Source organism: Pseudomonas sp. 31 R 17 (assembly GCF_900004915.1).
Classification (GTDB): Bacteria; Pseudomonadota; Gammaproteobacteria; order Pseudomonadales; family Pseudomonadaceae; genus Aquipseudomonas; species Aquipseudomonas orientalis_A.
In genome coordinates this window covers 1-55797 of sequence record NZ_CVTN01000040.1, presented here as the reverse complement: position 1 = coordinate 55797, position 55797 = coordinate 1, and the positions used below count along the sequence as shown (strand labels likewise).

55 protein-coding genes, 4 tRNA genes, 1 pseudogene and 1 riboswitch (1 of these 61 only partly in view) are annotated in these 55797 nt (G+C 60.0%); of the genes and pseudogenes, 38 read left to right on the top strand and 22 right to left on the bottom strand.

Going from position 1 to position 55797, the window contains the following annotated elements; translation table 11 throughout:
* From BFP89_RS03675 to BFP89_RS03645, 7 genes are all read right to left on the bottom strand, one after another.
* Positions 1-1566, bottom strand: partial view of a methyl-accepting chemotaxis protein gene (locus BFP89_RS03675; protein ID WP_065884181.1) — the 5' portion only. 57 nt of this gene lie to the left of the window's left edge; 1566 of the gene's 1623 nt are visible here — the first part of the coding sequence; its start codon is at positions 1564-1566; its stop codon lies off the left edge, out of view.
* A gap of 323 nt (positions 1567-1889) precedes the next feature.
* Positions 1890-2132 carry a hypothetical protein gene (locus BFP89_RS27010; RefSeq protein WP_083208009.1) on the bottom strand — a complete coding sequence of 81 codons (243 nt, stop codon included), beginning with the start codon at positions 2130-2132 and terminating at the stop codon, positions 1890-1892.
* Between the two features lie 136 nt (positions 2133-2268).
* Entirely contained in the window at positions 2269-2487 is a 219-nt protein-coding gene (locus BFP89_RS03670; protein WP_057725804.1) for a hypothetical protein, read from the bottom strand.
* Positions 2488-2631: 144 nt separating this feature from the next.
* The gene (locus tag BFP89_RS03665) at positions 2632-3099 is read right to left on the bottom strand and encodes a DUF1203 domain-containing protein (RefSeq protein WP_065884179.1); all 468 of its coding nucleotides are present in this window, start codon (positions 3097-3099) and stop codon (positions 2632-2634) included.
* Between the two features lie 233 nt (positions 3100-3332).
* Entirely contained in the window at positions 3333-3893 is a 561-nt protein-coding gene (locus BFP89_RS03660; protein WP_065884177.1) for a hypothetical protein, read from the bottom strand.
* A gap of 168 nt (positions 3894-4061) precedes the next feature.
* Entirely contained in the window at positions 4062-4577 is a 516-nt protein-coding gene (locus BFP89_RS03655; protein ID WP_065884175.1) for a hypothetical protein, read from the bottom strand.
* Between the two features lie 311 nt (positions 4578-4888).
* Positions 4889-5773, bottom strand: coding sequence for an AraC family transcriptional regulator (locus BFP89_RS03645; protein WP_065884212.1), 885 nt, complete (start codon positions 5771-5773; stop codon positions 4889-4891).
* A 139-nt stretch (positions 5774-5912) separates the two neighbouring features.
* Here BFP89_RS03645 and BFP89_RS03640 point away from each other — a divergent pair, with 139 nt between their 5' ends.
* The 3 genes from BFP89_RS03640 to BFP89_RS03630 are packed head-to-tail and all read left to right on the top strand — an operon-like array spanning position 5913 to position 8043.
* Positions 5913-6656 (top strand): SDR family NAD(P)-dependent oxidoreductase, encoded by a 744-nt coding sequence (locus BFP89_RS03640; RefSeq protein ID WP_065884211.1) that lies wholly within the window; start codon positions 5913-5915, stop codon positions 6654-6656.
* 11 nt (positions 6657-6667) lie between these two features.
* Entirely contained in the window at positions 6668-7069 is a 402-nt protein-coding gene (locus BFP89_RS03635) for a VOC family protein (protein ID WP_065884171.1), read from the top strand.
* On the top strand, positions 7066-8043 hold the full coding sequence (locus BFP89_RS03630) for a saccharopine dehydrogenase family protein (protein WP_065884169.1): 978 nt from the start codon (positions 7066-7068) through the stop codon (positions 8041-8043). The genes BFP89_RS03635 and BFP89_RS03630 overlap by 4 nt, the downstream gene beginning before the upstream one ends.
* A 34-nt stretch (positions 8044-8077) precedes the next feature.
* On the opposite strand, the gene BFP89_RS03625 is transcribed toward BFP89_RS03630, so the two are convergent.
* Positions 8078-8938, bottom strand: a complete 861-nt coding sequence (locus BFP89_RS03625) for an AraC family transcriptional regulator (RefSeq protein ID WP_083208008.1) — start codon at positions 8936-8938, stop codon at positions 8078-8080.
* Positions 8939-9139: 201 nt separating this feature from the next.
* Here BFP89_RS03625 and BFP89_RS03620 point away from each other — a divergent pair, with 201 nt between their 5' ends.
* The gene (locus BFP89_RS03620) at positions 9140-9889 is read left to right on the top strand and encodes a glucose 1-dehydrogenase (RefSeq protein WP_065884166.1); all 750 of its coding nucleotides are present in this window, start codon (positions 9140-9142) and stop codon (positions 9887-9889) included.
* 49 nt (positions 9890-9938) lie between these two features.
* On the opposite strand, the gene BFP89_RS03615 is transcribed toward BFP89_RS03620, so the two are convergent.
* Together BFP89_RS03615 and BFP89_RS03610 are read right to left on the bottom strand one after the other, a co-directional pair.
* The gene (locus BFP89_RS03615) at positions 9939-10556 is read right to left on the bottom strand and encodes a LysR substrate-binding domain-containing protein (protein ID WP_083208007.1); all 618 of its coding nucleotides are present in this window, start codon (positions 10554-10556) and stop codon (positions 9939-9941) included.
* A gap of 126 nt (positions 10557-10682) precedes the next feature.
* A complete protein-coding gene (locus BFP89_RS03610) occupies positions 10683-11279 on the bottom strand; it encodes a TetR/AcrR family transcriptional regulator (protein WP_065884163.1) in 597 nt (198 codons plus the stop codon).
* Between the two features lie 174 nt (positions 11280-11453).
* Here BFP89_RS03610 and BFP89_RS03605 point away from each other — a divergent pair, with 174 nt between their 5' ends.
* The 3 genes from BFP89_RS03605 (at position 11454) to BFP89_RS03595 (ending at position 13304) form a co-directional block, all read left to right on the top strand.
* Positions 11454-12194 (top strand): SDR family NAD(P)-dependent oxidoreductase, encoded by a 741-nt coding sequence (locus BFP89_RS03605; protein WP_065884161.1) that lies wholly within the window; start codon positions 11454-11456, stop codon positions 12192-12194.
* 205 nt (positions 12195-12399) lie between these two features.
* The gene (locus BFP89_RS03600) at positions 12400-12885 is read left to right on the top strand and encodes a nuclear transport factor 2 family protein (protein ID WP_065884159.1); all 486 of its coding nucleotides are present in this window, start codon (positions 12400-12402) and stop codon (positions 12883-12885) included.
* Between the two features lie 122 nt (positions 12886-13007).
* A complete protein-coding gene (locus tag BFP89_RS03595) occupies positions 13008-13304 on the top strand; it encodes an SDR family NAD(P)-dependent oxidoreductase (protein ID WP_065884157.1) in 297 nt (98 codons plus the stop codon).
* A gap of 295 nt (positions 13305-13599) precedes the next feature.
* Here the strand turns inward: BFP89_RS03595 and BFP89_RS03590 are convergent, their stop codons facing one another.
* Entirely contained in the window at positions 13600-13812 is a 213-nt protein-coding gene (locus tag BFP89_RS03590; RefSeq protein ID WP_065884155.1) for a DUF6124 family protein, read from the bottom strand.
* A 355-nt stretch (positions 13813-14167) separates the two neighbouring features.
* Positions 14168-14524 carry a hypothetical protein gene (locus BFP89_RS03585; protein ID WP_065884153.1) on the bottom strand — a complete coding sequence of 119 codons (357 nt, stop codon included), beginning with the start codon at positions 14522-14524 and terminating at the stop codon, positions 14168-14170.
* 214 nt (positions 14525-14738) lie between these two features.
* On the opposite strand from BFP89_RS03585, the gene BFP89_RS03580 reads away from it, so the two are divergent.
* From BFP89_RS03580 to BFP89_RS03570, 4 genes and pseudogenes are all read left to right on the top strand, one after another.
* On the top strand, positions 14739-15632 hold the full coding sequence (locus tag BFP89_RS03580; protein ID WP_065884151.1) for a helix-turn-helix domain-containing protein: 894 nt from the start codon (positions 14739-14741) through the stop codon (positions 15630-15632).
* Between the two features lie 91 nt (positions 15633-15723).
* Positions 15724-16440 (top strand): annotated as a pseudogene (locus BFP89_RS29650) (PAS domain S-box protein); the annotation flags it as partial.
* 45 nt (positions 16441-16485) lie between these two features.
* The gene (locus BFP89_RS29645; protein ID WP_370671201.1) at positions 16486-16992 is read left to right on the top strand and encodes a methyl-accepting chemotaxis protein; all 507 of its coding nucleotides are present in this window, start codon (positions 16486-16488) and stop codon (positions 16990-16992) included.
* Positions 16993-17156: 164 nt separating this feature from the next.
* Complete coding sequence (locus tag BFP89_RS03570) at positions 17157-18194, top strand: GGDEF domain-containing protein (protein WP_065884147.1); 1038 nt, start codon at positions 17157-17159, stop codon at positions 18192-18194.
* Between the two features lie 143 nt (positions 18195-18337).
* Here BFP89_RS03570 and BFP89_RS03565 read toward each other — a convergent pair whose 3' ends face one another.
* Positions 18338-19339, bottom strand: a complete 1002-nt coding sequence (locus tag BFP89_RS03565) for an SLAC1 anion channel family protein (RefSeq protein WP_065884145.1) — start codon at positions 19337-19339, stop codon at positions 18338-18340.
* 116 nt (positions 19340-19455) lie between these two features.
* On the opposite strand from BFP89_RS03565, the gene BFP89_RS03560 reads away from it, so the two are divergent.
* The 5 genes from BFP89_RS03560 (at position 19456) to BFP89_RS03540 (ending at position 22868) form a co-directional block, all read left to right on the top strand.
* Positions 19456-20412: a GlxA family transcriptional regulator gene (locus tag BFP89_RS03560; RefSeq protein WP_065884144.1), complete on the top strand. Its 957-nt coding sequence runs from the start codon at positions 19456-19458 to the stop codon at positions 20410-20412.
* A gap of 115 nt (positions 20413-20527) precedes the next feature.
* Positions 20528-21091, top strand: a complete 564-nt coding sequence (locus BFP89_RS03555; protein WP_065884143.1) for a nucleotidyltransferase family protein — start codon at positions 20528-20530, stop codon at positions 21089-21091.
* Positions 21092-21219: 128 nt separating this feature from the next.
* Positions 21220-21660: a tryptophan-rich sensory protein TspO gene (locus BFP89_RS03550; RefSeq protein ID WP_065884142.1), complete on the top strand. Its 441-nt coding sequence runs from the start codon at positions 21220-21222 to the stop codon at positions 21658-21660.
* Positions 21660-22613, top strand: a complete 954-nt coding sequence (locus tag BFP89_RS03545) for an alpha/beta hydrolase (RefSeq protein ID WP_065884140.1) — start codon at positions 21660-21662, stop codon at positions 22611-22613. Before BFP89_RS03550 ends, BFP89_RS03545 begins: the two co-directional genes overlap by 1 nt.
* Positions 22614-22643: 30 nt before the next feature.
* Positions 22644-22868: a hypothetical protein gene (locus BFP89_RS03540; protein ID WP_065884138.1), complete on the top strand. Its 225-nt coding sequence runs from the start codon at positions 22644-22646 to the stop codon at positions 22866-22868.
* A 750-nt stretch (positions 22869-23618) separates the two neighbouring features.
* Here BFP89_RS03540 and BFP89_RS03535 read toward each other — a convergent pair.
* From BFP89_RS03535 to BFP89_RS03520, 4 genes are all read right to left on the bottom strand, one after another.
* Positions 23619-24383 carry an ABC transporter ATP-binding protein gene (locus BFP89_RS03535; protein ID WP_065884136.1) on the bottom strand — a complete coding sequence of 255 codons (765 nt, stop codon included), beginning with the start codon at positions 24381-24383 and terminating at the stop codon, positions 23619-23621.
* Entirely contained in the window at positions 24380-25384 is a 1005-nt protein-coding gene (locus BFP89_RS03530; protein WP_065884134.1) for a FecCD family ABC transporter permease, read from the bottom strand. The genes BFP89_RS03535 and BFP89_RS03530 overlap by 4 nt, the downstream gene beginning before the upstream one ends.
* Entirely contained in the window at positions 25381-26391 is a 1011-nt protein-coding gene (locus BFP89_RS03525) for an ABC transporter substrate-binding protein (RefSeq protein WP_065884133.1), read from the bottom strand. The genes BFP89_RS03530 and BFP89_RS03525 overlap by 4 nt, the downstream gene beginning before the upstream one ends.
* 114 nt (positions 26392-26505) lie before the next feature.
* Positions 26506-26700, bottom strand: a riboswitch (cobalamin riboswitch).
* Between the two features lie 72 nt (positions 26701-26772).
* Entirely contained in the window at positions 26773-27702 is a 930-nt protein-coding gene (locus BFP89_RS03520; RefSeq protein WP_065884132.1) for a DNA/RNA non-specific endonuclease, read from the bottom strand.
* A 133-nt stretch (positions 27703-27835) separates the two neighbouring features.
* Between BFP89_RS03520 and BFP89_RS03515 the strand changes: the two genes are divergently transcribed.
* Positions 27836-28897 (top strand): M4 family metallopeptidase, encoded by a 1062-nt coding sequence (locus BFP89_RS03515; protein WP_065884131.1) that lies wholly within the window; start codon positions 27836-27838, stop codon positions 28895-28897.
* Between the two features lie 28 nt (positions 28898-28925).
* Complete coding sequence (locus tag BFP89_RS03510; protein WP_065884129.1) at positions 28926-29225, top strand: protealysin inhibitor emfourin; 300 nt, start codon at positions 28926-28928, stop codon at positions 29223-29225.
* A 160-nt stretch (positions 29226-29385) separates the two neighbouring features.
* Here the strand turns inward: BFP89_RS03510 and BFP89_RS03505 are convergent, their stop codons facing one another.
* Positions 29386-30777, bottom strand: a complete 1392-nt coding sequence (locus BFP89_RS03505; RefSeq protein WP_065884127.1) for an aldehyde dehydrogenase family protein — start codon at positions 30775-30777, stop codon at positions 29386-29388.
* Between the two features lie 105 nt (positions 30778-30882).
* On the opposite strand from BFP89_RS03505, the gene BFP89_RS03500 reads away from it, so the two are divergent.
* Complete coding sequence (locus BFP89_RS03500; protein WP_065884125.1) at positions 30883-31755, top strand: putrescine utilization regulator PtrR; 873 nt, start codon at positions 30883-30885, stop codon at positions 31753-31755.
* A gap of 144 nt (positions 31756-31899) precedes the next feature.
* On the opposite strand, the gene BFP89_RS03495 is transcribed toward BFP89_RS03500, so the two are convergent.
* Positions 31900-32109 carry a hypothetical protein gene (locus BFP89_RS03495; protein WP_043047518.1) on the bottom strand — a complete coding sequence of 70 codons (210 nt, stop codon included), beginning with the start codon at positions 32107-32109 and terminating at the stop codon, positions 31900-31902.
* Positions 32110-32209: 100 nt separating this feature from the next.
* Complete coding sequence (locus BFP89_RS03490; protein WP_065884124.1) at positions 32210-33406, bottom strand: amino acid aminotransferase; 1197 nt, start codon at positions 33404-33406, stop codon at positions 32210-32212.
* A gap of 342 nt (positions 33407-33748) precedes the next feature.
* Between BFP89_RS03490 and uvrB the strand changes: the two genes are divergently transcribed.
* The 12 genes from uvrB (at position 33749) to BFP89_RS29215 (ending at position 43554) form a co-directional block, all read left to right on the top strand.
* Positions 33749-35764: an excinuclease ABC subunit UvrB gene (uvrB, locus tag BFP89_RS03485; protein ID WP_065884123.1), complete on the top strand. Its 2016-nt coding sequence runs from the start codon at positions 33749-33751 to the stop codon at positions 35762-35764.
* A gap of 186 nt (positions 35765-35950) precedes the next feature.
* Positions 35951-37432, top strand: a complete 1482-nt coding sequence (gene gltX, locus BFP89_RS03480; protein ID WP_065884120.1) for a glutamate--tRNA ligase — start codon at positions 35951-35953, stop codon at positions 37430-37432.
* Between the two features lie 147 nt (positions 37433-37579).
* A tRNA-Ala gene (locus BFP89_RS03475) sits at positions 37580-37655 on the top strand.
* 78 nt (positions 37656-37733) lie between these two features.
* Positions 37734-37809: transfer RNA gene (locus BFP89_RS03470), tRNA-Glu, on the top strand.
* 49 nt (positions 37810-37858) lie between these two features.
* Positions 37859-37934: transfer RNA gene (locus tag BFP89_RS03465), tRNA-Ala, on the top strand.
* Positions 37935-38012: 78 nt separating this feature from the next.
* Positions 38013-38088, top strand: a tRNA-Glu gene (locus BFP89_RS03460).
* A gap of 182 nt (positions 38089-38270) precedes the next feature.
* Positions 38271-38810 (top strand): TetR/AcrR family transcriptional regulator, encoded by a 540-nt coding sequence (locus BFP89_RS03455; protein ID WP_065884118.1) that lies wholly within the window; start codon positions 38271-38273, stop codon positions 38808-38810.
* A 14-nt stretch (positions 38811-38824) separates the two neighbouring features.
* Entirely contained in the window at positions 38825-39658 is an 834-nt protein-coding gene (locus BFP89_RS03450) for an alpha/beta hydrolase (RefSeq protein ID WP_065884115.1), read from the top strand.
* Between the two features lie 39 nt (positions 39659-39697).
* Positions 39698-40132: an acyl-CoA thioesterase gene (locus BFP89_RS03445; protein ID WP_065884113.1), complete on the top strand. Its 435-nt coding sequence runs from the start codon at positions 39698-39700 to the stop codon at positions 40130-40132.
* 55 nt (positions 40133-40187) lie between these two features.
* Positions 40188-41147: a tRNA dihydrouridine synthase gene (locus BFP89_RS03440; RefSeq protein WP_065884111.1), complete on the top strand. Its 960-nt coding sequence runs from the start codon at positions 40188-40190 to the stop codon at positions 41145-41147.
* A 384-nt stretch (positions 41148-41531) separates the two neighbouring features.
* Entirely contained in the window at positions 41532-42515 is a 984-nt protein-coding gene (locus BFP89_RS03435; protein ID WP_065884109.1) for a hypothetical protein, read from the top strand.
* Between the two features lie 295 nt (positions 42516-42810).
* Positions 42811-43554, top strand: a complete 744-nt coding sequence (locus tag BFP89_RS29215) for a hypothetical protein (protein ID WP_370671200.1) — start codon at positions 42811-42813, stop codon at positions 43552-43554.
* 66 nt (positions 43555-43620) lie between these two features.
* On the opposite strand, the gene BFP89_RS03425 is transcribed toward BFP89_RS29215, so the two are convergent.
* Both BFP89_RS03425 and BFP89_RS03420 read right to left on the bottom strand, forming a co-directional pair.
* On the bottom strand, positions 43621-46899 hold the full coding sequence (locus tag BFP89_RS03425) for a PAS domain S-box protein (protein WP_065884107.1): 3279 nt from the start codon (positions 46897-46899) through the stop codon (positions 43621-43623).
* A gap of 65 nt (positions 46900-46964) precedes the next feature.
* Entirely contained in the window at positions 46965-47855 is an 891-nt protein-coding gene (locus BFP89_RS03420) for a LysR family transcriptional regulator (protein ID WP_065884105.1), read from the bottom strand.
* Between the two features lie 139 nt (positions 47856-47994).
* Between BFP89_RS03420 and leuC the strand changes: the two genes are divergently transcribed.
* From leuC to BFP89_RS03385, 7 genes are all read left to right on the top strand, one after another.
* Positions 47995-49413, top strand: a complete 1419-nt coding sequence (leuC, locus tag BFP89_RS03415; RefSeq protein ID WP_065884101.1) for a 3-isopropylmalate dehydratase large subunit — start codon at positions 47995-47997, stop codon at positions 49411-49413.
* 10 nt (positions 49414-49423) lie between these two features.
* Positions 49424-50068, top strand: coding sequence for a 3-isopropylmalate dehydratase small subunit (leuD, locus tag BFP89_RS03410; RefSeq protein WP_065884100.1), 645 nt, complete (start codon positions 49424-49426; stop codon positions 50066-50068).
* 128 nt (positions 50069-50196) lie between these two features.
* Positions 50197-50961, top strand: coding sequence for a class I SAM-dependent methyltransferase (locus BFP89_RS03405; RefSeq protein ID WP_065884098.1), 765 nt, complete (start codon positions 50197-50199; stop codon positions 50959-50961).
* Positions 50962-51014: 53 nt separating this feature from the next.
* Positions 51015-52097: a 3-isopropylmalate dehydrogenase gene (gene leuB, locus BFP89_RS03400; protein ID WP_065884097.1), complete on the top strand. Its 1083-nt coding sequence runs from the start codon at positions 51015-51017 to the stop codon at positions 52095-52097.
* A 64-nt stretch (positions 52098-52161) separates the two neighbouring features.
* Positions 52162-53274, top strand: a complete 1113-nt coding sequence (asd, locus tag BFP89_RS03395) for an aspartate-semialdehyde dehydrogenase (protein ID WP_065884094.1) — start codon at positions 52162-52164, stop codon at positions 53272-53274.
* A gap of 246 nt (positions 53275-53520) precedes the next feature.
* Positions 53521-54531: an aspartate-semialdehyde dehydrogenase gene (locus tag BFP89_RS03390; RefSeq protein WP_065884092.1), complete on the top strand. Its 1011-nt coding sequence runs from the start codon at positions 53521-53523 to the stop codon at positions 54529-54531.
* Between the two features lie 161 nt (positions 54532-54692).
* Positions 54693-55797: type IV pilus assembly protein FimV (locus BFP89_RS03385; protein ID WP_305119597.1), on the top strand; the 1105-nt coding region annotated here is incomplete at its 3' end.

Here is a 55797-nt window from a genome sequence, read left to right as displayed (position 1 = left end):
GTGGCTTGCCGCTTCAGTGCGCTGCACATTGTCCAGGTTGGTACTGGCAATCGAAGTGATTTCGGTGAGGTTGCGCGAGATGTCTTCGGCCACAGAGGTTTGCTCTTCCGCGGCGGTAGCAATCTGACGGTTCATGTCGCGAATGGCTTCCACCGCATGGGTGATGCGCTCCAGCATGGCGCCGGCCTGATTCACTTGCGCGACACTTTCTTCACTGCGCGTCTGGCCGCTTTCAATCGCCTTGGCCGCGTCTTCCGCGCCGGTTTGCACGGTCTGGATAATCTGGTTGATCTCGATGATCGATGTCGCCGTACGCTGAGCCAGGCTACGCACCTCGTCTGCGACTACCGCAAAACCGCGTCCGGCGTCACCTGCACGGGCCGCTTCGATCGCCGCGTTCAGTGCCAGCAAGTTAGTCTGCTCGGCGATGCCGCGAATGACCTCCAGCACCTTGCTGATGCGACCACTGTCGGTTTCCAGACGACGGATCACGGTGGCGGTGTTGACGATCTCGCCACGCATCTGGGTGATGGTGTGAATGGTGTTGCTCATGACTTTTTCGCCCTGCTGCGCGGACTGGTCGGCATCATCGGCAGCCCGTGCGGCATCGGCCGCATGACGTGCCACTTCCTGGGCGGTGGCGGACATTTCGTTCATCGCCGTCGCCACTTGATCGGTACGGTTGAACTGCTCGTTGGTGCCGCTGGCGATGAGGCCGGCGATGGCACTCAGCTCGCCACTGGCGCTGTCCAGGTCATTGGCGCTGCGCTGCAGGCGGCTGAAGGTTTCGGCAAGAAAATCGCGCAGGGTGTTGGCGGCCATGGCCAGTTTGCCTAACTCGTCTTCACGGGAGCTGACCACGCGTTCGGCAAATTTGCCTCGGCTCAGTTGCTCCACGTAGTCGATCAGCTTGCGGATGGGGTCAACCAGGTTACGGTTGATCAACCAAAGGCTCAACAGGCCGATCAACAGCCCCGAGGCGAGCATCACGGTAGTCCCCACCATCACCGTGCGATCGGCTGCTGCGCTGATCAGCGCCGATTGCTCGATGCCCTGCTTACGCAGTTCACTGACCAGTTCGCTCATCTGATCGCTGGTGGCGCGGTCAACACCTTTGACGGCGGCGTCGCCTGCGGTGGGGTCCGCCCCGGCGGCGATATAGGCATCGCGACCTTTCTGGTATGCGCTGCCCAACTGACGGTGTTCGTCACGCAGGCGTTCGATGCGGGCCTTGAGTTGGCCGTCCAGGCCCTTCTGGCCGGCCAGCTCGCCGAGGATCCCCTGTACGTCGCGCTGACGGTCTTCGAATTGCTTCCAGTATTTATCCAGGTCCGCCGGCTGCTTGCCCCGTAGCAATACGTTTTTCCACTCCTGAACCTGCACCTTGAACTGCAAGTTGGCCTCATCGATCAATTGCGAAGTATGCAGCGGACCTTCGATCAGGTTGGCGTAGTTTTGCACGCCGTTGGACAGAAAATGAAAGCAGGCCAAGGCAATCAGCAATATCGCCAGCAGGCTGGCGCTCAGCAGCGTGAGGATTTGAGCTCTCAGGGATTTTTGCAGCATGGGTTGATACTCATGACAGGATTGAGGTGCGCCGGGTTGGGCGTGAAAGACGTCCAAACTTCCCTGTCTGCGGTAGAGGTTGGCGGCTGTGGCCGCGCAAGCTATTAACCGTGTCATCGGCGTGGTAGAGCGGTTCTTGAGGGGAGTTCGACCGGCGGCGTTAGGAATTTTTATTGTGTTTCCCCTGGAGATATTCTGTTGTTTGGAGTGGAGATGAAGGGCGGCTTTCGGCGTAGCGAGGTCCCAATGTCGTTACCGAAAGACGCCTTTCGACACAAAGCGGACGTCGAGGGCGAGCTTCTGAGAATGCTCGCTAAGACGATTTACGCGGCAAAAGTAAGCACTCTTGCCTCTTGAGTATCCGCTATGAACGCATTGACTTGCTCTTGCGGATGCGGGGAAAGTTCTGGGTATTCATCTGCAAGGTATTCGATGACCGTATCTTCTTCCCAAGGGCCGAGCGAAGTCATGTAATCAGGGTACTGATTTTGAATTTCTCTCCATGATTGGTAAGGATGCTTGGAGAGCAACATGATTGTTCGGGTGTAGATAATATGAATCTGCACGAATCTATTTCCGTATGTTGACGTCTGGGACACCGCCAGACGAGTTTATATCCTTTTCAAGATTGCCTTCCTGTTGGCAGCTTCTCCCTGAATAAAGTGGTGGGCTGGACGTCCGCTTCTGGCCGATAGCTGTCACTCACTCTAGATGAAAAAGCCTCAAGATCAAGCCCGACGCTTTCTCGCCGTCTGCCTCATAAAGGCTGCGCAATGCAGCCTGATCAGTGAGTTTGTGCAATTTGAAGTGGTTATAGAACGCTTGGCCTAGTCGCTGCTGCTCGAAGCTTCCCAGGCTCCACAACCGCGCGAACTCCTCATAAGCGGCGCGTTCGATCTGCAACGACGAATCGTTTTCCATTCTCGGGCAACCATCAGCAAGGAGACCGAAACGTACCAACTCGCTATCGATCTTTCAAGTTCGCCTGTTCCACGCAGACATTCAGTTTTCGGCCAATAGGGACCAGAAAAGTAAAAAAAGAACTAGCCACCAAGACTGCGGCGACTAAGCCCTATCTATTCTCCCGGAGTAACAACCCTGCTTGGCATTGTGAACGTGAATGTAACTAACCTCTGGGTCGGCAAACATCCGAGTAACAACTGACTCCATTGCTATTCCATCAACGACGTCGGCATTGAGCATCATCCCATCATCAGCGAATGCGCGAAGTGATAACAGACGGATTCGCATAGACTGGGGTATCTGGTCGACTGTGTCATAAGCTTGCGTGGCCCACTCTCGTATGAAGATAGCGTGTGAGGCACGGTATGGCGTCTCGGCTGGTTGAGAGAGATGGTTGAGTAAAAGCACACTCTGACCTAGCTCTGCATCCTTTATTTCGATACGGTCAGGAAAGCCTGGGTTTCTGTCAACGATGTAACGCTTTATCCCGAGAGAGGCTAGCTCTTTGTCGGGCAACCCAAACAGTGACTGGAATGGCTCGGGGGAAAGGCCAGTTATACGAATTGCCATGGTTAAACTCCTATTGGTTGGAGTCGTATCAGGCTGGAATTCGTACAGCACTACTATCCGTTTCTTGCGGCCTTATTCAAGCTGAGCAAGACTGACTGCTTAGGGTCGAAAGCGATCATCTGTGAGCGGCAGCTATCGGGCCAAAAGGTGCCGCTCACCGGAGATAAATTCGAAGGTCCCAACGCCTGGAATGAGTCCCTCGTAGCCGCAAAATAAGCCTGTTGACATGCATCTCAACGCGTCGCACATTGACCTACCCGAAGAAAATCTTTAAGCGCCGCCTGATAGAGCGTCAATGGCTGATTGTCCGTATTGAATAGTGCAAGTGGAATCATCGTGAGATGTGAAAACGACGTGGAGTTTATCGAGTAGGTTTTCTGCCTGCAAAAGCGCCGATCCTTATTCAATATAAAATCAAACTTGAAAAGGTCTGTCCGAGTACACCAACTGGGGATCAAACCCAGACTCAGGGCCGTCAAGTAATCTTGTCCGCAAGCGCCGCCAGATGAGAACTCCGATATCTTTATTTCTAATGCCGGCAGGGTCGAGGCGGCAAAACTGGAGCCCGCATCCTGTGCATCGGGAATAACTTTGAGCGTCGCTGCATATGCGTCCTTGCCGAAGCGACTGTCTTTCCATGGGGAGTTTATTGCGTAACTGAAGCTGGAGATGATTTCTTGTGTGTCGGGTTCAGCGGGTTCGTTGATTGTCGGCTGGGACGAATAAGATGTGCAGCCGGAACAGAATATAGCAATGCTGATAAACACAAACCCGTTGGCTTTTAAGCGACGCATACTCAGCTTTCCCTAACTATCAATTAGCCGACATTCCTGTGACTCAATGCCGTATAGCATCTTATTTACACGCCGGATTGCCAATCAGAATAACAGCATAAAACCGGGGTCAGATCACACGTCAAATATAACCCCGCTTTTACGCTGGTAGCCTGACCCGTCTTTTCCCTAGAGCGTCGGTAACCGGTCCAACGCACAAGTACGTTCTATTTTCGGCTCACCGGCCGTGGGCACGCGTACGCCCGAATCGATATTGAATATTTCAATGTAACAACGGCTCAGCGAGCCCGGGACGTCGACAATCCCTCCCTTGATTACATAACGTGCGCCCGGCGCAAATTCGCTGACAAATGCTACGCTGCAAGAGCGATTGGCATTGGCCGCGCCGCGCATTTCCAGGTGCAGCGGCGTGCCGGCTTCAACAGGAAAAAAACCCTCCGGCGTCGAGACATTCTTATAAACGGAAACCAACTGCTTCCCCATCCCGGACTCAGTCGCCACGGTTCTGCCGTATTTGCAGCCGATGGCAGGCGCTTGAACCAGAGTCACGCCGTTTCGATAATTTTCCATAGAGACCAACTCGCTGCGGATCATCGCCTGGGGCGCCCCCGCAGGCACAAGGTATTTCGGCGCTGCGGCGCAGCCCGCAAGCAACAGAACTGAACACAGGTAAAGAGGCTTCATAATTTCCTTATCAATGGCGCAAGAGGCCGCGTTAACAGGCCTGATCAATCGCAATGAGTCAAGCAATAAGTGAGAAGAACGAGCGTCTGACCAAGCTTGAAATTAAGGTGAATCGCCCCTGGCTTGCTAGATCGGCGCAATGGCCGCTTTTGGCCGATAGCAGCCTCTTGGGCATGTGTATGACCTTTAAGCAGGGCGTTCAACGTCTTCTATCCCCGTTGCTACACATTCGCAAATTCCACTGGGTTAATTCCCCCAACGTGGCGGGTATGGTTGTCACCTAGGAAGCCACAACTGCATTCGCAGTGATCCTAGGTCTTTGTCGCTTCCAGGATTCTCCCCGCGTCCCTCGCTGGAGGTAATCCGAACACTCGTGCGTAATCTCGACTGAATTGGGTCGCGCTTTCATAACCAACCTCGAATGCCGCCGACGTGACGCTTTTGGCACTGGCGATGATCAGCATGCGCGCTTGCAGCAGGCGTACGCGCTTTTGATATTGCAAGGGGCTTAACGTAGTCACTGCCTTGAAATGACGATGGAACGCCGAGACGCTCATAGCCGCTCGCTGCGCCAGGCTCTCGACCCTGATGGGTTCGGCGTAGTCACGGCGAATCCATTGGATGGCCTGGTTTACCCTGGCCATGGCCGTGTCGGGCGCCGCGATCTCTCGCAACATCCAGCCATGAGGCCCTTGCAGCACGCGAAACAGAATCTCGCGCTCATACGCAGGGGCGAGTGCCGCGATGTCGTCAGGCTTGCCCATCAAGCGCAGCATCCGCACCCAGGCGTCCATCAATTCGGGTGTGGTAGCGGCGACCGAAAAGCCTGGATCGTGATCGTGTCGCCCGGCAGGTTTGGGCAGGTCCGCCAGCAGTGTCGAAAGCACCATGGGATCGAGTGTCAAGCTGATCGCCAGGTATGGCTCGCCGGTGACGGCAGGGTAGACAGCCCCCACAGCTGGTAACTCGATGGACATGACGAAATAGGTGGCCGGGTCGTACCGCAACGTACGGTCGCCCACCGTCATGGTTTTACTGCCCCGCAAAATCAGGTTGATCATCGGGTCGTAGACCGCAGCGAGCATGTGCTCCGGGATCTTGCCCTGGACCATCGCCACGCGCGGGATGCCCGTCTCGGTGCGACGGTTTTCGGCCTTGGCGGCGAGGGTGCGCAGTTCATTCAGTTGGCTGTTCATGCCGGGCATGCTGACGTGGCTTTGGTGCGCAGTGCAAGCGAAAAGCAGAAACAGGCAAGTTTGAAGCAGGAACCGTCGCGCTCATCAAGCCCCAGTCCCTTACCGTGGAGGCTCATTCAACGAGCAGCGGAGCATGATCATGAGCGTAATCGTCATCACAGGTGGCAGCCGCGGTATAGGTGCCAGTGCAGCGGAACACGTAGCGCAACGCGGCATGGGCGTCATCCTCACCTACAACGCTCACCCAGAGGCTGCGCAGGCGGTCGTGCAGCGCATCGAGCAGGCGGGCGGTAAAGCCGTTGCGCTCAAACTCGATGTTGCCGACGTTTCCAGCTTCCAGGGTTTTCGCAGCACTGTGACCACGGTCATTCAGGAAGTCTGGGGCACGACAGTGCTCGCAGGCTTGGTGAACAACGCGGGCTACGGTCTGCTCAATCCGCTGGAGTCAGTCACCGAGGCGCAGTTTGACGGCCTCTTTAATGTTCACCTCAAAGGGCCATTCTTCCTGACTCAGGCGTTGCTGCCACTGCTGGGTGAGCACGCCAGCATTGTCAATCTGACCAGCGCCACGACCCGCGTGGCCACCGCCGGGGTAGCGCCTTATGCAGCCTTCAAGGGCGGGCTGGAGGTGCTCACCCGGTACATGGCCAAGGAGTTCGGCGAGCGCCGTATCCGCGCCAATGCGGTTTCCCCAGGTGCGATTCGTACCGAGTTGGGCGGTGGGCTCAACGATGAGTTCGAAGACCTGCTGGCCGGGCAGACGGCACTTGGCCGGGTGGGTGAGCCCGAAGATGTTGCACGGGTCATCGCCATGCTGCTGTCGCAAGAAGGCGCCTGGATCAACGCTCAAAGCATCGAAGTCGCTGGCGGCTACATTATCTGAGAGGTGTCACCATGCTGGATCATATTTTCCTGTCGGTCAGCGACATTGCACGCTCTATAGCTTTTTACGAAGCGGCGCTCGCGCCGTTGGGCATCACAGCTCGATTGGACTACGACGGCTCGGATGGCCCGCCCGGGCATCCTGACCTGAAGGGGTTTGGCGCCAATGGGCGGATGTTCTTCTGGTTGCGCAATGGCGTCGTCGAAGGGCGGGCGCTGCATGTGGGGTTCGTCGCACACAGTAAGGCCGAGGTTGAAGCCGCCTATGGTGCGGCGCTAAACAATGGCGGTGACGACAACGGCGCACCTGGCGCGCGTTTGCACTACGATCCCGATTATTACGCCGCCAATGTGCTGGACCCGGACGGGTACAGCTTGGAATTCGTCTTCAAGAACTGGCAGCACGTCCAATGAACACACTTCTGATTTATGGCGCCACGGGCTATACCGGCCGCATGGCTGCCCATCGGGCCAAGGCACTGGGTCTGCCTTTCGAAATAGGCGGTCGCAATCGCCAGGCTCTGGTCGATTTCGCCGATCAGCTTGAAGTGCCTTATCGCGTGTTCGAGGCAGACGCCGATGCTGCGCGTTCGCTGTCGGGCATCAGTGTGCTGCTGAACTTCGCAGGGCCCTTTGCGCATACGGCTCCAGCTCTGATGGCAGCGTGCATCGTAGCCAAGGTCGACTATCTGGATATCACCGCAGAGATCAATATTTATCGGCTGGCCGAGCAATTAAGCATGCAAGCCGCCACGGCAGGAGTGATGCTGTTGCCCGGCGTTGGCTGGGATGTTGTTCCCACTGATAGCCTCGCGGCGCACGTTGCCCAGCGCGTCACGAATCCCCTGGCGTTGAGCATCGCACTCCAGGTACCGGGATCGATGTCCCGGGGGTCGGCGATGAGCGTTGGCGAGATCATCGGCGCGGGTGTGCTGGCGCGAATCGATGGCGTACTGATCTCGACCCCGGACGCCCAGCCACGCCATTTTGATTTTGGTGACGGCGAGGCCTTGTGTGTGCCGTTGTCATTCGGCGATTTGGTGACCGGTTGGCATACGACACGGATACCGAACATCGCGATGTTTGTGCATATCTCCGGTGATGCGTTTCCTGAGGGTGATTTGTCACTGCTGCCCGATGGTCCCAGTGCTCAGGAGCGTGATGCCCATCGAGCCCGCGCTGTGGTCGAGGTGATAGCGCAAGATGGCAGCAGGGTGTGTTCGAGGATCGAGACGGTAAACGGATATTCCTACACACCGCTGGCGGCCATCGAGGCGGCGCGGCGCGTTCTGGACGGTGACCGACGCTCCGGCTTTGCAACGCCCGTAGGCGTTTTTGGTAACAGGTTCGCCGAGAGCATTCCCGGAACGATCATCACCGATCTCTAGGTGCGATGCCCCGTTTTCACGAAACAGGTTTTGCCTAGGCCGCGGGCGGCAGTTTGAATCTTGCTGCATCGCGCGCCGGCGGCAGACCAAAAAGCCGTGCGTATTCGCGGCTGAATTGCGAGGCGCTCTCGTAGCCCACGGTGTAGGCAATCGAGGTGGCATCTCGCGTGTCGAACAGCAGCAACCAGCGTGCCCTCAGCAAACGCAGGCGCTTCTGGTATTGGATGGGCGTCATGGCGGTCACCGACTTGAAATGGCGGTAGAAGGCCGCCACGCTCATATCCGCCATCATAGCCAGCGGCTCCACGCGAAATGGCTCTGTGTAATGTTCGCGGATCCACAGGGTCGCCCGTCGGATTTGCGCCAGTCGACCCTCCGGACGCGCAACGTCTCGCAGCACCCCGCCCAGGGGGCCCTGCAATGCGCGGAACAGGATCTCGCGCTCGGCCATGGGACCCAGAACCGCAGCCTCATGGGGGTGATCCATCAAGCGCAGCATGCGCAACCAGGCATCGATCATCTCGGCCGGTGCCTGCACAGGTTCAAAGCAGGAGCCTCTGGAGGGCTTGGCGGTGCTGGGGTCTTCAAACAATAGCGTCGAGATCACCACCGGATCTAGGGTGAGGCTGACAGCAAGATAGGGTTGGTCGGTGGCGGCACTGTGAATCTGCCCCGTCGCGGGTACATCCACGGGTACCAGAAAATAGCTGCCCGCCACGTATCGAGATACGGCATCCCCTATCGACAGCGTCTTTTGCCCCTGAAGCACCAAATGCAGCATGGGCTGATAGACCTGGTCGGCGCATGCCTCGGCGCGGACCATTTGCACGCGTGGCAATCCCGTATCGGTCCATTTATCGTGTGCGCGCATCACGATGCTGCGCAGTTCTGCCATTGCTTTGTCCATGGCTGAGAAGATGATCTTGTTATCGGGACAGCGCAAGCCGTGTGAGAAGAATAGGCAAGGATGTGCGAGAAACCGGCATACGGTGGAGCAGGCGCGGGGCGAATACTAGGGCACGTAGTTCGTTGCGTTCCGGCCAGAGACCGGTGGCGACGAGCCTTCAGTAGAACCCTGACTCAGAGAAAATCAAACATGAAACTCGAAGGAAAAATCGCGGTAGTCACAGGCGCCTCCAAAGGCATCGGCGCGGGCATTGCCAAGGCACTCAGCGCTCAGGGTGCGACAGTCATCGTCAATTACGCATCCAGCCAGATCGAGGCCGGGGCCGTAGTCGCACACATCACCGAGCAGGGAGGCAGCGCCTATGCCTTACAGGCCGATATGAGTATAGGCGCCGATGTCGTGCGTCTGTTCGATACCGTAAGGGCTGAGCATGGAACCCTGGATATTCTCGTCAACAACGCGGGCTTGGCGGTGTTCCAGATGATCGATGACCTCACCGAAGAGGCCTTCCACAAACAGTTCAATCTCAACGTGCTGGGCTATCTGCTGGCAGTGCGCGAGGCGGTCAAGCTGCTAGGAGCGAGTGGGAGCATCATCAATATCAGTTCCATCCTCAGCACCGACCCCTACCTGGCCTCCAGCGTCTACTCGGCCACCAAGGGGGCCGTCGATACCTTGACCTTTGCTTTGGCGCGCGAGTTGGGCGTACGGGGCATCCGGGTCAATTCCATCCTGCCAGGGCATACCAATACGCCAGGTACCCACGGTAACTTTGCGGGAGAATTGGGCGAGAAGCTGCTGGCAGGAACGCCGCTAGGGCGCTTTGGTGAGCCGGAAGATATCGCTGCGCTTGCCGTCTTCCTCGCATCCGAGGATTCGCATTGGATCACCGGAGAGTCCATTCGCGCTTCGGGCGGCGTGCGCGGGGTTGGTTACTGACCGTTGCGATGAGAGGGCAACACGTGAGGCCACGCGTTGCCGGTGTCATTCAAGCCATCACTTGCGGGTGCGTCGCAAAACATTCGACCAGCCAATCGACAAATGCCCGCACTCGCACGCTCAGATGCCGATTGGGCATGTACACCACCGAAAGGGTATTGGCGCGCGCCCACCAGTCTTCCAGCACGGGAACCAGTTCGCCTGAATCCAGATGAGACTGGACCATGAAGCGTAACGTATGGAGCACGCCCAACCCTGCAAGCCCGGCGGCCAGGTAGCCGTTGCTGTCGTTGACGGCCACATAGTTGCCGTCGATCACTATCTGCTCGTCACCTCGCACGAATTCGACCCGGTTGTGTTTGCCGGAGGAAGGGAATACGTACCGCACCACCGGGTGAGTGTTCTCCAATTGCGAGGGATGGCAGAGCGGTTCGCGCGCAGCGAGGTAGGCAGGGGCCGCATAGGTGACGAATTCCACGCTGCCCAAGCGACGGGCGATCAGGGAGGAGTCGCGAAGATCACCGCCGCGAATGACACAGTCGATGTTTTCGCTTGCCAGGTCTGCGGTGCGGTCGCTGGCATCTATTTCGATCTGGATGTTGGGGTAGTGGGCGTTGAAGGCTGCCAGTGCCGGTATCACCAGGTGCGTGGCAATGGTCGTGCCCATGTGGCGACTACGCAGCCAGCGTTTGGTGGGGCCGGATGCGGCCTACATTACGGGCGCAACGCTGAATGTGGATGGTGGGCAGAACAGCTGAGCTCGGAATGTGGGACGCTGTGGTGGGCGTGTGTGCTAACGGGTCATTTGCTGCTCTTTATCCAGCTCATGAGCAATGAACCGGCCCGCCGTCTGCGCGGCCTCGATCAGCCTTTTACGCGGCATTCCGTTACACGCCGCAGAAGATAGCCCGCGCAGGGTAATCGAAAGGTAGTCGGTAAGGCATTGGGCTTTTTCAGGCAGTGCCTGATCAAGATAATCCCGAATTACTTTGATTCCTCCGTCCGCCAACGTTTGCGCCATCTGGCGGGCCAACTCGTCGTCCGCGCGCATGCCCTCAGTGATCATACAGCCTCGCAGAATGTCCTTTCCATACTGCTTCGCCGCCGCGACCAGCAAGGCGGCGAGTGCTTCAGGCACTGGCCGGTGCGGCGCTAGCAGTTTGTCCAACGGTAAAGCGTGCTCGCGCGCATAGCGCTGCATGGCCTTCTCGAACAACTCAGCCTTGCTGCCATACGCGGCATAGAAGCTGGGCGGCTTGATATCCATGGCTTCGACCAGATCGGTGAGGCTCACCGCGTCGAAGCCGTGTTCGTGGAACATGGCTTGGGCGATGGCGACTCCAGCCTCTCTGTCGAAGGCAGGGCGGCGTTGGCGGATTTTGTCGGTCATGTTGATCTCGTTGGCGTGGTCGCGATTGTAGCGACCGCTATATGCCGGGGCAACTGTGCTGAGCTGAACGGTGAATTTATATAGTGGTCACTAAATATCTTGCTTCATGCTCTAGAGCTATATAGTGTTCGCTATATAAATTCATTCCTCCTCAGCATTCACTGGAGCATCAGCATGCAGTTTCAAGACAAAGTCGTTCTCGTCACCGGAGGCTCCTCGGGATTGGGCCTTGCCATCGCCCAAGAACTGGCGGAGCAGGGGGCCACAGTGGTGATTACCGGGCGCAGGCAGGAGCAACTGGACGAGGCATTATCGAAGCTCGGGGAGCGGGCCAGCGCAGTGGTCGCGGACGTTTCGGTAATAGCCGACCTCACTGTGCTGTTTGATGCAATCAAGACCCGCCATGGTCGAATCGATGTGCTCGTCGCCAATGCAGGTATGGGCGAGATCGCTCCGCTTGGCAGCATCACAGAGGCCTACTTCGACCGCGTATTCAACACCAACGTCAAGGGTGTGACCTTCACCGTTCAGGGAGCGCTGCCGCTCATGGGCAAGGGCAGCAGCATTATCATCATCGGCTCCACAGCCTCCATTGATCCCGGTCCTGGCCTGAGCGTATACGGTGCAACCAAAGCTGCACTGCGCACGCTGGTCAGAAGCTGGACGCTCGATATCAAAGGCAGCGGGGTGCGTATCAACCTCTTGAGTCCGGGCCCCGTGGATACCCCATCACTGCGTCATATGCTCGCGGAACACGCTGAGGCGGTGATCGAGTCCTTGAGTGAAAAAAGCACCATCGGACGTATCGGCCAAGCTCATGAGATTGGCGCTGCCGTGGCCTTCCTGGCCAGTGACGCCGCCAGCTATATCAACGGTGTCGAACTGTTCGCGGATGGCGGAGCGTCGCAATCCTAGATCACTGGATCGCTGCGGACCTCGGGGTTTAACCGCAGGGTTGATCCCATTTCGTCCCCCGCCACAAGGCTGACAACTCGCTTATCAAAATCATTGTTCGTCTGACGCCATATTGGATTGCCGCCAAGGTCGTCTGCCGAGCGCATCAAACGTATGGCCGCCGCTATACATCATTCCTTTGTGGGCTAAGGCCCCGGAGAGAGTCATGACCTACTCACCAGAAATACTCGCACGTCTCGCCGCCGAGAGCGCCATTCACCGCCTTCACGCCACCTATATCCATCGTCTTGATAGCGGAGATTTCTCGGGTGTCGCCGAGGTGCTTCAGCATGCGGTGATTCATGTGCTTGGCAACGAGGCCTCTTCGGTTGAAGGGCTGTTGGGTTTCTTCGAGGCGGGCCTACAGATACATGCCGATGCTACGCCCCGCACGTGGCATTCGATCACCAATGTGCTGATTGATGTCGGTCCTTCGGGCGATAAAGCGAGTTCTGCGAGTTACTACACCGTGCATCAGCAACTCGACGGCTTTCCATTGCAGCCTATCTGCGCCGGCAAGTACATCGACCAGTTCGAGCTGCATGATGGGGAATGGCGGTTCACTCGTCGTGAGGTGACTTTGCGGTTTGCCGGCGACCTACGGCACCACGTCCAGGGGGCTCAAAGTGATGCGGTAGCCCAGACCTCCTGACAGGAAAACCGGCTCCATGCCCGGCTTGTGAGGCGGCTCGGGTATGGGGGGCGGGCTCTTCAAGTTGGCAGCCTAGAGCCTTGCAAAAGGAAGAGCATCTTTATATTTCGAGGACTATCGCGATGAATAACAAACGACAGGCGCTCGTCACCGGCGCAAATAAAGGCATCGGACTGGCGATTGCCAAAGGGCTTGCCGAGGCTGGGTTCTTTGTCTGGATCGGCGCTCGCGATCGGAGCCGTGGCGAGCAGGCCGTTGCCCAATTGCGTAATATCGGGCTTGATGCAGACCTCCTGGATATCGACGTTGCGGTCGAAGACAGTGTGTATCGAGCAGCAGCGATTCTGTCCGAGCAAATCGGTGCGCTGGATATCCTGGGCATGTGCGGACCGACCTCAATGGCAACTCGGGCATTTTGACGCCTGAAGAAGGGGCGGCGACAGTTATCAAAATGGCGCTGCTGGGTCTCGATGGCCCCACTGGTGGTTTTTTTGGAAGTCACGGTCGGCAGCCCTGGTAGTCGCGTGAAGGCCCGTCACTGCGAGTTGATGGTTCATTCGTGCCATGCCCGAAGAATTCATCAGTCCGCTTTTGGCCGAAAGCTGCCGCATTTTGTGTCATTCGACGCAGCCATCAAAAGCAAATCGCCGAGTCGTCGTACGTGCGTACAACGACTCGGCGAGTAAAGTGTCTTTCGAGTTGGATGCTTGAAAATCAGCCTGTACATGGCATTTCGCGGTCCAGCAATCGGGCGATTAGCAGTACGCCCAGTTCGCTCAGTTGGTGGATTGCCAAGGCGATGTCGCGGTGTTTGCCGTTGAGGTCTTCGGACAGGTCGAGCAGCAGGGTGCTGACGCTGGTGAAGGTTTCGTAGCTGTTGGTGATGAGGGTTTCGTTGGTGGCGTTGGGGGCGACGGTGAATAGCATGTTTGAATTCCTGAGTGTGGCTACTGCCCTTTAGCTACTAAACAGAAGGGTGGCAGCTGTGCGCAGGTTAGTAGACCGGGGAATCCAAACGAAAGCCGGCGCACCCGAAGGTGCCCTGCGCACAGCCACCATCAAGTACAGACAGGAATGTCTGATTGATGCAGCTCATGCACTTTTGTTTGGATAAACCTTCAGGCTACTAAACCCGATCGCCGAGACATTCAGCGACCGAGCCACCTTAATCACGGCCATCCCAGCGCACAAGCCGGCGGATTCTGACCCATGCGTAGGCAAGGGAGCAAGGCGTTGCAGGGGGTTGGGATTTTTCCTGCGGGCTTCGGGGTATCAGGTCAGGTCAGTGACGCGCCAACCGCGCACGCCAGTCGCCCGCGTGTTGCAGGCGGCAGTCTTCTTCGCAATCAACGTGCACGCAGCGCTCCATCGGCAAGGGTGGGATGCCAGCTTCGTGCAGCGCTGTGGCGGTCAGTTCGCGCATGCGTCTGTCGGCACCGCAACTGAGGGCGAGTGCCTTGTTGGCGCGGGTGTCGAATACCCAGGTCACGCGCAGGCTTTGGGGGAAGGCGCTGTAGTCGACGGTGTGGGTCAGCCAGTCGAAGCCCGGGATTTCGGCTTTGGCGGTTTCGCAGGCGTGGGTGAGGGCGGCGATCAGCTGCCGTTCGAGGCGGGCGCAGTCGCGTTTGGTCAGCGGCATCGGGGCTCCGGTTGTGCATGGTTGAGTGGGGCAGGCCCGGCCTTGTCCGACTCTGCTTTGTCGATCAGACGCGCCTTCAATCGAACGCGCTTGAGGCGAGGCAAGGCCGTAAAACATTTTTGGGGTGAATCAGCCAGCCGTTGGAATATGCATATACTACCGGCATTGTGAGCAGTAAAAATTGTTTCTATATAGAGAGGGTTGTTTGACGTCGATGAAGACAGCTGATCTGCTTGAGTATTTGGAAGAGACCAGTACCGAAATGACCCGAGGCAATATAGATGAAGCGATGCTCCTTCATTTCGATTTGATAATGGAACGCTATCGGAGCAAACCTTTTTTCTATAAAAACCTGTTGAAATATGACAGGTTCATGGTCGCGCTGTCTTTAATCGGCTTTGGCTACAAAGATGAACAAGTTCCCTTGTCCGAAGTTAAAGCTTTTTGCCAGAAACGCGGCTATATGTCTCGCAACAGTCTGGATGCCTATTTCTCCTTTCTAGTGGTCAGCGGCTATATGAACGTTCAGCTCCACGTTCAAGATGGACGACTGCGTTGTTTTCATCCCACGGATAAAACATTGCGCGATGCCACGCCGATCATCAAGTCATATTTATTGCCATCGCAGATGATTATTCCTTACGACAGTTGGTTCCCGAGCTTGGCAACGTCCGTGGATTTATTAAGAATCTATGCCCGGGGATTTACCAGAATACTGGAGTCGGATTTCCTGCTTGATAAACTTTTACCTGAGGCAAAATGGATTCTTAATCGCGATGGCGGTCATTTGCCAATGCTCGCGCTGTACACGGATGCCTTGCGCTACGGGTCGCTGGAAACCGGTTACAAAGTGTCATCCTATGTGGAGCTCTCGCAATGTCTTGGCGTGTCAAAAACGCACATGCAACGCATGATCAAAGAGGGCGAGTTACAGGGCTACTTCAAATGCGACAAGCGTCTGATTGTGTTGAGTCCGGCGTTTGTTGAGTTAATGAGGCGGGCCATGTCGATATGTTTCGCAATCACGCGGGTGAGTATGGAGCTGGGTGTGGCTGAGGAGCCGGTTAAGAATGGCTCTGTGGATAGTTGCAGTTTGTTGAGGGCGTGAGCCCGATATAAGCGCTTTATTTTATCCTCTCGAAAACAGTGTTAACCACCATCATTGTCCTTTTTTGCACTCGCTCATACCGGAGGTCAGTGTGTTCAATCGTCGAATCAAAAATGCTCTCCTTGACTGCCAGGAGGAACTGACGACGTCGCTGGGTACGCTCGCCAGCATCGAATCGGTCTTTCTCTCCATACGTGTTGATGGGGCTGGGCGAATTATCTCGGCCAATCAGCGGTTTGCGGCGACGCTGGGGTACTCGCTGGAAAGACTGTCGAATATGACAGTAAGTGATATCACGGATGAGCCACACAATGATTTTGCCCCGAACCTGTGCGCCATCGAACGGCAACGCTATTGTGCCGCCGACGGCCGTGCTGTGATGCTCGATATCGGTTGGATTATGGCGGCAAACCGTACATTTCAAGGCTACGGCGTCGTTGCGCCCCCTCCTGCCCAGGACGAACGGGAGGCTATCGAAATGTTCAGCGCGCTGGACCGTTCGATGGCGATGATTCAATTCAACCTTGCGGGTGAAGTCATTTATGCCAACGAGTCTTTCGTCCAGACCATGGGTTATAGCCTTGCCGAGATAGAGGGCAGGCATCACCGTATTTTCTGCCTGGCGGAGGATGTGGCTTCGGCGGATTACTCCGAGTTCTGGAAGACTTTAAACAAAGGCGTGTTTCACGCCGGGCGCTTTCGCCGGGTGGATAAAAGCGGAAACGTGGTGTGGTTGGAAGCCACTTACAATCCCATCAAGGACGCTGCCGGCAGGGTTTATAAAATAGCCAAATTCGCCAGCGTAGTGACCGCGCAAGTGGAGAAAGCCGATGGAGTCAAACGCGCCGCTACAATGGCTTATGACGTGTCGTTGGCTACCGATGTAAAAGCTAACAAAGGTATGGAACTGGTCGCGGACTCGGTACATGGTGCCCAAACTATTGCGCAACAGATGGCCTCAGTAAACGACAGCATGACCGCGCTTGAATCCCAGTCGCAGTTGATCGGCTCCATCGTTGATACCATCGGCGCCATTGCCACCCAGACCAATTTGTTGGCGCTTAACGCTGCCATCGAAGCGGCACGCGCAGGAGTACACGGACGAGGTTTTGCGGTGGTGGCGGATGAAGTGCGCAAACTCGCGGGCCGCACCAGTTTAGCCACGCAGGAGATTACGGGCGTAGTACGGGAAAACCGTGAATTGGCCGCTCAAGCCGCAGTGCGTGTCCAGTGCAGCAGAGACCAGGCTGACGTTTTGCTGAAATTATCCGAGCAGGCAGGCGTGGCAATGGCTGATATCCAGCTTGGCGCCAGGCAAGTCGTGGAAGCAATTGGCAGGGTCACCAGCGACCTGGACTGAATTCTCAACGTGCTGCGCAGTAATGTTTACGTAGCCGACCCAGTGTTATAGGCATGTTTCTGATTAAGGAGGGGGTTACCCGTCGAGGATCGTTTGCATCACGGATTAACGCTTGCCCGGACATTTAAACTACATCCAGGTCATTTTGGCAAAGGAGTTTCAGGATGCCGGCGATTTTCAAGATCAGACCAAGAATGCGAACGCTGCTATCACCCGCTGTGAACATGATTGAAAGGGTGGGGCTGGTTGCCTGGATAGGGGTGCTGCTGATAGACCCGATGACGACGCTGGACCTGCCAAACATTATTATCACGCTGTCGCTGTTAGGGGTCTGGTATGTTCATCGCATAACCGTTCACTTCTGGATGTGGAGAGTGCTTGGCATTCTTTATATTGTGTTGTTGTCATTGGGTTTTGCGCACGTCATTGATGCCAATGCGCAGCTGCGCGTTTTCACACTTCCGCTTGCTGTAATCATCGTGGTGAGCAGCGCCATCCTGTTTGTTGCAGTTCAAGACTATTTCCTGTCTGCGCTGTTGGTGTGGGTAATCATGTGGCCCACGCTTGACGTTGGTTTGTATCGCGGACTCGAAGTGTATCTCGCCATTTTCTGCATCGCTTCCATGTCTGTCGGCTTTACCCTCAGCTTTACCTATTTAAGGAACATGCGTTCGGTACTGTTGGTGGAAAGCGAGTTCAGAACGTTGGCGGAGACCGACTTTCTTACTTCCATTCTTAACCGGCGCGCCTTCATGGCGACCTTCCAAAGTGCATTGGCGGGAGGCCGCAGCGGGTATTTCATCATGTTGGATATTGACGGTTTCAAACAGAAAAACGACCAGTACGGTCACGATGTGGGAGACAAGATTTTATGCGCCATGGCCGCTTGCCTGAAATCGACTCCAGGCAGCCACAGTGTCGGGCGGCTCGGCGGGGAGGAGTTCGGTGTCTTGTTGCTGGGGGACAATGACGCCGTCGCCCATGAATATGCGTTGCGCTTATTGGCAAACATCCGTTGCAGCGTATTGCCTCCGTATCACTACACCTGCAGCGCGGGGGTCGCGCCGTTCTCGGCGACATCGGACATGTCAGCAGTGCTCAAATGCGCGGACATCAATATGTATAAAGCCAAGCATGACGGTAAAGATCGAGTTTTTCAGAATGGCAAACGCATCAAGCCGCTGCTTCCTGCGATTAAATGATCAGGTGGGGGCTCCGGTTGTACATGGTTGCGCGGGGCAGGGACGGTGCCGGCGTACGCCATACCGGCGGTCGCGTCAGTCGATGAAACCTGTGGAGCAAAAAAAAGCGAGCCGATGAAGGCTCGCCAAAGGGAGGTAAACGGTCAGTTGGCAAGCAGTTTGCCGCTGAACAGGCTGATCAGGGTTTTCACCAGCAGCACGGTGAGTACCACCGTGAGGAACAGCAGGATCGCTGCGGCGATGACCATCAGCACGCTGCTTTCCTGGGCATGTGCATATTTCAGTGCCGCATTGCTCAGGGCTGCGATGGGAAAGCTGATTGCCCACCACGAAGGGGCAAAGGGCACATCGCGACGGAACACTTTGAAGCTCAGCACCACGAACAGGAACAGGCCGAAGTAGAACAACACGCTGGCAAACCGGTCGATCTCGCCGAATACATTGGTGTACGCCAGAAAACCCACTTCAAAAGGCGCAATCAGGACCATCAGCGAAGGCACCATGCCTTTGGCCAGAGGGGCTTCATGCACCAGTCGCGAAAAAATCCGGGTGAAGAAAACCAGCGCCAGCACCGCACCCACGGCGAGGGCAAACAGGTTGAACTCAGCCGCCCAGGCCATGGGCATGTGCGCGCCGGTGACCGCGATATCGAGGGTGGCAACACCTGGAATCAGCCAGGCAGGTACGGCATTCAACGAGTCTTGGTTGCCCGACAACAGGCGCAACACCACGAAGCCTGCGAGCAACACGGTCAGTAAGCTCCCCAGTATCCAGAGCGCCTGTCCGAGCCATTCATTGTGGGGCGCGGCGACTGCCGACAGCAGCAACACTGCAATGGTGACGGTGCCAAAAAAGTTACTGGCGATCGGATGGTTGAACTCGGCTTTTACCGCGCCAGGATGTCTCGCCCATTTGGTCAGGTAACCCAAGGTCAACACCACGAATACCAGGCCGGCCAGGGCACCAATCGCTTCACCCAACGCGCCGCCGACGCCGTAATACTGCCCGCTCAAGCGCCACGCCAGGCTCAGGCCGGCCAAGCCCATGACCGAGCCAAACAAATTGACAGGCAGGCTCTTGATGGACGTCGTGCCGGTGTGTACCGCTTGAGCAGCAGCGGCGCTGGGGGGGGATGCAGTGTTCATGGCAGTCTCCTGTTTGACTGAATTTGCTGTTGAGGCTATTTTCAGCCAAATGAGCCGCTGGCTGAAAGAGTTGTATAGCGACGTATTCAGCCAATTAGTCGACGAGGACAGACATCATGCGCATAACGCTCCTGGCATTCCCCCGCGTGCAACTGCTTGACGTCGTCGGCCCTGCCGACGTTTTTGCCGAAGCAGCCAGGCAACTGGGCAATCCACGCGCCTATCGGGTCGAGGTGATCGGTGCCGACAAGGGGATGATCAAAAGCTCAAGTGGTTTGAAGCTGGGTATCGACGAAACCTTCAAAACTCATAAAGGCAGGATCGACACCTTGCTCGTGGCCGGCAGCCCCCACATCGACGAAATTGCGCATGACCCTGTGGTACAGGATTGGCTGCGCCGGCAGGCGAAATCCGTACGTCGGATCGGCTCGGTCTGCAGCGGCGCTTTTCTGCTGGCCGCCGCTGGCCTGCTCGACGGCCGCCATGTCACCACTCACTGGAATTCCAGCGCAAAACTGGCGGAGCAGTACCCGCAGACCCGCGTCGACCCGGACAGCATCTATATCAAGGATGGCAACATCTACACCTCGGCCGGGGTCACGGCGGGCATGGACCTGGCGTTGGCGCTGGTCGAAGAAGACCACGGCCGAGAACTGGCGCTCAGCGTTGCCCGTGAAATGGTGATGTTCTTCAAGCGGCCTGGCGGGCAATCGCAGTTCAGCGCGCACCTGGCGGCGCAGACCGCCGAACGCAGCGTGATCGCAGACGTGCAGAATTATGTCGTGGAGCACCTGAAGACCGACTTGAGTGTCCCCGTCCTGGCCGCCCGCGCCGGTATGAGTGAGCGCAACTTCGCCCGTATCTTCAAGGCCGAAGCCGGTTCGACCCCGGCCGAATTTGTCGAACTGGCGCGGATCGATACGGCCAGGCGGCTGATCGAAGGCTCGGACGTATCACTCAAACGCTTGGCCGATACCGTCGGCTATGCCAATACGGATGGGTTCAGGAGGGCATTCATGCGGCGTCTCGGCGTGGGGCCAAGTGATTACCGAAAGCGCTTTTCATCGGTGTAATCTTGCTTCAGCGCGCGCTTCCGGCCCGATAACACTCACGTGGAAGGCCTGGCGTGTAAACGCAGATAGGGCGTTTTCGGCGAACAAATTCGAGCCGGATTACCTGGGAGTTTCCATGACATTGACCGTCAACACCTTCCTCGAACTGGCCATGGCCAACCCTATCAACGTCGAGATCACCGCGCGCTTGCCGGCGTTGGACGTGCCGCAGTGCATGCTCACGGCGGGCTGTCTGTTCCAGGCAGTGTGGAATCATCAGGCGCAGCGGCCGGCGGACGCGGGGGTGAAGGACTATGACGTTTTCTACTTCGATGAAGACCTGTCCTACGAGGCGGAGGATGCAGTGATTCGAAGGGCCGAGGCGTTGTTCCAGGACCTGGGCGTCAACGTGGAGGTCAAGAACCAGGCGCGCGTTCACCTCTGGTATGGGCAGCGCTTTGGCCGGCCATACCCGCAATTGTACTCGGCCAGGCAGGGGGTGGACCGGTATTTGGTGGCGGGCACGTGCATCGCTTTGGACATTGCCACGGGTGAGGTGTATGCGCCTTATGGGTTGGCGGATGTGGAGCAGGGCGTGCTGCGCATGAACCCCGTGCATGCCGAGCCTGAGCTGTTTCTGCGCAAGGCCGGGAGTTATCAGGCGCGCTGGCCCTGGCTCAGGATTGTGGAGCCGGACTGATGTTTCACGGCATATTGAACAGATGGCCTGCCTGTCATTTTTGCCGCGTATAGGGAATTTATGCGCGCCCGTTCGAGTCACTGGAAAAGACTGCGTTGCTTTCCACCATTGCCTCTCAAGGACCGACCATGACCTTTTTCATCTTCCTGCTCGCTTGCGCCGCCGCCGCCAGTACCGGTGTGATTTTCAAACCCGGCGCCTGGTACGAATCCCTGGTCAAGCCCGGCTTTACCCCGCCCAATTGGCTGTTCCCGGTGGCGTGGACGATCATCTACCTGTTGCTGGCCTGGGCCGGTTACCGCATGAGCCTGATCCCCGGCAGCGAAATGGTGCTGGCCCTGTGGGCGGCGCAGATTGCGTTGAATACACTGTGGACGCCGGTGTTCTTCGGCGCGCACCGCTTGCTCGCCGGGATGGTGATCATTGTGTTGCTGTGGCTGACCGTGGCGGCGATGGTGGTGCTGGCGGTGCGCCTGGACCTGATTACCGGCTTGATCCTGTTTCCTTACCTCGCCTGGCTGTGTGTGGCCGCGGCGTTGAACTTCTCGATTTTGCGGAATAACCGTTGATGGCTTACCAATCCTGGCCCGCCAGCGAGGCCGAACTGGCCCAGATGCGTCGCTTCAATCAGAAGCTGTCGTGGATGCCGCGCTTTAAAATTCGCAACCGCGTCACCCCCCGTCTGATCCAGGCGCTGCTGCAAACCAGCCAGCGTTTCAAGAAGGCCCCGGTGGTGGAGCGCAGGCTGGTCGGCGGCGTGCCGGTGCGCATCATGCGGCCCGACGGTGCGCCCAAAGGCGTGGTGCTGGATATCCACGGCGGCGGTTGGGTGATCGGCAATGCGCAGATGAACGACGACCTCAACCTGGGCATGGTGCGCGCCTGCGGCGTGGCGGTGGTGTCGGTGGACTACCGGCTGGCGGTCGACACGCCGGTCGAGGGGCTGCTCGAAGACTGCCTGGCCGCTGCGCGCTGGCTGTTGGCCGACTGCACGGAGTTTGCCGGGTTGCCGGTATTTTTCGTCGGCGAGTCGGCCGGTGGGCATTTGGCGGCGGCGACGTTGCTGGCGCTCAAGCAATGGCCGGCGTTGCTCGACCGCATCGCTGGCGCGGTGTTGTACTACGGGGTGTACGACTTGACCGGCACGCCAAGCGTGCGCGCGGCCGGGCCGCAGACGCTGCTGCTGGATGGGCCGGGCATGGTCGCGGCGCTGCGCCTGCTCACGCCGGGCATCACCGACGAAGCACGTCGACAGCCGCCACTGTCACCCTTGTATGGCGACTTTAGCGGCCTGCCGCCGGCGTTGATGTTTGTAGGCGAGCTGGACCCGCTCAAGGACGACACGCTGCTCATCGCCGAACGCTGGAGCGGGGTAGAAGCGCATCTGCTGCCGGAGTCGGCCCATGGCTTCATTCATTTTCCGGTGGCGCTGGCGGACAGCGTGTTGGCGTACAGTCGCAAATGGATAACCCAGCACCTGCATCGAGTGGGAACTAAAAAACTGATCGCTGAGTCAGGTTAATCAGTTGTTTCTCATTATGAGGATTCCCCAATGCCTGCTTACACCTTGAACTACCGGTTCAATGACGAACCGCGCACTCATACATTTGACCTCAAACAGTCCGAGCTGCCGGTGCATGAAGCGGCGGTGCATTTGCTGCAGTTGCATTTTGGTGATGCGGAAAACGGCTTGATCCTGCCTGCTGCGGATGCGACGCCGGAGGAAATCCTCGAGCAGGCGCAGGTGGTGGGAATCACCCATATCAAGGTGGAATGAGCCTGCCAATCCGCTAGTGCAGGCGACACCGATGCGCTGGCCTCTGGTGGTGCAATGTGGGAGGGGGCTTGCCCCCGATAGCGGTGGGTCAGTGACTGATGCTTTTACTGACACGGCCTCATCGGGGGCAAGCCCCCTCCCACATTTGGATCACTGCGCTCCGTCGATCGGGTCCGTCAGGTAACGTCTCTGCGCGCCAATTCGGCAGGGCAGGCGACACCGATGCGCTGGCCTCTGGTGTTCCAATTTGGGGGGCTTGCCCCCGATATCGGTGGGTCAGCTAGAGATACTTCTGCTGACACACTGTCATCGGGGGCAAGCCCCCTCCCACATTTGGATCACTGCGCTCCGTCGATCAGGTCCGTCAGGTAACGTCTCTGCGCGCCAATTCGGCAGGGCAGGCGACACCGATGCGCTGGCCTCTGGTGTTCCAATGTGGAGGGGGCTTGCCCCCGATATCGGTGGGTCAGCTAGAGATACTTCTACTGACACACTGTCATCGGGGGCAAGCCCCCTCCCACATTTGGATCACTGCGCTCCGTCGATCGGGTCCGTCAGGTAACGTCTCTGCGCGCCAATCCGTCAGGGCAGGCGACACCGATGCACTGGCCCTCTGGTGCTCCAATGTGGGAGGGGGCTTGCCCCCGATAGCGGTGGGTCAGTGACTGATGCTTTTACTGACACGGCCTCATCGGGGGCAAGCCCCCTCCCACATGTGAATCACCGCCAGCTGTGCCGCCGTCACAGGGTTCAGCTGCAGCGCAGGCGCAGGATTTTTGCGCCGTCGAAGGGGTCCGTCAGGTAATGCCCCTGTACCCCGAATGTCTCGTGTAACCGCTCCGGCGTCAGCACCTGCAGTGGCGTGCCCAGCGCCACCAGGCGCCCACGGTCCAGCACCGCGAGGCGATCACAGGTCAGCGCCTGGTTCAGGTCATGCAGGGCGATCAAGGTGGTGACCGGCAAACCCTGTACACCTTTGAGGATGGTCAGTTGATGCTGGATATCCAGGTGATTGGTCGGTTCATCCAGCAATAAAATCCGGGGCCGTTGTGCCAGTGCGCGGGCGATGTGCACGCGCTGGCGTTCGCCACCCGAGAGGCTGCGCCAGGCGCGGTGGCTCAGGTGGGTGGCGTCCACGTCATGCAGGGCCTGGCGCACGATGCGGTCGTCGTCATCGGACCATGGGCTCAACGCCGACAGCCACGGCGTGCGGCCCAGCGCCACGGCGTCGAACACGCGGATGGCGTCGTCGGTGTCGGCCTGTTGTTCCACCACCGCCAATTGCTGCGCGATGGCGCGGCGGGGCAACTCACCCAGGCGCTTGCCGTCCAGCTGTACCTCACCGCTGGCCGGGGTGCGCAAGCCGGCGAGCAACTTGAGCAGGGTGGATTTGCCCGAACCGTTCGGCCCGACGATGCCGAGGGTTTCCCCCAACTGCACCTGCAGATGAATATCGCACAGCAACTCGGCGTCACGCACCTTGAAGCCCAGGCCGGTGCAGCTCAGTACCGTCATCGTGCATTCCTCCGGCCGATCAGGATCAGCGCGAACACCGGCGCACCGACCAGTGCCGTGACCACGCCCACCGGAATCACCTGGCCCTTGATCAGGGTGCGCGACAGCACGTCCGCCGCGATCAGGAACAAGGCGCCGCCCAGGGCGCTGGCCGGCAGCAGGCGCGAGTGCCCGGTGCCGAGCATCAAGCGCACGGCATGGGGGATCACCAGCCCGACAAACCCGATGGAGCCGACAATCGACACCATCACCGCCGTGACCACCGCCGCGCAGCCCACCAGCACAACCTGCACGCGGCGCACCGGGATGCCCAGCGAGGCCGCCGAATCGGTGCCGAAGGTAAACGCATCCAACGCACGGCGGTGCCACAGGCATACCGCCAGCCCCGCGACCGCCATCGGCACCGCCAGCCACACCGATGGCCAGCGCACGCCGCTGAGGTTGCCCAACAGCCAGAACATGATGCCGCGGGCCTGTTCGGAACTGGCGGATTTGGTAATCAGGAACGCGGTGAGCGCATTGAACAACTGCGAACCGGCAATGCCGGCCAGGATGATCTGGCCGGTGCCGCTGGACGAGCCGCTGGCCCGCGCCAGCAGGATCACCAGGGCAAATGCGGCCATGGCGCCGACAAAGGCACCGGCCGACAACGAAATCAGCCCGCCGCCCACCCCGATCAGCGCGATCAGCACCGCACCGGTCGAGGCGCCGGCGCTGATGCCCAGCAGATACGGGTCGGCCAACGGGTTGCGCAGCAACGACTGCAGGATCACCCCACAGGTTGCCAGGCCCGCGCCACAGGCACCGGCGACCAGGGTACGGGTGAGGCGGTAGTTCCACACCACGCCTTCATCGATGGGGTCGAGCACGTAGCCGGCCGCCCACAGTTTGTTGGCGAGCACCTGGAGCACCACCTGCGGCGAGATAGCGGTTTCACCGATGGCCACGCCGGCAAGCAGGGCGATCAACAGCAGCGTAAGGGCGAGCAGGGTCCGTATCATTGCGGCAGGTTGTAGCCGTCGATGGCGGCGGCCAGTTGTTCCAGGCCGTCGAAAGTGCGCAGGCTGGCCTGCAGCGCCAGGGCGTCAAGGATGATGATGCGGTTGTGCTTCACCGCGTCCATGTTGCGCGTCACCGGGTCGCTGCGCAGGAAGGCCAGCTTCTTTTCATGGTCGTCGGCGGGGTAGCGACGGCGGTCCATGCGTGCGATCACCAGGAAGGTAGGGTTGGCCTTGGCAATGGTTTCCCAGCCGACGGCGGGCCATTCTTCGTCGGACTGCACCACGTTGCGCAGGCCAAGGGTTTGCAGCATGAATTGCGGAACACCTTTGTGACCTGCCACGTAAGGGTCGCTGGCCATTTCGGCGCTGGAGAACCACACCAGCGCGCTGGCCTGTTTCAAGCCTTTGCCCTGCGCGGTGGCGATCGACTTGGCCAGGCGCGCCTTGAGGTCATCGGTCAGTTGCTGGCCGCGCGCCTGCACGTCGAAGATCTCGGCCAGTTGGCTGAGGCTCTTGTAGATCGTCTCGATGCGAAACGGCTCCAGCCGCGTGCCGTCGGCGCCCACCAGGTTGTCCTTGCCTTCGCAGTCGGAGGGCAGCAGGTAGGTGGGGATATTCAGTTCGTGAAACTGTTCGCGGGTGCCCACCACACCTTGGGGGCCGACCACCCATTCCAGCTCGGCGGCCACCAGTTGCGGGCGCTTGGCGATGACTGCCTCGAAGCTCGGCTCGTTATTGGCCAGGCGCTCGATGCTGTCGTTCTGCGCCTTGTACTGCGCCAGTACATCGTTGAACCACAGCGACGTGCCGACCACTTTATCGCCCACGCCCAGCGCATACAGCATCTCGGTGGCGGCCTGGCCGATGGTCACGCTGCGCGCGGGAGCCTGCGCAAAGGTGATGGAGCTGCCGCAGTTCTCGACGGTCAGCGGGTAGTGGGTCGGCGCGGCTTGGGCCAGGGTGCAGACACCCAGGCCGATGATCAGGGCCGTAACGCGTGGCAGCATGGGGCAATCTCCGTTTGAACCGTCGATGAAGCAGGGCAGGGACGGTTCGGAAATACACCCACACGCGCCGCCGGCCGGGCAGCGCAAGGATGGCCTTCCCGGACACCCCGCCGGTTAGTGAGTCACTTGGCCGGCAGGTCTCCTGACTGATGCGTCGTCGCCAGGCTCCGGCCTTCCCGGACAACGTCCAGTGGCAGTGGGGAGCAGGCTCAGCACCTACAGTTGCGGGGGCAGTTTCGATTGACGTCGTGGACGACGTTTCGAATTCCCTATTAGTCCCGTGCGGGAACCGGCGGCGCTATGGTAGTCGATCACGACCTGTAGGCGCGAGCTTGCTCGCGAAGGTCGTCAACGATAACGCGGGGCCCCGGTGCGCCGTGGTCAGAGCCGGATATCCTGCGGCCCCCGCACCAGCGCTTCGATCCGCGTCCCCGTGGCGCGCTCCTCGTTGCTGAAACCGTCGTAGTCGGCCAGGTTGCCGAAGCGGATGCCGGTCAATTGTTCGATCTGCAACACGCTGCGCCGGTAGGTTTTGAGCGGACCGAACACCAGGTCCAGTTGGCCCAGTTCGTTGCGTTGGTCGATCATGTAGGCGCTGGCGGAGGGTTTGCCGTCGTCGCTGAGGTAGGCCACCACTTTCCAGAACGCCTGGGGGATTTTCACGCCACGGTACACGCGGTCGTCGTCGGCGAACACCGGGCCGCTGAAAACGCTGGCGCGGGCTTTCCAGCGCTGGGTATTGTCGAGGATGTAGTCCTCCAGCTCCAGCCAGGTCTTCTGGTTGAAGCCGCTCATCTGCGGCGAGCAGTTGGTGAAGTGGAAGGTGTCGACGTTGGCGGTATTCGCCTCGTCCCCCCAATTGGGGTCCTGGCGCCGCACCAGATGACCACGGTCCAGGCCATTGCCGGTGTAGAGGTCTTCGCCCACCTGGGCGTCGAGGGGCAGGCGGCCGTCGTAGGCCCAGGTGTCGTTGTTGCGCACGATATCCACGTGCTTGTCGCCGTCGATGTTGACGCCGACATACAGCGCCAGGCGTCGCGAGCGCGACATGCTGATGGAAAAGTGCGTGTAGTCCAGGCGTCCGGGCTGGGCATCGCCTGCCAGGGCCGTGTCCAGCGTGGGCCAGGGCACTGCGAAGCTACCGAGAAAATCCTCGGCGTAACCGCGCCGGTTCTGCAGGTCCTTGGCGGCGGTGACACGCGGCGTCGCGGCCCTGGCCTCCAGCAGGGAAGGGGCGGGCGGGATCAGAGGGCTAAGGTCGGCAAGCCTTGGGCGGTAGGACAGGTCGATTTTGACGTGACGTGCGGGCATGGGGGATTCCTGATGGGCTTGGATAAACACGACTGCAACATGATTTCATGACAATTTGTCCCAGGCGGCGGACGCGCGTCTATCCTGAAGTCGTTAACCGGCCGTTCACCACACGCCAAAAAGGAGCCAGCTTATGTGTGTTCGCCACCCGCGAAATCCGATTTTCTGCCTGATCCCGCCGTATATGCTCGACCAGATCGCGCGCCACGGTGACAAAGCCCAGCGCGAGGTTGCGCTGCGCACGCGCGCCAAGGACAGCACGTTCCGCTCCTTGCGCATGGTCGCCGTGCCCGCCAAAGGCCCGGCCCGCATGGCGCTGCTGGCGGGCGCCGAGAAACAGCGCTCGATCTACAGCGCCGACAACACCGACAGCCTGCCCGGCAAGCTGATCCGTGGCGAAGGGCAACCTGCCAGCGGTGATGCTGCGGTGGACGAGGCCTACGATGGCCTGGGCGCGACCTTCGATTTTTTCGACCAGGTGTTCGATCGCAATTCCATCGACGATGCCGGGATGGCGCTGGATGCCACCGTGCACTTTGGCCAGGACTACAATAATGCCTTCTGGAACTCGACCCAGATGGTCTTTGGTGATGGTGACCAGCAGTTGTTCAACCGCTTTACCGTGGCGCTGGACGTGATTGGTCACGAGTTGGCGCACGGGGTGACCGAGGATGAAGCCAAGTTGATGTACTTCAACCAGTCGGGTGCGTTGAACGAGTCGCTGTCGGACGTGTTCGGATCGCTGATCAAGCAGTACGCGTTAAAGCAAAAGGCCGAGGACGCCGATTGGCTGATCGGCAAGGGGCTGTTTACCAAAAAGATCAAAGGCACCGCCCTGCGCTCGATGAAGGCCCCCGGCACGGCGTTTGACGATAAATTGCTGGGCAAGGACCCGCAGCCGGGGCATATGGATGACTTTGTGCAAACCTATGACGACAATGGCGGCGTGCACATTAATTCCGGCATTCCCAACCATGCGTTCTATCAGGTTGCTACGCGTATTGGCGGGTTCGCCTGGGAGCGTGCCGGGCGTATCTGGTATGACGCCCTGCGTGATTCGCGGTTACGGCCGAACTCGGGGTTTCTGCGTTTTGCACGTATCACTTACGATGTCGCCGGGCGCCTTTATGGCGCGAACAAGGATGAGCAGAAGGCCGTGAAGGAAGGTTGGAAAGCGGTCGGTATCAACGTCTGACACTCCGCCAGGGCGGTGAGGAACAGCCATGCGAATCTCGATCAAGGAAAACGGCGGCCCGGCGTTCTTTCCGGGTTTGGCCAAACCTCGCAGTGTCGAGCTCGATGCACTGCCCGAGCAGGATCAGCAGGAGTTGCGGCAACTGATCGAGCAGTCGAAGTTTTTCCAGTTGCCGCAAAGTACTCAACCCTCCGGCAACCCTGGGCAAGTGCACTACACGCTCACTGTGACCGAGGGCGAGCGTGAACACACCGTGTGCGTATTGGCGCCGGTGAAATCGCAGGCGCTGGACGGGTTGGTACAGTGCGTGCGGCGACATATTCGCTGATTGCTTAAAGTCGGATACACCCCTCCAAGGCTGCCTTGGTCCAAATGTGGGAGGGGGCTCGCCCCCGATAGCGGTGTGTCAGTCACAGAGGTCTGGCTGATCCACCGCCATCGGGGGCAAGCCCCCTCCCACATTTGATGTGTGTTGAAGCCAGGGCTGTTTATTGACGGTCGAGCCACACCGTTTGCGCGTTGCAGAACTCGCGTACGCCGAAGTGCGACAGCTCACGGCCGAATCCGCTTTTCTTAATGCCACCAAATGCGACTCGCGGGTCGGAAACGCTGTAAGCGTTGACGAAGATCCCACCGGTTTCCAACTGGTCGGCGATCTCTCGTGCCTTCGCCGGGTCGGTGGTGAAGATACTGGCGGTCAGGCCGAATTCGCTGTCGTTGGCCAGGGCCACCGCATGGTCGGCGTCACGGGCGGTGATGATGGACGCGACGGGGCCGAACAGCTCCTGTTTGAACGAGGTCATCTGGTCGGTGACGTCGGCCAATACGGTGGGTTCGTAGTAGTTGCCTGCGCCCGCCACTTTGTTGCCGCCCAGCAGCAGGGTGGCGCCTTCGTCGAGGGTGGCCTGGACCTGGTCGTGCAGCTCATCGCGCAGATCGAAGCGCGCCATGGGGCCGATGTAGGTGGCAGGCGAGGTCGGGTCGCCCATCACCAGGTTGCGGCTGGCTTCAAGGAACCTGGCGGTAAAGGCTTCAACCACACCTGCCTCGATGATCAAGCGCTTGGCGGCGGCGCAGACTTGGCCGCTGTTCTGGAAGCGACCGATCAGCGCGGCCTGTACGGCGGCGTCGAGGTCGGCGTCGTTGAGCACGATGAACGGGTCGGAGCCGCCCAGTTCCAGCACGCATTTTTTCAGTGCCGCACCGGCCTGGGAACCGATGGCGATACCGGCGCGCACGCTGCCGGTGAGGGTGACGGCGGCGATACGTGGGTCGGCGATGGCGCTGGACACACCTTCGGTAGTGACGTTGATCACCTCGAACAGGCCTTCAGCGAAGCCGGCCTTCTGGAACGCCTGCTGCATCAGGTAAGCGCTGCCCATCACGTTCGGCGCATGTTTAAGCACGTAAGTGTTGCCGGCGAGCAGGGTCGGCACGGCGCCACGCAGTACCTGCCATACCGGAAAGTTCCACGGCATCACGGCAAGGATCGGCCCCAGCGGGCGGTATTCAATCCGGGCGCTGCCGTTGTCCACCAGGGTCGGCTCCGGCGCGAGCATGGCGGGGCCGTGCTGCGCGTACCACTCGCTGAGCTGGGCGCATTTCTCGATTTCGGCACGGGCCTGGGCAATGGGCTTGCCCATTTCCAGGGTGATCATCTGCGCCATGGCTTCGGCCTGGTCACGCAGGGCGCCGGCCAGAGCCAACAGCAATTGCGCGCGGCGGCCCACGGTTTGGCGGCGCCAGGTGCGGAAGGCAGCGGTGGAACGGGTGAGCGCGGCATCCAGCTGCGACGGGCTTTCATACGCGTAGCTGCCAACGGTCTCGCCATTGGCCGGGTTGATCGACAACGCGTGGGTCTGATGGGAAATAGCGTTCATGGCACCGTCCTGCAGGGGTGATGGGAATGGAAGCCAGCGTACGCTGCTGGACGTTTTCCGAAAACTGAATAATATTGAGCAATACATTCACGATTGGAGAATGAATTGGATCTGGTGCAGTTGGAAATCTTCAAGGCCGTTGCCGAACAAGGCAGCATCAGCGCCGCCGCACAGTTGATCCATCGGGTGCCGTCGAACCTGACCACGCGGATCAAACAACTGGAGCAGGACCTGGGCGTGGAATTGTTTATCCGCGAGAAAAGCCGCCTGCGCCTGTCACCGGCCGGGTGGAATTTCCTCGGCTATACGCGGCGTATTCTCGATTTGGTACAGGAGGCCCGCGCCACGGTGGCGGGGGAGGAGCCCCAGGGCGCCTTTGCCCTCGGCTCGCTGGAAAGTACCGCGGCGGTGCGTATTCCCGCGTTGCTGGCGGCGTATAACCAGCAGTACACCAAGGTTGAGCTGGACCTGAGCACGGGACCGTCGGGCACGATGATCGAAGGCGTGCTGTCCGGGCGTTTGACGGCGGCCTTTGTCGATGGCCCGGTGCTGCACTCCACGCTGGAAGGCGTGGCGGTGTTTGAAGAGGAGATGGTGGTGATTGCGCCGCTGCATCATGCGCCGATCACGCGGGGGCGGGAGGTGAATGGCGAGAACATCTACACCTTTCGTTCCAACTGCTCATATCGGCATCACTTCGAGCGTTGGTTCTCACAGGACGGTGCGGTGCCGGGCAAAATCTTTGAGATTGAGTCCTACCACGGCATGCTGGCGTGCGTCAGCGCCGGAGCAGGGCTGGCGTTGATGCCGCGCAGTATGCTGGAAAGCATGCCGGGGGCGGCGGCGGTCAGCGTGTGGCCGCTGGCGGACAACTTCCGTGTGTTGAATACCTGGCTGATCTGGCGCCGGGGCACGGTGTCGCAAAGCTTGAACAGCTTCGTAAAACTGCTGGAAGAACGCGGGCTTGCAGCAGCCTGAATCCAATGCAGGAGCGAGCTTGCTCGCGAAAAACGTCAACGATAACGCGTAATTCCTGGATAAACGCGGTGGCTGTGAGTTTTTCGCGAGCAAGCTCGCTCCTACAACATCGGGGGCAAGCCCCCTACCACATTTCGCTCTTGATCAGCCGCCGAACTGGAAGGTGCCCATGGCCAGCTTGGCCATGATTGCCGTGGCGCCCAGTTGCACCAGCCACAACGCCAGGCCACCGAGGAACACCCCCAGCGCCACTTGCAGCACCAGGCTTTTCTGGCGCTTGGCTTGCGGCGCGCGTGGAGCATAGTCATGCAGTTCGTCGCGGTCGGCACGCAGATCCAGGTCGTCGTTTCTCATAGGGCTCTCACAGCAAAGGGACAGTCGGTGTGCAGTCTAGTGCGTTCGCCAACAAAAAGGGGGAAGCCCTTGGCTTCCCCCTCGTTCAACGCTGGCAGGTTTACAGCACCTGAACGATTGCCTGTGTGACCGCAGCAATGTTCGACTGGTTCAGCGCCGCCACACAGATGCGGCCGGTATCCAGTGCATAGATGCCAAATTCGCTGCGCAGGCGGGTGACTTGCTCAACGCTCAAGCCGGAGTAGGAGAACATCCCACGCTGGCGCCCGACAAAACTGAAATCGTGGCCTGGCGCGGCCTTGGTCAGCGCCGCCACCATCTGCTCGCGCATGCCGCGGATGCGCAGGCGCATTTCGCCCAGTTCTGTTTCCCACTGGGCGCGCAGCTCAGGGTTGTTCAGTACCGCTGCAACGATCGCTGCGCCGTGGGTCGGCGGGTTGGAGTAGTTGGTACGGATCACACGCTTGACCTGGGACAGGATGCGCGCGCTTTCTTCCCTGGAGTCGCCGACGATGGACAAGGCGCCCACGCGTTCGCCGTACAGGGAGAACGACTTGGAGAACGAGCTGGACACGAAGAAGGTCAGGCCCGACTCCGCGAACAGGCGCACCGCGGCGGCGTCTTCGTGGATGCCGTCGCCGAAGCCCTGGTAGGCCATATCGAGAAACGGCACCAGGTTCTTGGCCTTGATGACGTCCAGTACGTTCTGCCAGTCCGCCGGGCTCAGGTCGACACCGGTCGGGTTGTGGCAGCAGGCGTGCAACACCACGATGGACTGTGGCGGCAGGGCGTTGAGGTCTTCGAGCAGGCCGCTGCGGTTGACGTCGTGCGTGGCGGCGTCGTAGTAGCGGTAGTTCTGTACCGGGAAACCGGCGGTTTCGAACAGCGCGCGGTGGTTTTCCCAGCTCGGATCGCTGATGGCTACCACGGCGTCGGGCAGCAACTGCTTGAGGAAGTCGGCGCCGATCTTCAGCGCGCCGGTGCCACCCACGGCCTGCACGGTCACCACACGGCCGGCTTCGAGCAGCGGCGACTTATCACCGAACAGCAGGGTTTGCACGGCCTTGTCGTAGGCCGCGATGCCGTCAATCGGCAAGTAGCCACGGGCGGCATGTTGCGCCACGCGAATGGCTTCCGCTTCGGCAACGGCACGCAAGAGCGGAATCTTCCCCTCCTCGTTGCAGTAAACGCCCACGCCAAGGTTGACCTTGGTGGTTCGAGTATCGGCGTTGAATGCTTCGTTGAGGCCCAGGATTGGATCGCGTGGTGCCATTTCGACAGCGGAGAACAGGCTCATTTTTGCGGCAGCTCTATGGGGGAAGGGAGGGACGTGTCGCGCTCCAGCCGGTTGCACTAGAGCGGTGCACAAACGGGGAGCTAGTATAGAGGCCATCACGGCTGAGGGCGACAGCGGAAATGCCTTTTCGGCCAAGTTTTTCGGTTTAATTGCCCACCGTTAGTCTTATTGCAGATTGATCCCGGACGGCAGGTAGGACGTTTGCCTTGAAACCCGACACCTTCGTCACCACTACTACGGCTATCATGGTTTTTTCCTGCAACCTGCGATGATTATTCGTGGGTTGCTGAGCTATTTCGTCCCTGGCGGTGTTGAGTCTGGGGTGACCACACGAGGTACGTTATGTCGGATTTCCAGCTCGTCACCCGTTTTGAACCCGCCGGCGACCAACCGGAAGCGATTCGCCAGATGGTCGAAGGCATCGAGGCCGGCCTGGCGCATCAGACGCTGCTTGGGGTGACCGGTTCAGGCAAGACGTTCAGCATCGCCAACGTGATCGCGCAGATCAATCGCCCGACCCTGGTGCTGGCACCGAACAAAACCCTGGCCGCGCAGCTGTATGGCGAGTTCAAGGCGTTCTTCCCGAACAACGCGGTGGAGTATTTCGTTTCCTACTACGACTACTACCAGCCCGAAGCCTATGTGCCGTCCTCCGATACCTTTATCGAGAAGGATGCGTCGATCAACGACCATATCGAGCAGATGCGGCTGTCGGCGACCAAGGCCTTGCTGGAACGCAAGGACGCGATCATCGTCACCACGGTGTCGTGCATCTACGGCCTGGGCAGCCCGGAAACCTATTTGAAAATGGTGCTGCACGTCGATCGCGGCGACAAGCTCGACCAGCGCGAACTGCTGCGGCGCCTGACCAGCCTGCAGTACACCCGCAACGACATGGACTTTGCCCGGGCCACGTTCCGCGTGCGCGGCGATGTGATCGATATCTACCCGGCCGAATCCGACCTGGAGGCGATCCGCATCGAGCTGTTCGACGATGAAGTCGAAAGCCTGTCGGCCTTCGACCCGTTGACCGGCGAGGTGATCCGCAAATTGCCGCGCTTCACCTTCTACCCGAAAAGCCACTATGTGACCCCGCGTGAAACCCTGATGGGTGCGATCGAGGGCATCAAGGTGGAATTAGCCGAGCGCCTGGAGTACTTGCGTTCCAACAACAAGCTGGTGGAAGCCCAGCGCCTGGAGCAGCGCACCCGTTTCGACCTGGAGATGATCCTGGAGCTGGGCTACTGCAACGGCATCGAGAACTACTCGCGCTACCTGTCGGGCCGCGAATCCGGTGCGCCACCGCCGACACTCTATGATTACCTGCCGCCGGATGCCTTGCTGGTTATCGACGAATCCCACGTCAGCGTGCCGCAAGTCGGCGCGATGTATAAGGGCGACCGTTCACGCAAGGAAACCCTGGTGGAATACGGCTTCCGTCTGCCATCGGCGCTGGACAACCGGCCAATGCGTTTCGACGAATGGGAGGCCATCAGCCCGCAGACCATCTTTGTCTCCGCAACGCCCGGCAATTACGAGGCCGAACATGCCGGCCGGGTAATTGAACAGGTCGTGCGACCGACCGGCCTGGTCGACCCGCAAATCGAAATCCGCCCGGCGCTGACCCAGGTCGACGACCTGCTGTCGGAGATCAACAAGCGCGTGGCCCTGGAAGAGCGCGTGCTGGTTACTACCCTGACCAAGCGCATGTCCGAAGACTTGACCGATTACCTGGCCGACCACGGCGTGCGCGTGCGCTATCTGCACTCGGACATCGACACGGTGGAGCGTGTGGAAATCATTCGGGATCTACGCCTGGGCACCTTTGATGTGCTGGTGGGCATCAACCTGCTGCGCGAAGGCCTGGACATGCCCGAGGTATCGCTGGTGGCGATCCTGGACGCGGACAAGGAGGGCTTCCTGCGCTCCGAGCGTTCGCTGATCCAGACCATCGGCCGCGCGGCGCGCAACCTCAACGGCAGGGCGATCCTGTATGCGGACCGCATCACCGGCTCCATGGAGCGCGCGATCGGCGAGACCGAGCGTCGTCGCGAGAAGCAGATTGCGTTCAACCTGGAACACGGCATTACCCCCAAAGGCGTGTTCAAGGACGTGGCCGACATCATGGAAGGCGCCACCGTGCCTGGCTCGCGCAGCAAGAAGCGCAAGGGCATGGCCAAGGCGGCCGAGGAAAGCGCCAAGTACGAGAACGAACTGCGCTCGCCGAGTGAAATCACCAAGCGGATTCGGCAGCTGGAAGAGAAGATGTATCAGTTGGCGCGCGATCTGGAGTTTGAGGCGGCGGCACAGACCCGGGATGAGATTGGCAAGTTGCGCGAGCGGTTGCTGACTGTTTGATCTGGGGTGACTTTACTGGCCTCATCGGGGGCAAACCCCCTCCCACCTGTTGATGTGTGAATACAGTCAAGTGTGGGAGGGGGCTTGCCCCCGATGGCCGCGCCTCGGTTTTCCAGAAATCCCCCAGGCTGTTACCATTCGCCCCTTGTTTCAATTTTCAGTTTCATCGCCCATTCGAGACCTGCCATGACCACCGTCCGCACGCGCATTGCGCCATCGCCTACTGGGGATCCCCACGTCGGCACTGCTTACATCGCCCTGTTCAACTACTGCTTTGCCAAGCAGCACGGCGGTGAATTCATCCTGCGGATCGAAGACACCGATCAACTGCGCTCGACCCGTGAGTCGGAACAGCAGATTTTCGATGCCCTGCGCTGGTTGGGCATTACCTGGGCCGAAGGCCCGGATGTCGGCGGCCCCCACGGCCCGTATCGCCAGAGCGAGCGCAGCGACATCTACAAGCAGTACACCCAGCAACTGGTGGACATGGGCCACGCGTTCCCCTGCTTCTGCACCGCCGAAGAGCTGGACCAGATGCGCGCCGAGCAACAGGCCCGTGGCGAGACACCGCGCTACGATGGCCGCGCGCTGTTGTTGTCCAAAGAGGAAGTGGCCGCGCGCCTGGCCGCCGGCGAGCCCCATGTGATCCGCATGAAAGTGCCGAGCGAAGGCGTATGCGTGGTGCCGGACATGCTGCGCGGTGATGTCGAGATTCCGTGGGACCGCATGGACATGCAGGTGCTGATGAAGACCGACGGCCTGCCGACGTACTTCCTGGCCAACGTGGTCGACGACCACCTGATGGGCATCACCCATGTGCTGCGCGGCGAAGAATGGCTGCCGTCGGCGCCCAAGCTGATCCTGCTCTACGAATACTTCGGCTGGGAGCAGCCGCAGCTGTGCTACATGCCGCTGCTGCGTAACCCGGACAAGAGCAAACTGTCCAAGCGCAAGAACCCGACCTCGGTGACCTTCTACGAGCGCATGGGCTTTATGCCTGAAGCGATGCTCAACTACCTGGGCCGCATGGGCTGGTCGATGCCGGACGAGCGCGAGAAATTCTCGCTGCAGGAAATGGTCGATAACTTCGACCTGTCCCGCGTCTCCCTGGGCGGGCCGATTTTCGATATCGAGAAGCTGTCATGGCTTAACGGCCAGTGGTTGCGTGATTTGCCGGTAGAAGAGTTCGCCAGTCGTGTGCAGCAGTGGGCACTCAACCCCGAGTACATGATGAAGATCGCGCCGCTGGTGCAGGGCAGGGTGGAAACGTTCAGCCAGGTCGCACCGCTGGCCAGCTTTTTCTTCGCCGGTGGCGTGAACCCGGAGGCCAAGCTGTTTGAATCGAAAAAGCTCTCCGGTGACCAGGTGCGTCAGTTGATGCAGTTGATCCTGTGGAAGCTCGAAAGCCTGCGCCAATGGGAGAAGGATGCGATCACCGCGACGATCCAGGCAGTGGTCGAGTCGCTGGAGCTGAAGTTGCGTGATGCCATGCCGTTGATGTTTGCCGCGATTACCGGTCAGGCCAGTTCAGTGTCGGTGCTCGACGCGATGGAAATCCTCGGCCCGGACCTCACGCGTTTCCGTCTGCGCCAAGCCCTTGATTTGCTTGGTGGTGTTTCGAAGAAAGAAAACAAAGAGTGGGAAAAGCTGCTGGGCGCTATCGCTTAAGCGCACGGCTGTAAGGACGAAACCCCGGTTTTCCGGGGTTTCGTCGGTAAGTGATTGTTATCCCGGCAAAAAATTTTGAAAATTGTTGAAAATAAATTTGACACGTTTCGAAACCGCCATTAAGATTCGCCCCGTCCTCACCGATGAGGGGCTATAGCTCAGCTGGGAGAGCGCTTGCATGGCATGCAAGAGGTCAACGGTTCGATCCCGTTTAGCTCCACCAATTTACAGGTTCAAGGTCTGGCCACACCGTCCTTGAATCGATCGGCACTCAGCGCCGATCAGTTGTACAGAAGGTTTTGTCCCCTTCGTCTAGTGGCCTAGGACACCGCCCTTTCACGGCGGTAACAGGGGTTCGAGTCCCCTAGGGGACGCCAGTTTCAACAAGCAGCTCGAAAGATCTGCTGCGCCGCCAGGCGAAAAATCGGGGCTATAGCTCAGCTGGGAGAGCGCTTGCATGGCATGCAAGAGGTCAACGGTTCGATCCCGTTTAGCTCCACCAATTTACAGGTTCAAGGTTGCGGCCACACCGTCCTTGAGTCGATCGGTCTTCGCACTGATCACTGTACAGAAGGTTTGTGTCCCCTTCGTCTAGTGGCCTAGGACACCGCCCTTTCACGGCGGTAACAGGGGTTCGAGTCCCCTAGGGGACGCCACGATTACCCGCTCTGCGGGATTTTTAAGGGTCATTCAATTATTGAATGGCCCTTTTGTTTGTCTGGCGTTCGGCCAATTCTTTCTTCACCTCCTTTCTTCTGTTCTGACCAATGGTCATGCTTGTCGCTTGTGCAATATTATTATGGTAATAATATTCAACCCATGAGAGACGGAGGCTTTGATGAGCGATAAAAAAGCGCAAACGCGCGAACGCATCTTGCAGGCCGCCAGCGCGGCATTGATCCAGCGTGGCCCGGCTGAGCCGAGTGTCGGCGAAGTCATGGGCGCGGCGGGGCTGACGGTCGGCGGTTTTTATGCGCACTTTGAGAGCAAGGATGCGCTGATGCTGGAGGCCTTCACTGAATTGCTGGCCAAGCGCCGCGCGGCGATAGAAGACCTGGACACCCAGCTGACCGGCGAAGAGCGCCGAAGCCTGGTGGCGGCGTTTTACTTGTCGCGCAAGCACCGGGACTCCACCGGCGAGGCATGCCCGCTGCCTGCGACGGTTGGCGAAATGGGCCGTTTGCCGGACGCGTTCCGTCAGGCACTGAGCGAACATTGCGAGCTGATGGCCGCCCAACTGGCGGCCACCCCGGAAGATACCGACAAGGCCCTGGCCGACATGGCGCTGATGGTCGGCGGCCTGACGCTGGCGCGGGCCCTGGGGCCCGGTGAGCTGTCCGATCGTGTGCTGCGCGCCGCCAAGTCGGCGGTACGCTGAAGAGGGTTCAGGGCATGGGCGGCTTGAATTGGGTTCGTGGTTTCAACGGCACGGTCGGCCGACTCGCGCCGCAAACGGTGGCCAACCGGATGCGCCGCACCTTCATGACGCCCCGTGAGCTACCGCCACGGGCGTGGGAGCTGCCGGTGCTGGCGCAATCGGAGCGCATCACCTTGCGCTTTGGCCTCTCGGCGCTGCGCTGGGGGCAAGGGCCGGCGGTGTTGCTGATGCACGGCTGGGAAGGCCGGCCTACGCAATTCGCCAGCCTGATCACGGCGTTGGTGGAGGGCGGCTACTCGGTGATTGCGCTGGATGGCCCGGCCCATGGGCATTCGCCAGGGCGTGAAGCGCATGTGCTGCTGTTCGCCCGTGCCATGCTCGAGGCGGCGGCCGAGCTGCCCCCGCTGCAGGCGGTGGTCGGCCACTCCATGGGCGGTGCCAGCGCGATGCTGGCGGTGCAGTTGGGGCTGCATACGCAGGCGTTGGTGAGTATCGCCGCGCCCTCGCGTTTCCTCGATGCGCTGCGCGGTTTCACGCGCATGATGGGGTTGCCGCCGCGCGCACGTTCGGCGTTTATCCAGACGGTCGAACTGGCGTTCGGCATGCCGCTCAAGCACCTGGATGTCGCGCACTACCAGATGAACCTTCCCGGCCTGATCGTGCATGCCGAAGACGATACGTTCGTTCCGGTCAAAGCCTCGCAGACCATCCACGAGGCCTGGCCAGGCAGTCGCCTGATGCGCCTGGAGCAGGGCGGGCATCAGAAGGTGCTGGCCGATCCACGGGTAATCGAAGGCGTACTCGCCCTGTTGGCGAGCTGTCATGTACAGGAGCGCCAGACCGCCTGATACACTGCGCCCGCCGACATCAATCGACTGGAGCAAGGCATGGGCTGGGATTTGGCAACGCCGTTCATCATCGACCTGCAGGTCGCCGCTGAGGACATCGACGGCCTGGGGCACGCCAATAACGCCGTGTACGTGTCCTGGCTGGAGCGTTGCGCCTGGCGTCACTCCCAGCGCCTGGGGCTGGACCTTGCCGAGTATCGGCGCCTGGACCGCGCGATGGCCGTGGTGCGTCATGAGATCGACTACCTGGCGGCCGGCTACGAAGGCGATGAGCTGCAACTGGCCACGTGGATCGTCGATTGGGACCAGCGCCTGAAGATGACGCGCCGCTTTCAGCTGGTACGCTCGCGTGACGGTGCGACCTTGCTGCGCGCGCAGACCACCTTCGTTTGCATCGAACTGTCCAGCGGCAGGCCCAAGCGCATGCCCGCCGAGTTTATCGAGGGGTACGGGCCTGCGCTGACAGGGGGTTAACGGTTGTCGTGGGAAACCCAGTAAACTGCGCCACGATTTTTGTTGAGTGTTTTCCATGCAAATTGCCTTGGCGCCCATGGAGGGGTTGGTCGACAACATCCTGCGGGACGTGTTGACCCGCGTGGGCGGTATCGACTGGTGCGTGACTGAATTCATCCGCGTCAACGACCGCTTGCTCACCCCCGCCTATTTTCACAAGCTCGCTCCGGAACTGCTGCAGGGCGCCCACACCGCCGCGGGCGTGCCGCTGCGCGTGCAATTGCTGGGGTCTGACCCGGTCTGCCTGGCGGAAAACGCCGCCCTGGCCTGCGAGTTGGGCTCGCAGGTGATCGACCTCAACTTCGGCTGCCCGGCCAAGACCGTCAACAAGTCCCGCGGCGGTGCGGTGCTGCTCAAGGAGCCGGAGCTGCTTAACCGGATCGTCGAGCATGTGCGCCGTGCGGTCCCGGCGCATATCCCGGTCACCGCCAAAATGCGCCTGGGCTTCGACAGCCCGGATGGCGCATTGGTCTGCGCTACGGCGCTGGCCGAAGGCGGGGCCGCGCATATCGTGGTGCATGCGCGCACCAAGACCGATGGCTACAAGCCGCCCGCCCATTGGGAGTGGATTCCGCGGGTGCAGGAGGTGGTCAAGGTGCCGGTGTTTGCCAATGGCGACATCTGGAGCGTCGACGATTGGAAACGTTGCCGCGAAGTCAGCGGCGCCGAAGACATCATGCTTGGCCGTGGCCTGGTGGCGCGTCCCGACCTGGCGCGGCAGATCGCGGCGGCGCGTGCAGGGCAAGAGGTGGTGGAAATGACATGGGCGCAGATGCAGCCGATGCTCCAGGAATTCTGGACCCAATCGGTGGCGCAATTGACCGAGCGCCAGGCACCCGGCCGCTTGAAGCAGTGGCTGGCGATGCTGACGCGCAACTACCCCGAAGCGGTGGAGCTGTTTACCGCCTTGCGCCGCGAGACCGGCCTGGAGCAGGTCAGTCGCCTGCTGGGGATGCCCAACCCTGTGGCTGTCTGAAGCGAGGCAATCGAACTCTTGCCATTAATTTGCATAAAGGCGCCACGGCAGGCGCCTTTTTTACGCGTGCGAGTTAACACAAACCAGAGGCAAGTAAACACGTGGAATGTTATCGACGAGTGACATGCCTACAGAGTATTAGCGCGTGTGACCACACTTTCGTAGCGACAAAGCCATAAATCAAGGCTTCGCGCAAATTGTCCATGAGGCAAAGTCTGATAATGCATGTTGGTTTCCTTATATGAACTGCGATTCGCGGAACTCGATAGCTCAAGTTCCCACGAATGGAGGGACTGAAGCAGCGCTGTTGTTGTTCAGTCAATAAAACTATCACTCCCTCCGGCCGTTAAACGGTCGGGTTGTATGAAATAAAGGAACGTGCGTATGTCTATGTCGATTAACACTCCGCCATTGGTTAAAGTCGATACATTTGTTACGGAACAACAAACGGTTTCGGACAATAAAGTTATTCCCCAGCAAACCGGCAAGTCTTTGGCGACAACACCGCCTCAAACGTCCCTGCGTCCCGATAACACGGCAATCACCCCCGAGACCGCGCTAAGGCAACTGTTCGATATGCTTGAAGGTATCTTCAGGGCCATGCGCGACATATTTTCGGGTAAAACACCGATCAAACCTGACTCAGGCAAATTACCCATTGCACCGGATAACAGTAAGGAACTGGTCAAACCGGATGCGGGCAAGTCGCCGGTAAAACCGGACACCCCCCAGGCGCTGATCAAGCCGGATGCAGGCAAGCAGCCGGTGAAGCCGGATACCCCCCAGGCGTTGATCAAGCCGGATGCGGGCAAGCAGCCGGTAAAACCGGATACCCCCCAGGCGTTGATCAAGCCGGATGCGGGCAAGCAGCCGGTAAAACCGGATACCCCCCAGACGCTGATCAAGCCGGATGCAGACAAGCTGCCGGTGAAACCGGACGCAGGCATGCGGGTGCTGCCACAACCCAATGATCCCTTGGTCAACGTGCCTGGGAATAAACCGCACCCCGTGCCGCTCCACCCGACGGTGCCCAAGCCCGAGATCAGCGTGGACAATGACCCCAAGACAAACGTAAATGTGAATGTGGTTGTTGGCCATTGCCATTGCCCTGATGGAAAAGTCTTGCCGGATCGCCTGCCGCCGTCCAGGGTTTCCACGGATACCAGGCCCCAACCCCCTGTGCTTCCGGGGGACTTCCCAAGGCCTAATGTGCCAATGGATACCAAAACGCAGCGCCCCAAGTCGCCGGACGCCAAGCCAACGCCATTGCCCGACGCTCCCACTCCGGATCTGACCAGTCCGGGTCCTGTTGATGACCGAACGGCTGACAGGCATGGCCGCTTTAATCGGCTAAGTTCCAGGTTTTAAACACCGTCATCGCGTTTTGGTCTTTTTATAAGTACAGGCATTTTTTCGAGCGTGTATTTCGAAGAGATGCCTGTATAGGGAGAACTCTATGTCACGCTTTCCAATTAATAACATTGCGCGGGTCATTGATGTAAGGCAGTCATTGACGATCGATGCACTCAGCGCAAGTAATGAAGCCACTATTAAATCAGGTGCTGGTCTCGCGCCGATCAGTGCGACGCCTGATATAAGGTATGGAAATTTATCGCAGCGTTCGGCGGCTGTCGGGAATGACACGCAGCCGATCAACGCAGTCATGGCTTTATTTGCTTCGTTTTTTATTCAGTTGCTTGCCCTGGTAACCGATAAAAAAGAAGAGAGTAAGCCTGACGCTGTTCCTTCACCTGTTGTTCCGCAGGTACCCCCCCAACCGGTGTTGCCGAAACCGGATGCCGCAGCGGACATTCCGGGGTTGTCCAACAAGCGCGGTGGCGCGAAGCCCGACAATATCTGGAGTGGCTTTCGTCAGGGCCCGGATGGCAACTGTGTGACGGTATCGGCGATCAAGGCTGCGATGCACCGATTCGGACAAAGTCCCACGGATATTTTCCAGGAAGTGGCCAAGACCCATGACGGATACCATGTTGTCATGCGCGATGGCTTCCGGCTCACGTTGACTGACCGCGAATTGGCCGAGGGCTCCCGCGGCGCCCAGTTCAACGGTCCCGACAAAGGCATGCTCAAGGATGCGCAATTCCTGTTTGCCGTCAGCGCCAAGCGTGCACAGATGGAAGATAACGATCGCACGGCCGGTCGCAGTTATCAGCATGCGATTCGTAGTCTGAATAACGGAGAGGATGAAAGCGGTCCGGGAGAAGGCTTTCTGCGCCTTGGGTTGAAAAGGCACATGAAGAGAGTGCCGGTGGGTGAGCTTGCCCGAGGTCAGCTGGGCATGTGCAACCGTACCGGGCATTCGGTGGCGGTCATCAACGGCCGCGAAGAGTTATGGGGAAAACAGGGGCGAGCCCCCTCGCATGGTGAGGCCGTTGCACTGATTTGACCGTGGTGCACCTGGGCAGGGATAACCCAGGGTGCATTTGTTTCAACGCTGCGTTTCAGCACATGGCTATTCCAGTAGCTGCCTGAACCCCTCTATCGGCAATGGCCGGCTATGCAAGTACCCCTGATACAAATGACAGCCGAGCTTCTGCAGGAACGCCAGTTGTTCCACGGTTTCCACGCCTTCGGCAATCACTTCCAGATTCAAGCTGCGGGCCATGGCCACAATGGCACGGATGATTTCAGCGTCATTGGGATCGTGAGTCGCGTCGCGCACAAACGACTGGTCGATTTTCAGCGCATCCACCGGCAAACGCTTGAGATACGTCAGCGATGAGTAACCGGTGCCAAAATCGTCCATCGCAAAGCTGACCCCGAGTTTTTTCAGGCGCCGCATCTTCATCACCGTGTCGTCCAGGTTCTGGATCACGATGCCTTCAGTGATTTCCAGCTTCAGCAAACTGCAGGGCAGGTGGTGTTGCGTGAGGCTGCGCTCGACCCGCTCGACAAAGTCGTTCTGGCGAAACTGCCGCGGGCTGATATTCACGCACAGGCTGAAATTCAGCGGGTCCACCAGGCCTTCGGCAATCAACTGCGCCAATGCGCTGCACGCTTCGTCGAGAATCCAGGTGCCCACCTCCAGGATCAAGCCGCTGTCCTCCAGCACCTTGATGAATTCCGCCGGCGACTGCGCACCCAGTTGCGGGTGCTGCCAGCGCACCAGGGCCTCGGCGCCGACGATCTTGTTGCCGCGCGCATCCACCTGAGGCTGGTAGTGCACGCTGAATTCACCGCGCGACAGGGCCAGGCGCAGGTCGGTTTCCATGCGCAGGCGCTCGCTGGCGGTTTTCTGCATGCTGGTGTGAAACATCTGGGTGGTGTTGCGCCCCGAATCCTTGGCGCGGTACAGGGCGATGTCGGCACGCTTGAGCAGGTCGGCGGGGGTGGTGCCATGGTCGGGGATCAGCGCCACGCCGATGCTTGGCGTCACCTGCAAGCGGTGGCCGTCGAGGAACATCGGTTCGGAGAGCAATTCGCGCAGGGTATCGGCCAGCGCCTGCACCTGGCCGCTGACTTGTATGCGTGAGCCCTCCAGCCCGCTGAGCAGCACCACGAACTCGTCACCACCCAGGCGCGCCACCGTATCTTCTGTGCGCACGCTGGCTTCCAGGCGTGCGGTGACGATTTTCAGCACGGTATCGCCCACCGGATGACCGAGGGAGTCGTTGATGTGCTTGAAGTGGTCGAGGTCGAGGAACAGCAGGGCGCCACGCAGGTTGTGGCGCTTGAGCAGGGCGATCTGCTGGCTCAGGCGGTCCATCAGCAGCGCACGGTTGGGCAGGTTGGTCAGCGGGTCGTGATAGGCCAGGTGGCGGATCTGCGCCTGGGCGTTCTTCAACAGGCTCACGTCCCGCGCGGTCAGTAGCAGGCACGGCGTTTCATTCAAGGTGATCGGTTCGACCGACACTTCCACCGCCAGCACCTCGCCACGCTTGTTGTGCCAAAGCATTTCAAGGTGATGGATGCGCCCCTTGATCTGCAATTCGGCCAGCAGCGCGGTGCGCTGGTTTTCATCGGCCCAGATGCCAATCTGGTACAGGGTGAGGCCAATGGCTTCTTCGGCGCGGTAGCCGGTCAGGCGACAAAACCCATCATTGACCTCCACGTATCGACCCGTGTCGCGCTCGGTGATCGAAATGGCGTCGGGGCTGGAATGGAAGGCCTTGGCGAACTTCTCTTCGCTGGCCTTGAGCGCCGCCTCCGAGCGTTGCTGCTGGGTGATATCGCGCAGGGTCGTGACGATGCACGGCTGCTCATTGACCTTGACCAGGCGGCTGGAAATCACACAGGTCAGGCTCTGGCCGTTCCTGGCATGCACCACGATGGCCACATTGCTCAATGATTGTTCGCGAATCACCCGCTGGATGCGTTGCAGGCGCTTGCTCGATTCATCCCACAGGCCGATCTGCTCGGCGCTCTTGTCGATCACTTCGGCGGCCGTCCAGCCAAACGTCTGGGTGAACGCCGGGTTGATCTCGATAAACTCGCCACTGTCCAGGCCGGTGACGCAAATAGGGTCGGGACTGGCCTGGAACAGGCTGGCGAATTTCTCTTCGGACGCGCTCAGGCGCTGCTCGCGTTCCACCTGATCGGTGATATCGAGCAGGGTGCCGGCCATGCGCAGGGGCTTGCCGGATTCATCGCGATACAGACGTGCGCGGCTTTCCAGATAGCGTACGCTGCCGTCCTCGGCCGGTACGCGGTAGGTCAACTGGTAGTTGCCGTCCGCGCCTTCGCGCAAGCTGCGGTAGGCATGGCGCATGCCCTCGCGGTCCTGATCGGACATGCCTTCAAAAAACGCATCGAAGGATTCGTGGAACGGTTCGCTCGGCAGGCCATGGAGCTGGGCGGCACGGGCCGAGCCGTAGAGCATGCCGGTAGGAATATGCCAGTCCCAGGTGCCCAGTTGTGCCGAGTCCAGCGCCAGGTCCAGGCGCTCCTGGCTGTCCTTGAGGGCTTGCTCGGCATTTTTGCGCTCGGTGGTGTCGAGGAAGGTGCTGATCAGGTAGGCCTCACCGTCCAGTTCGACCTTTTGCGCACTGAGCGTGCCATCGTGGATCTGGCCGTTGCTGGCGCAGAACTGCACTTCCATGATGATGGATTCACCTTTGCGCTGGGTCGCCTTGACCAGGTGCGCGCGTTGCTCCGGGTGACGCCACAGGCCCAACTCCAGCGTGGTACGGCCAATGACTTGCGCCACCGGCCAGCCGAACAGCAGTTCGAAATGGTGGTTGGCTTCGCTGATCAGGCCGTCGGCCTGGCGCGTCAGCAGCACCATGTTCGGGCACAGGTGGAAGAGCGTGGCGAAGCGTTTTTCAGAGTGGCTGAGGGCGTGTTCCCGCTCGCGCTGGTGCGTGATCTCGCGGACCACCCCAATCATTCGGCGCCTGCCGTTTTTGTCCGGCACCAGGCTGCCGTTGATTTCCAGCCAGTGCAGGCTGCCATCGGGCCATTGGATGCGGTGATGCATGGCCTGTTCGACCGGTTCGCCGGCCAGCACCGTATGAAATGCCCTGACGACCCGGGCGCGGTCTTCCGGCGCCAGGAGGTCCAGGTAATTGAGGTCATTGGGCAGTGGCTGGCGCGGATCGTAGCCAAACAATGCCTGAGTGCCTCGGGACCAGCTGATTTTCCCGGTGTCGATTTCCCAGCACCACGCGCCCAGTCGCGCGGCATTGAGCGCCGACAGCAATTGCGGGGCGCTGTCCCAGTGTTGTTCCGCCTCCTGTGGGTCCAGGGCGTGGATGCGGGGCAGCGGTGGTACGGAATCAACGGGGTTGGGCATTGTTCAAAGGGCCTTGGCTCGATGGGAAGACAGCGCGGTTGCTTGAAGCCCTGGGCCGCACAAACTCACGCCGGTATCCCTGGCGGATCGACCTGTGCATCCAGCAGGCTCATGAAAGCCCGCGCAGCGTTCGACAGCGTCCTTTCGGTGTGCACGATATAGCCTAGCTGGCGACGCAGCTGTATGCCCGGCAAAGCGATACTTGCCACCTGATCATCCAGCATGGTGCGTGGCAACACGCTCCAGGCCAGGCCGATGGACACCATCATCTTGATGGTTTCCAGGTAGTTGGTGCTCATCGCGATGTTCGGCGTCAGGCCCTGGGCCTCGAACAGGCGGCTGACGATATGGTGGGTAAACGTGTTGCCGCCGGGAAACACCGCGGGGTGCCCGGCGATATCGGCCAGGCTGACCGAGCCGTTGTTGATCAGGCTATGTTCGGGGGCCACCACGAAATCCAGCGGGTCATCCCACACCGGTGTCGCGCGCACCAGGTTGTGCGGCTCGGGCGCCAGGGTGATGACCGCCACTTCGGCGCGGCCGTGGAGGATTTCTTCGTAGGCCACTTCCGAATCGAGGAATTGAATATCCAGCGCCACGCTGGGGTATTGCCGAGTGAAGGTGCGCAGGACCGGCGGCAGGCGATGCAGGCCGATATGGTGGCTGGTAGCCAGGGTGAGGCGCCCGCTGACTTCCCCGGTCAGGTTGGTCAGGGCACGACGGGTGTCATCCAGCACATTCAGGATCTGATAGGCACGCGGCAGCAAGGCCCGCCCGGCTTGGGTCAGGCCCACTTCACGGCCCAGGCGATCGAACAGGCGTACCTTCAATTGTTGCTCCAGGCCGGCTATGCGTTTGCTGATGGCCGGTTGGGTCAGGTGCAGGCGTTCACCGGCGCCGGAGAAGCTGCCGGTTTCGGCGATGGCGATAAAGGCATTGAGGTTGGCCAGATCCATGGTGCTATTCCAGTTGGTAATCCAAAGCATAAAAAATATGAATTTGAGTTATTTAATGTAGCGCCATACCATCAGCCTCACAAGCCAAAGGGTTATTGAAAGCCCGGCATATAGAAACACCGCTGATGAGGACCGACTGATGGCCGGCAAAACGCTTTACGACAAGCTTTGGGATTCCCATGAAGTGAAACGTCGCGATGATGGATCGTCGCTGATCTACATCGACCGTCACATCATCCATGAAGTGACCTCGCCCCAAGCGTTCGAAGGCCTGCGGCTGGCCGGGCGCAAGCCATGGCGCGTCGACTCCATCATCGCCACACCGGACCACAACGTGCCAACCACCCCGGAGCGCAAGGGCGGGATTGACGCCATTGCCGATACGGTGTCGCGCTTGCAGGTGCAGACCCTCGACGATTACTGCGATGAATATGGCATCACCGAATTCAAGATGAATGACGTGCGTCAAGGCATCGTCCACGTGATCGGCCCGGAGCAGGGCGCGACCTTGCCGGGCATGACCGTGGTCTGCGGCGACTCGCACACCTCCACCCACGGTGCGTTCGGCGCCCTGGCCCATGGCATCGGCACCTCTGAGGTGGAGCATGTGTTCGCCACCCAGTGCCTGGTCGCCAAGAAGATGAAGAACATGCTGGTGCGCGTCGAAGGCCAGTTGCCGTTCGGTGTGACCGCCAAGGACATTGTGCTCGCGGTGATCGGCAAAATCGGCACCGCCGGCGGTAACGGCCATGCCATCGAATTCGCCGGCAGCGCCATTCGCGACCTGTCCATCGAAGGCCGCATGACCATCTGCAACATGTCCATCGAAGCCGGTGCCCGCGTGGGCATGGTGGCGGCGGACGAAAAGACTGTCGAATACGTCAAGGGCCGGCCATTCGCTCCGCAGGGCGCTGATTGGGACGCCGCCGTCGAAGCCTGGAAAGACCTGGTCTCCGACGCCGACGCGGTGTTCGACACCGTGGTCGAACTCGACGCTGCGCAGATCAAGCCGCAAGTCAGCTGGGGCACGTCGCCGGAAATGGTGTTGGCCGTTGATCAAAACGTGCCGGACCCGGCCCAGGAGGCCGATCTGGTCAAGCGCGGCTCCATCGAGCGCGCCCTCAAGTACATGGGCTTGAAAGCCAATCAGGCGATTACCGATATCCAGCTGGACCGCGTATTCATCGGCTCCTGCACCAACTCGCGCATCGAAGACCTGCGCGCTGCTGCCGTGATCGCCAAGGGCCGCAAGGTGGCGTCGACCATCAAGCAGGCCATCGTGGTGCCCGGTTCGGGTCTGGTCAAAGCCCAGGCCGAGGCCGAGGGCCTGGACAAGATCTTCCTCGAAGCCGGTTTCGAATGGCGTGAGCCGGGCTGCTCGATGTGCCTGGCAATGAACCCGGACCGCCTGGAGTCCGGCGAGCATTGCGCGTCCACCTCCAACCGTAACTTCGAAGGTCGCCAGGGCGCCGGTGGGCGTACCCACCTGGTCAGCCCGGCCATGGCTGCCGCCGCCGCCGTCAACGGTCGTTTCATCGACGTTCGCGAATTGATTTGAGGAATACCCGATGCGTGCTTTTACACAACACACAGGTTTAGTCGCGCCGTTGGACCGTGCCAACGTGGACACCGATCAGATCATCCCCAAGCAGTTCCTGAAGTCGATCAAACGCACCGGTTTCGGCCCCAACCTGTTTGACGAATGGCGCTACCTGGACGTGGGCTATGCCTACCAGGACAACTCCAAGCGCCCGCTGAACAAGGACTTCGTGCTCAACGCCGAGCGTTACCAGGGCGCCAGTGTGCTGCTGGCCCGGGAAAACTTCGGGTGCGGCTCCAGCCGTGAACACGCGCCGTGGGCCTTGGAAGAATATGGCTTTCGCAGCATTATCGCGCCGAGCTATGCGGACATCTTCTTCAACAACAGCTTCAAGAACGGCTTGTTGCCGATCATCCTGAGCGACGCCGAAGTGGATGAGCTGTTCCAGCAAGTGGAAGCTACTGTGGGCTACCAGCTGACGGTGGACCTGGCCGCACAGACCGTGACCCGTCCGGATGGCAAGGTGTACCACTTCGAAGTGGACGCCTTTCGCAAGCACTGCCTGATCAATGGCCTGGACGATATCGGCCTGACCTTGCAGGACGGCGATGCGATTGCGGCGTTCGAGAGCAAGCACCGGGCGAGCCAGCCTTGGTTGTTTCGCGATGCCTGATCTGCGGTAAGCAGGACCGCCGTCATCGGGGGCAAGCCCCCTCCCACAGGAAAACGCATTCCAAATGTGGGAGGGGGCTTGCCCCCGATGAGGCCAGTGTTAACCACACAAACCCCGAGGAAGACCCCATGACCACCACCGCCCACACCCACGTCGTGCAAAAGCAATTCGGCGAACAGGCCGCTGCCTACCTGAGCAGCGCCGTTCACGCCCAGGGCACCGAATTCGCGCTGCTCCAGGCCGAACTGGCCGGGCAGGGCGGTGCACGACTGCTGGACCTGGGGTGCGGCGCCGGCCATGTCAGTTTCCATGTCGCGCCGCTGGTTAAAGAAGTGGTGGCCTACGACTTGTCCCAACAGATGCTTGATGTGGTGGCCGCCGCTGCGCAAGATCGCGGTTTCACCAATATCAGCACCGTGAACGGCGCCGCCGAGCGCCTGCCGTTCGCCGATGGCGAGTTCGACTTCGTGTTCAGCCGTTATTCGGCCCACCACTGGAGCGACCTCGGCCTGGCCCTGCGCGAAGTGCGTCGGGTGCTCAAGCCGGGCGGCGTGGCGGCGTTCGTGGATGTGTTGTCACCCGGCAGCCCGTTGCTGGACACTTACCTGCAAACCGTCGAAGTGCTGCGCGATACCAGCCATGTGCGTGATTACGCCGCTGCCGAGTGGATGCAGCAACTCAGCGAGTCCGGTCTGCATGTGCGTAACAGCCTGCGTCAACGCCTGCGCCTGGAGTACACCTCGTGGGTCGAGCGTATGCGCACGCCAGAGGTGCTGCGCGCGGCCATCCTTGAGCTGCAACAGGCGATGGGCCAGGAAGTGCGCGATTACTACGACATTCAGGCCGACGGCACCTTCAGCACCGACGTGCTGGTGGTCTTTGCCCAACGCTGATTGATTTTTCCCGACCGGCCCCTGGGCAGGTCGCTCGATGAAATGAGGAACCCATGAGCAAGCAGATTCTGATTCTCCCTGGCGACGGTATTGGCCCGGAAATCATGGCCGAAGCGGTCAAGGTGCTGGAATTGGCCAACGCCAAATACAACCTGGGCTTCGCGCTGAGCCACGACGTGATCGGCGGCGCCGCCATCGACAAGCACGGCGTGCCCCTGGCCGACGAGACCCTGGACCGTGCCCGCGCCGCCGACGCCGTGCTGCTGGGCGCCGTGGGCGGACCGAAGTGGGACAAGATCGAGCGGGATATCCGCCCTGAACGCGGCCTGCTGAAAATCCGTGCGCAACTGGGCCTGTTCGGCAACCTGCGCCCGGCCATCCTCTATCCGCAACTGGCCGACGCCTCGAGCCTCAAGCCGGACGTGGTGGCGGGCCTGGATATCCTGATCGTGCGTGAGCTGACCGGCGGTATCTATTTCGGTTCGCCGCGCGGCGTGCGCGAGCTGGAAAATGGCGAGCGTCAGGCCTACGACACCCTGCCGTACAGCGAGAGCGAAATCCGCCGCATCGCCCGTGTCGGTTTCGACATGGCCCGTGTGCGCGGCAAGAAGGTCTGCTCGGTGGACAAGGCCAACGTACTGGCTTCCAGCCAACTGTGGCGTGAGATCGTCGAAGAAGTCGCCAGGGACTACCCGGACGTCGAGCTGAGCCACATGTACGTCGACAACGCCGCCATGCAACTGGTGCGTGCGCCCAAGCAGTTCGACGTGATCGTCACCGACAACCTGTTCGGCGACATCCTGTCCGACCAGGCGTCGATGCTCACCGGCTCCATCGGCATGCTGCCGTCGGCCTCCCTGGACACAAACAACAAGGGCATGTACGAGCCGTGCCACGGTTCTGCACCGGACATCGCAGGCCAGGGCATTGCCAACCCGTTGGCGACCATTTTGTCGGTGTCGATGATGCTGCGTTACAGCTTCAACCTCAGTGATGCGGCCGATGCGATCGAGAAGGCCGTAAGCCTGGTGCTGGACCAGGGCCTGCGCACCGGCGACATCTGGTCGCAGGGCTGCACCCGCGTGGGTACGCAAGAAATGGGCGATGCTGTAGTCGCCGCGCTGCGGAATCTGTAATCTCTCGGGCCCGCTTGCAGTTGTCGCTGCAAGGCGGCCCACTTTTTAACAAGGTGTAGTTGCGATGAAACGTGTAGGTCTGATCGGTTGGCGCGGTATGGTCGGTTCCGTGCTCATGCAGCGGATGCTGGAAGAGCAGGATTTCGATCTTATTGAGCCGGTGTTTTTCACCACGTCGAACGTGGGTGGCCAAGGGCCGTCCGTGGGCAAGGATATTGCGCCGCTCAAGGATGCCTACAGCATTGAAGAGCTCAAGACCCTCGATGTGATTCTGACCTGCCAGGGCGGCGACTACACCAGCGAAGTCTTCCCCAAGCTGCGCGAAGCCGGCTGGCAGGGCTACTGGATCGACGCCGCATCGAGCCTGCGCATGCAGGACGATGCCGTGATCATCCTCGACCCGGTCAACCGCAAGGTCATCGACCAGCAGCTGGACGCCGGCACCCGCAACTATGTGGGCGGCAACTGCACCGTCAGCCTGATGCTGATGGGCCTGGGCGGCTTGTTCGAGGCCGGTTTGGTCGAGTGGATGAGCGCCATGACCTATCAAGCGGCCTCCGGCGCCGGTGCGCAGAACATGCGCGAGCTGATCAAGCAGATGGGCGCGACCCACGCCGCTGTCGCTGACCAACTGGCTGACCCGGCCAGCGCGATCCTCGACATCGACCGCCGTGTGGCCGAAGCCATGCGCAGCGATGCCTACCCGACCGAGAACTTCGGCGTGCCGTTGGCCGGTAGCCTGATCCCGTGGATCGACAAGGAACTGCCCAACGGCCAGAGCCGCGAAGAGTGGAAGGCCCAGGCCGAGACCAACAAGATTCTCGGTCGCTTCAAGAACCCGATCCCGGTGGACGGCATCTGCGTACGTATCGGTGCCATGCGTTGCCACAGCCAGGCGCTGACCATCAAACTGAACAAAGACGTGCCGATCGCCGATATCGAAGGGCTGATCAGCCAGCACAACCCTTGGGTCAAGCTGGTGCCGAACAACCGCGATATCAGCATGCAGGAGCTGAGCCCGACCAAGGTCACCGGCACCCTGAATGTACCGGTGGGCCGTCTGCGCAAGCTGAACATGGGCAGCCAGTTCCTCGGCGCGTTCACTGTCGGCGACCAGCTGCTGTGGGGCGCGGCCGAGCCGTTGCGGCGCATGCTGCGGATTTTGCTCGAGCGTTGATTGCTGCTTGTTCCGGGAAACCCGCGCTCTGGTGACAGGCGCGGGTTTTTTGTTGTCTGCCAGGGCCTCATCGGGGGCAAGCCCCCTCCCACATTTGCCCTCATTTCAAGGTTGGAACTCGGTCAACTGTGGGAGGGGGCTTGCCCCCGATGAGGCCCTCAGCCACACCACAGCCCCCAGGCCAATTGCCTCGCCCCCTGCCACCCGGTAAAGTGCCGCTCCCCCGCAATGCCCGAGGCAACCTCCATGACCCAGACCTTTGAAATCGCCGTGATCGGCGCCACCGGTACCGTTGGCGAAACTCTGGTACAGATTCTCGAAGAGCTGGAGTTCCCGGTAGGCACCCTTTATTTGCTGGCGGGCAACAATTCCGCCGGTGCTTCGGTGCCGTTCCGGGGCAAGAATCTGCGGGTAAAGGAGGTCGACGAGTTCGATTTCAGCAAGGCGCAACTGGCGTTCTTCGCGGCCGGCCCGGCGGTGACCTTGAGCTTCGCGCCGCGCGCCACGGCCGCCGGTTGTTCGGTGATCGACCTATCTGGCGCGTTGCCGGCCGAACAGGCGCCGCACGTGGTGCCGCAAGCCAATGCCCATGTGCTCAAAGGCTTGAAGAAACCGTTTCAAATCGCCAGCCCGAGCCCGTCCGCGACTCACCTGGCGGTGGTGCTGGCGCCGTTGCGTGGCTTGCTGGATATCCAGCGCGTGAGCGTCACCGCCAACCTGGCCGTGTCTGCCCTGGGCCGCGAGGCCGTGAGTGAGTTGGCCCGCCAGACCGCCGAGCTGTTGAATGTGCGTCCGCTGGAGCCGACCTTCTTCGATCGGCAAGTGGCCTTCAACCTGCTGGCACAAGTCGGCACTCCAGACGCCCAGGGTCACACGGCGCTGGAGAAACGTCTCGTGCATGAATTGCGCGCCGTACTGGAAACACCTTTACTGAAAGTGTCCGCCACGTGCGTTCAAGCCCCGGTGTTTTTCGGCGATAGCCTGGCTGTGTCGCTGCAGTTGGCGGCGCCGGTCGATCTGGCTACGGTGAACGAGGCCCTTGAGGCTGCGCCGGGTATCGAGCTGGTCGAGGCGGGCGACTACCCGACGGCAGTTGGTGATGCAGTGGGTCAGGACGTTGTTTATGTAGGGCGAGTACGCGCGGGTGTCGACGACCCGGCGGAACTAAATTTGTGGCTGACGTCAGATAACGTACGCAAAGGAGCGGCGCTTAACGCCGTGCAAGTGGCGCAGTTGTTGATAAAAGGCCTTGCGTAAAAGATACTTGGCGTCAATTTGTAGATTGATTCTCACCAAGCGCTATGCTTGGCCCAAAGCGGAACACAAGCGCGTCGGTAACCTATCGGCTCGCCATGCCTTATGGCAGCGGTTACCAACCTTCTCGCAGGCCGGGGAGTGTTCAGACAAAGGATGAGGCTATGGTTCAAGTTCGCAAACTGGTGTTAGCAATAGCGGCCGCCTCGGCGCTGTCCTCCGGTATGGCGCAGGCGCTGCAACTTGGGGAGATGACCCTCAAGTCGAAGTTGAACCAGCCGCTGTCGGTGGAAATCGAGCTGCTCGACGTCGGTGGCCTCACGGCGTCCGAGATCACCCCGAGCCTGGCGTCGTCCCAGGCGTTCGTCGATGCCGGTGTCGATCGCCAGGCCTTTCTCGACCAGCTCACCTTTACGCCGGTGGTCAATCCCAATGGCCGCAGTGTGGTGCGGGTCACCTCCGACAAGCCGCTGCCCGATTCCTATGTGCGCTTCCTGCTGCAGGTGCAATGGCCCAATGGCCGCCTGATGCGTGACTACAGCGTGCTGCTCGATCCCGCCAAATTCGATCAGCCCACATCGGCTGCCAGCGCCCCGGCGCCGCGCTTGAGTGCGCCGGCCGGCACCGCGTCCGCCGTCAGCAAGCCTGCGCAACATACCACCACGGCTCGCGATACCTTGTGGGAAATTGCCGAGAAAAACCGCAATGGTGGCTCTGTGCAACAGACCATGCTGGCCATTCAGGCACTCAACCCGAATGCCTTTGTCGATGGCAACATCAACCGCCTGAAAACCGGCCAGGTCCTGCGCCTGCCGGACACCGTGCAAAGCACCGCGCTGGCGCAACCCCAGGCGATTGCCGAAGTGACTGCGCAGAACGCCGCCTGGCGCCAGGGCCGCCGCACCGCCAGCCAGCAAGTGGCGGGCAAGGCCCAGTTGGACGCCACCAAGCGCACCGAGACGGGCAATGCGCCGTCGAGCACCAACGCCAAGGACAACTTGAGCCTGGTGTCGGCCGAAGCAGCCAAAAAAGGGGCGAACGGCAAGGCGGGCGACAGCCGTGCGTTGAGCGACAAGCTGGCGATGACTCAAGAGCAACTGGACACCACCCGCCGCGATAACGAAGAACTCAAAAGCCGCGCGGCAGATTTGCAAAGCCAGTTGGACAAGCTGCAAAAGCTGATTCAACTGAAAAACGATCAACTGGCCCGGCTGCAGGCCGAGAAGGGCGATGCCGCGGCGCCCGTGACGGCAGCAGCAGCGCCAGAGG

Coding starts and splice junctions, on each gene's coding strand:
- BFP89_RS03670 (WP_057725804.1), bottom strand. CDS start 2,487: ATGGAAAACGATTCGTCGTTGCAGATCGAACGCGCCGCTTATGAGGAG.
- BFP89_RS03665 (WP_065884179.1), bottom strand. CDS start 3,099: ATGGCAATTCGTATAACTGGCCTTTCCCCCGAGCCATTCCAGTCACTG.
- BFP89_RS03660 (WP_065884177.1), bottom strand. CDS start 3,893: ATGCGTCGCTTAAAAGCCAACGGGTTTGTGTTTATCAGCATTGCTATA.
- BFP89_RS03655 (WP_065884175.1), bottom strand. CDS start 4,577: ATGAAGCCTCTTTACCTGTGTTCAGTTCTGTTGCTTGCGGGCTGCGCC.
- BFP89_RS03645 (WP_065884212.1), bottom strand. CDS start 5,773: ATGAACAGCCAACTGAATGAACTGCGCACCCTCGCCGCCAAGGCCGAA.
- BFP89_RS03640 (WP_065884211.1), top strand. CDS start 5,913: ATGAGCGTAATCGTCATCACAGGTGGCAGCCGCGGTATAGGTGCCAGT.
- BFP89_RS03635 (WP_065884171.1), top strand. CDS start 6,668: ATGCTGGATCATATTTTCCTGTCGGTCAGCGACATTGCACGCTCTATA.
- BFP89_RS03630 (WP_065884169.1), top strand. CDS start 7,066: ATGAACACACTTCTGATTTATGGCGCCACGGGCTATACCGGCCGCATG.
- BFP89_RS03625 (WP_083208008.1), bottom strand. CDS start 8,938: ATGGCAGAACTGCGCAGCATCGTGATGCGCGCACACGATAAATGGACC.
- BFP89_RS03620 (WP_065884166.1), top strand. CDS start 9,140: ATGAAACTCGAAGGAAAAATCGCGGTAGTCACAGGCGCCTCCAAAGGC.
- BFP89_RS03615 (WP_083208007.1), bottom strand. CDS start 10,556: ATGGGCACGACCATTGCCACGCACCTGGTGATACCGGCACTGGCAGCC.
- BFP89_RS03610 (WP_065884163.1), bottom strand. CDS start 11,279: ATGACCGACAAAATCCGCCAACGCCGCCCTGCCTTCGACAGAGAGGCT.
- BFP89_RS03605 (WP_065884161.1), top strand. CDS start 11,454: ATGCAGTTTCAAGACAAAGTCGTTCTCGTCACCGGAGGCTCCTCGGGA.
- BFP89_RS03600 (WP_065884159.1), top strand. CDS start 12,400: ATGACCTACTCACCAGAAATACTCGCACGTCTCGCCGCCGAGAGCGCC.
- BFP89_RS03595 (WP_065884157.1), top strand. CDS start 13,008: ATGAATAACAAACGACAGGCGCTCGTCACCGGCGCAAATAAAGGCATC.
- BFP89_RS03590 (WP_065884155.1), bottom strand. CDS start 13,812: ATGCTATTCACCGTCGCCCCCAACGCCACCAACGAAACCCTCATCACC.
- BFP89_RS03585 (WP_065884153.1), bottom strand. CDS start 14,524: ATGCCGCTGACCAAACGCGACTGCGCCCGCCTCGAACGGCAGCTGATC.
- BFP89_RS03580 (WP_065884151.1), top strand. CDS start 14,739: ATGAAGACAGCTGATCTGCTTGAGTATTTGGAAGAGACCAGTACCGAA.
- BFP89_RS29645 (WP_370671201.1), top strand. CDS start 16,486: ATGGCTTATGACGTGTCGTTGGCTACCGATGTAAAAGCTAACAAAGGT.
- BFP89_RS03570 (WP_065884147.1), top strand. CDS start 17,157: ATGCCGGCGATTTTCAAGATCAGACCAAGAATGCGAACGCTGCTATCA.
- BFP89_RS03565 (WP_065884145.1), bottom strand. CDS start 19,339: ATGAACACTGCATCCCCCCCCAGCGCCGCTGCTGCTCAAGCGGTACAC.
- BFP89_RS03560 (WP_065884144.1), top strand. CDS start 19,456: ATGCGCATAACGCTCCTGGCATTCCCCCGCGTGCAACTGCTTGACGTC.
- BFP89_RS03555 (WP_065884143.1), top strand. CDS start 20,528: ATGACATTGACCGTCAACACCTTCCTCGAACTGGCCATGGCCAACCCT.
- BFP89_RS03550 (WP_065884142.1), top strand. CDS start 21,220: ATGACCTTTTTCATCTTCCTGCTCGCTTGCGCCGCCGCCGCCAGTACC.
- BFP89_RS03545 (WP_065884140.1), top strand. CDS start 21,660: ATGGCTTACCAATCCTGGCCCGCCAGCGAGGCCGAACTGGCCCAGATG.
- BFP89_RS03540 (WP_065884138.1), top strand. CDS start 22,644: ATGCCTGCTTACACCTTGAACTACCGGTTCAATGACGAACCGCGCACT.
- BFP89_RS03535 (WP_065884136.1), bottom strand. CDS start 24,383: ATGACGGTACTGAGCTGCACCGGCCTGGGCTTCAAGGTGCGTGACGCC.
- BFP89_RS03530 (WP_065884134.1), bottom strand. CDS start 25,384: ATGATACGGACCCTGCTCGCCCTTACGCTGCTGTTGATCGCCCTGCTT.
- BFP89_RS03525 (WP_065884133.1), bottom strand. CDS start 26,391: ATGCTGCCACGCGTTACGGCCCTGATCATCGGCCTGGGTGTCTGCACC.
- BFP89_RS03520 (WP_065884132.1), bottom strand. CDS start 27,702: ATGCCCGCACGTCACGTCAAAATCGACCTGTCCTACCGCCCAAGGCTT.
- BFP89_RS03515 (WP_065884131.1), top strand. CDS start 27,836: ATGTGTGTTCGCCACCCGCGAAATCCGATTTTCTGCCTGATCCCGCCG.
- BFP89_RS03510 (WP_065884129.1), top strand. CDS start 28,926: ATGCGAATCTCGATCAAGGAAAACGGCGGCCCGGCGTTCTTTCCGGGT.
- BFP89_RS03505 (WP_065884127.1), bottom strand. CDS start 30,777: ATGAACGCTATTTCCCATCAGACCCACGCGTTGTCGATCAACCCGGCC.
- BFP89_RS03495 (WP_043047518.1), bottom strand. CDS start 32,109: ATGAGAAACGACGACCTGGATCTGCGTGCCGACCGCGACGAACTGCAT.
- BFP89_RS03490 (WP_065884124.1), bottom strand. CDS start 33,406: ATGAGCCTGTTCTCCGCTGTCGAAATGGCACCACGCGATCCAATCCTG.
- uvrB (WP_065884123.1), top strand. CDS start 33,749: ATGTCGGATTTCCAGCTCGTCACCCGTTTTGAACCCGCCGGCGACCAA.
- gltX (WP_065884120.1), top strand. CDS start 35,951: ATGACCACCGTCCGCACGCGCATTGCGCCATCGCCTACTGGGGATCCC.
- BFP89_RS03455 (WP_065884118.1), top strand. CDS start 38,271: ATGAGCGATAAAAAAGCGCAAACGCGCGAACGCATCTTGCAGGCCGCC.
- BFP89_RS03450 (WP_065884115.1), top strand. CDS start 38,825: ATGGGCGGCTTGAATTGGGTTCGTGGTTTCAACGGCACGGTCGGCCGA.
- BFP89_RS03445 (WP_065884113.1), top strand. CDS start 39,698: ATGGGCTGGGATTTGGCAACGCCGTTCATCATCGACCTGCAGGTCGCC.
- BFP89_RS03440 (WP_065884111.1), top strand. CDS start 40,188: ATGCAAATTGCCTTGGCGCCCATGGAGGGGTTGGTCGACAACATCCTG.
- BFP89_RS03435 (WP_065884109.1), top strand. CDS start 41,532: ATGTCTATGTCGATTAACACTCCGCCATTGGTTAAAGTCGATACATTT.
- BFP89_RS29215 (WP_370671200.1), top strand. CDS start 42,811: ATGGCTTTATTTGCTTCGTTTTTTATTCAGTTGCTTGCCCTGGTAACC.
- BFP89_RS03425 (WP_065884107.1), bottom strand. CDS start 46,899: ATGCCCAACCCCGTTGATTCCGTACCACCGCTGCCCCGCATCCACGCC.
- BFP89_RS03420 (WP_065884105.1), bottom strand. CDS start 47,855: ATGGATCTGGCCAACCTCAATGCCTTTATCGCCATCGCCGAAACCGGC.
- leuC (WP_065884101.1), top strand. CDS start 47,995: ATGGCCGGCAAAACGCTTTACGACAAGCTTTGGGATTCCCATGAAGTG.
- leuD (WP_065884100.1), top strand. CDS start 49,424: ATGCGTGCTTTTACACAACACACAGGTTTAGTCGCGCCGTTGGACCGT.
- BFP89_RS03405 (WP_065884098.1), top strand. CDS start 50,197: ATGACCACCACCGCCCACACCCACGTCGTGCAAAAGCAATTCGGCGAA.
- leuB (WP_065884097.1), top strand. CDS start 51,015: ATGAGCAAGCAGATTCTGATTCTCCCTGGCGACGGTATTGGCCCGGAA.
- asd (WP_065884094.1), top strand. CDS start 52,162: ATGAAACGTGTAGGTCTGATCGGTTGGCGCGGTATGGTCGGTTCCGTG.
- BFP89_RS03390 (WP_065884092.1), top strand. CDS start 53,521: ATGACCCAGACCTTTGAAATCGCCGTGATCGGCGCCACCGGTACCGTT.